The 57,341-nt window shown below is 65.0% G+C and carries 47 protein-coding genes, 1 pseudogene and 1 riboswitch (2 of these 49 cut by a window edge); of the genes and pseudogenes, 22 read left to right on the plus strand and 26 right to left on the minus strand.

What is annotated here, in order from left to right; all coding sequences use genetic code 11:
* The 7 genes from lpdA to AC3EC3_RS01225 all read right to left on the minus strand — a co-directional run.
* Positions 1–1,242, minus strand: partial view of a dihydrolipoyl dehydrogenase gene (lpdA, locus tag AC3EC3_RS01195; protein WP_488487891.1) — the 5' portion only. Its footprint begins 156 nt before the window's first position; only the first 1,242 of its 1,398 coding nucleotides appear in the window; the start codon lies at positions 1,240–1,242; the stop codon falls past the left edge of the window.
* A gap of 108 nt (positions 1,243–1,350) precedes the next feature.
* A complete protein-coding gene (odhB, locus tag AC3EC3_RS01200) occupies positions 1,351–2,586 on the minus strand; it encodes a 2-oxoglutarate dehydrogenase complex dihydrolipoyllysine-residue succinyltransferase (protein WP_488487892.1) in 1,236 nt (411 codons plus the stop codon).
* 8 nt (positions 2,587–2,594) lie between these two features.
* Positions 2,595–5,456 (minus strand): 2-oxoglutarate dehydrogenase E1 component, encoded by a 2,862-nt coding sequence (locus tag AC3EC3_RS01205; RefSeq protein WP_488487893.1) that lies wholly within the window; start codon positions 5,454–5,456, stop codon positions 2,595–2,597.
* Between the two features lie 230 nt (positions 5,457–5,686).
* Positions 5,687–6,577: a succinate--CoA ligase subunit alpha gene (sucD, locus tag AC3EC3_RS01210; RefSeq protein ID WP_260927168.1), complete on the minus strand. Its 891-nt coding sequence runs from the start codon at positions 6,575–6,577 to the stop codon at positions 5,687–5,689.
* A gap of 40 nt (positions 6,578–6,617) precedes the next feature.
* Positions 6,618–7,580 (minus strand): malate dehydrogenase, encoded by a 963-nt coding sequence (mdh, locus tag AC3EC3_RS01215; RefSeq protein WP_488487894.1) that lies wholly within the window; start codon positions 7,578–7,580, stop codon positions 6,618–6,620.
* A 422-nt stretch (positions 7,581–8,002) separates the two neighbouring features.
* Entirely contained in the window at positions 8,003–8,341 is a 339-nt protein-coding gene (locus tag AC3EC3_RS01220) for a hypothetical protein (RefSeq protein WP_488487895.1), read from the minus strand.
* 229 nt (positions 8,342–8,570) lie between these two features.
* The gene (locus tag AC3EC3_RS01225) at positions 8,571–9,806 is read right to left on the minus strand and encodes a cell wall hydrolase (RefSeq protein ID WP_488487896.1); all 1,236 of its coding nucleotides are present in this window, start codon (positions 9,804–9,806) and stop codon (positions 8,571–8,573) included.
* Positions 9,807–10,008: 202 nt separating this feature from the next.
* A riboswitch (cobalamin riboswitch) is annotated at positions 10,009–10,234 on the plus strand.
* 106 nt (positions 10,235–10,340) lie between these two features.
* Between AC3EC3_RS01225 and AC3EC3_RS01230 the strand changes: the two genes are divergently transcribed.
* The 4 genes from AC3EC3_RS01230 to AC3EC3_RS01245 are packed head-to-tail and all read left to right on the plus strand — an operon-like array spanning position 10,341 to position 14,885.
* A complete protein-coding gene (locus AC3EC3_RS01230; protein WP_488487897.1) occupies positions 10,341–12,248 on the plus strand; it encodes a TonB-dependent receptor plug domain-containing protein in 1,908 nt (635 codons plus the stop codon).
* The gene (locus tag AC3EC3_RS01235; protein WP_488487898.1) at positions 12,245–13,189 is read left to right on the plus strand and encodes an ABC transporter substrate-binding protein; all 945 of its coding nucleotides are present in this window, start codon (positions 12,245–12,247) and stop codon (positions 13,187–13,189) included. The genes AC3EC3_RS01230 and AC3EC3_RS01235 overlap by 4 nt, the downstream gene beginning before the upstream one ends.
* Positions 13,186–14,151 (plus strand): FecCD family ABC transporter permease, encoded by a 966-nt coding sequence (locus tag AC3EC3_RS01240; RefSeq protein WP_488487899.1) that lies wholly within the window; start codon positions 13,186–13,188, stop codon positions 14,149–14,151. Before AC3EC3_RS01235 ends, AC3EC3_RS01240 begins: the two co-directional genes overlap by 4 nt.
* A complete protein-coding gene (locus tag AC3EC3_RS01245) occupies positions 14,148–14,885 on the plus strand; it encodes an ABC transporter ATP-binding protein (protein WP_488487900.1) in 738 nt (245 codons plus the stop codon). Before AC3EC3_RS01240 ends, AC3EC3_RS01245 begins: the two co-directional genes overlap by 4 nt.
* Positions 14,886–14,994: 109 nt before the next feature.
* Here AC3EC3_RS01245 and AC3EC3_RS01250 read toward each other — a convergent pair whose 3' ends face one another.
* Positions 14,995–16,029 (minus strand): bile acid:sodium symporter family protein, encoded by a 1,035-nt coding sequence (locus AC3EC3_RS01250; protein ID WP_488487901.1) that lies wholly within the window; start codon positions 16,027–16,029, stop codon positions 14,995–14,997.
* A 41-nt stretch (positions 16,030–16,070) separates the two neighbouring features.
* Here AC3EC3_RS01250 and AC3EC3_RS01255 point away from each other — a divergent pair, with 41 nt between their 5' ends.
* The gene (locus AC3EC3_RS01255; RefSeq protein WP_488487902.1) at positions 16,071–16,970 is read left to right on the plus strand and encodes a LysR substrate-binding domain-containing protein; all 900 of its coding nucleotides are present in this window, start codon (positions 16,071–16,073) and stop codon (positions 16,968–16,970) included.
* Positions 16,971–17,335: 365 nt separating this feature from the next.
* Positions 17,336–19,660: a TonB-dependent receptor gene (locus AC3EC3_RS01260; protein WP_488487903.1), complete on the plus strand. Its 2,325-nt coding sequence runs from the start codon at positions 17,336–17,338 to the stop codon at positions 19,658–19,660.
* Between the two features lie 129 nt (positions 19,661–19,789).
* Here the strand turns inward: AC3EC3_RS01260 and rutA are convergent, their stop codons facing one another.
* From rutA to rutB, 4 genes are read right to left on the minus strand one after another with little or no spacing between them, the layout of a single operon-like run.
* Positions 19,790–20,857: a pyrimidine utilization protein A gene (gene rutA, locus AC3EC3_RS01265; protein ID WP_488487904.1), complete on the minus strand. Its 1,068-nt coding sequence runs from the start codon at positions 20,855–20,857 to the stop codon at positions 19,790–19,792.
* Positions 20,858–20,896: 39 nt separating this feature from the next.
* Positions 20,897–21,679 (minus strand): pyrimidine utilization protein D, encoded by a 783-nt coding sequence (gene rutD, locus AC3EC3_RS01270; RefSeq protein WP_488487905.1) that lies wholly within the window; start codon positions 21,677–21,679, stop codon positions 20,897–20,899.
* Entirely contained in the window at positions 21,672–22,058 is a 387-nt protein-coding gene (gene rutC, locus AC3EC3_RS01275) for a pyrimidine utilization protein C (RefSeq protein WP_488487906.1), read from the minus strand. Before rutC ends, rutD begins: the two co-directional genes overlap by 8 nt.
* Before the next feature lie 23 nt (positions 22,059–22,081).
* Complete coding sequence (gene rutB / locus AC3EC3_RS01280; RefSeq protein ID WP_488487907.1) at positions 22,082–22,837, minus strand: pyrimidine utilization protein B; 756 nt, start codon at positions 22,835–22,837, stop codon at positions 22,082–22,084.
* 180 nt (positions 22,838–23,017) lie between these two features.
* Between rutB and AC3EC3_RS01285 the strand changes: the two genes are divergently transcribed.
* The gene (locus tag AC3EC3_RS01285; RefSeq protein ID WP_488489164.1) at positions 23,018–23,617 is read left to right on the plus strand and encodes a septal ring lytic transglycosylase RlpA family protein; all 600 of its coding nucleotides are present in this window, start codon (positions 23,018–23,020) and stop codon (positions 23,615–23,617) included.
* Positions 23,618–23,742: 125 nt separating this feature from the next.
* Here the strand turns inward: AC3EC3_RS01285 and AC3EC3_RS01290 are convergent, their stop codons facing one another.
* A complete protein-coding gene (locus tag AC3EC3_RS01290) occupies positions 23,743–25,281 on the minus strand; it encodes an ABC1 kinase family protein (RefSeq protein WP_488487908.1) in 1,539 nt (512 codons plus the stop codon).
* 126 nt (positions 25,282–25,407) lie between these two features.
* On the opposite strand from AC3EC3_RS01290, the gene AC3EC3_RS01295 reads away from it, so the two are divergent.
* The 4 genes from AC3EC3_RS01295 to AC3EC3_RS01310 all read left to right on the plus strand — a co-directional run bounded on the left by AC3EC3_RS01295 (position 25,408) and on the right by AC3EC3_RS01310 (position 30,280).
* Positions 25,408–25,566 (plus strand): hypothetical protein, encoded by a 159-nt coding sequence (locus tag AC3EC3_RS01295; protein ID WP_488487909.1) that lies wholly within the window; start codon positions 25,408–25,410, stop codon positions 25,564–25,566.
* A gap of 363 nt (positions 25,567–25,929) precedes the next feature.
* On the plus strand, positions 25,930–28,146 hold the full coding sequence (locus AC3EC3_RS01300) for a M3 family metallopeptidase (protein WP_488487910.1): 2,217 nt from the start codon (positions 25,930–25,932) through the stop codon (positions 28,144–28,146).
* A gap of 224 nt (positions 28,147–28,370) precedes the next feature.
* Positions 28,371–29,519 carry a hypothetical protein gene (locus tag AC3EC3_RS01305; protein ID WP_488487911.1) on the plus strand — a complete coding sequence of 383 codons (1,149 nt, stop codon included), beginning with the start codon at positions 28,371–28,373 and terminating at the stop codon, positions 29,517–29,519.
* A 26-nt stretch (positions 29,520–29,545) separates the two neighbouring features.
* Entirely contained in the window at positions 29,546–30,280 is a 735-nt protein-coding gene (locus AC3EC3_RS01310) for a hypothetical protein (RefSeq protein ID WP_488487912.1), read from the plus strand.
* A 42-nt stretch (positions 30,281–30,322) separates the two neighbouring features.
* Here the strand turns inward: AC3EC3_RS01310 and AC3EC3_RS01315 are convergent, their stop codons facing one another.
* Positions 30,323–30,817: a hypothetical protein gene (locus AC3EC3_RS01315; protein ID WP_488487913.1), complete on the minus strand. Its 495-nt coding sequence runs from the start codon at positions 30,815–30,817 to the stop codon at positions 30,323–30,325.
* A 98-nt stretch (positions 30,818–30,915) separates the two neighbouring features.
* Positions 30,916–31,293, minus strand: a complete 378-nt coding sequence (locus AC3EC3_RS01320; protein ID WP_488487914.1) for a hypothetical protein — start codon at positions 31,291–31,293, stop codon at positions 30,916–30,918.
* Positions 31,294–31,525: 232 nt separating this feature from the next.
* Between AC3EC3_RS01320 and uvrA the strand changes: the two genes are divergently transcribed.
* The 3 genes from uvrA to AC3EC3_RS01335 all read left to right on the plus strand — a co-directional run bounded on the left by uvrA (position 31,526) and on the right by AC3EC3_RS01335 (position 37,406).
* Positions 31,526–34,489, plus strand: a complete 2,964-nt coding sequence (uvrA, locus tag AC3EC3_RS01325; RefSeq protein ID WP_488487915.1) for an excinuclease ABC subunit UvrA — start codon at positions 31,526–31,528, stop codon at positions 34,487–34,489.
* A gap of 224 nt (positions 34,490–34,713) precedes the next feature.
* Entirely contained in the window at positions 34,714–35,712 is a 999-nt protein-coding gene (locus tag AC3EC3_RS01330; protein WP_488487916.1) for a hypothetical protein, read from the plus strand.
* A 233-nt stretch (positions 35,713–35,945) separates the two neighbouring features.
* Positions 35,946–37,406: a hypothetical protein gene (locus AC3EC3_RS01335; RefSeq protein ID WP_488487917.1), complete on the plus strand. Its 1,461-nt coding sequence runs from the start codon at positions 35,946–35,948 to the stop codon at positions 37,404–37,406.
* Between the two features lie 369 nt (positions 37,407–37,775).
* Here the strand turns inward: AC3EC3_RS01335 and AC3EC3_RS01340 are convergent, their stop codons facing one another.
* From AC3EC3_RS01340 to AC3EC3_RS01355, 4 genes are all read right to left on the minus strand, one after another.
* Entirely contained in the window at positions 37,776–38,993 is a 1,218-nt protein-coding gene (locus AC3EC3_RS01340; protein WP_488487918.1) for an argininosuccinate synthase, read from the minus strand.
* Between the two features lie 162 nt (positions 38,994–39,155).
* Entirely contained in the window at positions 39,156–40,409 is a 1,254-nt protein-coding gene (locus AC3EC3_RS01345; RefSeq protein WP_488487919.1) for a class I SAM-dependent methyltransferase, read from the minus strand.
* 60 nt (positions 40,410–40,469) lie between these two features.
* Complete coding sequence (locus AC3EC3_RS01350) at positions 40,470–41,276, minus strand: SDR family NAD(P)-dependent oxidoreductase (RefSeq protein WP_488487920.1); 807 nt, start codon at positions 41,274–41,276, stop codon at positions 40,470–40,472.
* Between the two features lie 307 nt (positions 41,277–41,583).
* Positions 41,584–41,940, minus strand: a complete 357-nt coding sequence (locus AC3EC3_RS01355; protein ID WP_488487921.1) for a glycine zipper 2TM domain-containing protein — start codon at positions 41,938–41,940, stop codon at positions 41,584–41,586.
* Positions 41,941–42,118: 178 nt separating this feature from the next.
* Here AC3EC3_RS01355 and AC3EC3_RS01360 point away from each other — a divergent pair, with 178 nt between their 5' ends.
* Positions 42,119–42,979, plus strand: a complete 861-nt coding sequence (locus AC3EC3_RS01360) for a PhzF family phenazine biosynthesis protein (protein WP_488487922.1) — start codon at positions 42,119–42,121, stop codon at positions 42,977–42,979.
* A 19-nt stretch (positions 42,980–42,998) separates the two neighbouring features.
* Here the strand turns inward: AC3EC3_RS01360 and AC3EC3_RS01365 are convergent, their stop codons facing one another.
* The 6 genes and pseudogenes from AC3EC3_RS01365 to AC3EC3_RS01390 form a co-directional block, all read right to left on the minus strand.
* Complete coding sequence (locus tag AC3EC3_RS01365; protein ID WP_488487923.1) at positions 42,999–44,780, minus strand: putative bifunctional diguanylate cyclase/phosphodiesterase; 1,782 nt, start codon at positions 44,778–44,780, stop codon at positions 42,999–43,001.
* A 7-nt stretch (positions 44,781–44,787) separates the two neighbouring features.
* Positions 44,788–45,267, minus strand: a complete 480-nt coding sequence (locus AC3EC3_RS01370) for a response regulator (RefSeq protein WP_488487924.1) — start codon at positions 45,265–45,267, stop codon at positions 44,788–44,790.
* A complete protein-coding gene (locus AC3EC3_RS01375) occupies positions 45,260–46,753 on the minus strand; it encodes a sensor histidine kinase (protein WP_488487925.1) in 1,494 nt (497 codons plus the stop codon). The genes AC3EC3_RS01370 and AC3EC3_RS01375 overlap by 8 nt, the downstream gene beginning before the upstream one ends.
* A gap of 199 nt (positions 46,754–46,952) precedes the next feature.
* The gene (locus AC3EC3_RS01380; RefSeq protein WP_488487926.1) at positions 46,953–47,444 is read right to left on the minus strand and encodes an asparaginase domain-containing protein; all 492 of its coding nucleotides are present in this window, start codon (positions 47,442–47,444) and stop codon (positions 46,953–46,955) included.
* A gap of 67 nt (positions 47,445–47,511) precedes the next feature.
* The gene (locus AC3EC3_RS01385) at positions 47,512–47,943 is read right to left on the minus strand and encodes a TetR/AcrR family transcriptional regulator C-terminal domain-containing protein (protein ID WP_488489165.1); all 432 of its coding nucleotides are present in this window, start codon (positions 47,941–47,943) and stop codon (positions 47,512–47,514) included.
* Between the two features lie 12 nt (positions 47,944–47,955).
* Positions 47,956–48,138 (minus strand): annotated as a pseudogene (locus AC3EC3_RS01390) (TetR/AcrR family transcriptional regulator); the annotation flags it as partial.
* Positions 48,139–48,204: 66 nt separating this feature from the next.
* Between AC3EC3_RS01390 and AC3EC3_RS01395 the strand changes: the two are divergent.
* From AC3EC3_RS01395 to AC3EC3_RS01405, 3 genes are read left to right on the plus strand one after another with little or no spacing between them, the layout of a single operon-like run.
* Positions 48,205–49,665, plus strand: coding sequence for an efflux transporter outer membrane subunit (locus tag AC3EC3_RS01395; RefSeq protein WP_488487927.1), 1,461 nt, complete (start codon positions 48,205–48,207; stop codon positions 49,663–49,665).
* Positions 49,658–50,833, plus strand: a complete 1,176-nt coding sequence (locus AC3EC3_RS01400; RefSeq protein ID WP_260927257.1) for an HlyD family secretion protein — start codon at positions 49,658–49,660, stop codon at positions 50,831–50,833. The genes AC3EC3_RS01395 and AC3EC3_RS01400 overlap by 8 nt, the downstream gene beginning before the upstream one ends.
* Positions 50,833–52,416, plus strand: a complete 1,584-nt coding sequence (locus tag AC3EC3_RS01405) for a DHA2 family efflux MFS transporter permease subunit (RefSeq protein WP_488487928.1) — start codon at positions 50,833–50,835, stop codon at positions 52,414–52,416. Before AC3EC3_RS01400 ends, AC3EC3_RS01405 begins: the two co-directional genes overlap by 1 nt.
* Before the next feature lie 60 nt (positions 52,417–52,476).
* Here the strand turns inward: AC3EC3_RS01405 and AC3EC3_RS01410 are convergent, their stop codons facing one another.
* Positions 52,477–53,835 (minus strand): MATE family efflux transporter, encoded by a 1,359-nt coding sequence (locus tag AC3EC3_RS01410; protein ID WP_488487929.1) that lies wholly within the window; start codon positions 53,833–53,835, stop codon positions 52,477–52,479.
* A gap of 360 nt (positions 53,836–54,195) precedes the next feature.
* Here AC3EC3_RS01410 and AC3EC3_RS01415 point away from each other — a divergent pair, with 360 nt between their 5' ends.
* The 4 genes from AC3EC3_RS01415 to AC3EC3_RS01430 all read left to right on the plus strand — a co-directional run.
* Positions 54,196–54,972 carry an energy transducer TonB gene (locus tag AC3EC3_RS01415; RefSeq protein ID WP_488487930.1) on the plus strand — a complete coding sequence of 259 codons (777 nt, stop codon included), beginning with the start codon at positions 54,196–54,198 and terminating at the stop codon, positions 54,970–54,972.
* Between the two features lie 136 nt (positions 54,973–55,108).
* The gene (locus AC3EC3_RS01420; protein WP_488489166.1) at positions 55,109–56,146 is read left to right on the plus strand and encodes a mannose-1-phosphate guanylyltransferase; all 1,038 of its coding nucleotides are present in this window, start codon (positions 55,109–55,111) and stop codon (positions 56,144–56,146) included.
* A gap of 93 nt (positions 56,147–56,239) precedes the next feature.
* On the plus strand, positions 56,240–57,052 hold the full coding sequence (locus tag AC3EC3_RS01425; RefSeq protein ID WP_488487931.1) for a class I mannose-6-phosphate isomerase: 813 nt from the start codon (positions 56,240–56,242) through the stop codon (positions 57,050–57,052).
* Positions 57,053–57,078: 26 nt separating this feature from the next.
* A protein-coding gene (locus AC3EC3_RS01430; protein WP_488487932.1) for a DUF2721 domain-containing protein crosses the window boundary here: on the plus strand, positions 57,079–57,341 show its 5' portion. The gene runs 178 nt beyond the window's last position; only the first 263 of its 441 coding nucleotides appear in the window; it begins with the start codon at positions 57,079–57,081; its stop codon lies beyond the right edge, outside the window.

Raw genomic sequence — 57,341 nt, forward strand, 5'->3', positions numbered from 1 at the left:
GGCGATGCACCACACGCCGAGCACGCGGTCGGTCTCGGCATCGGCGATCACCTTCACGAAGCCATCGGGCTCGTGGTTGGTCTTGGCGCGCGAGTTCGCCAGCATCGGGAACTTGCCGACCTTGATGGCACCGCGCTCCTTGGCGGCTTCCTCGGTCAGGCCCACGCCTGCGAATTCGGGCTGCGTGTAGACCACGCCGGGGATCACGTCGTGGTTCACGATGCCGGTCAGGCCCGCAATGTTCTCGGCCACGGCAATGCCTTCGTCCTCGGCCTTGTGCGCGAGCATCGGGCCGGGGATCACGTCGCCGATCGCCCACACGCCATCGACCTTGGTGCCGAAGTCGTGGTCGGTCTCGATCTGGCCGCGCTGGTTCAGTTCGATGCCGATGTTGGCAAGGCCTAGGTTCTCGGTGTTCGGCTTGCGGCCGATCGAGACGAGAACGACGTCGGCCTCGATCACTTCGGCGTCACCGCCCTTGGCAGGCTCGACCGTGATCTTGGCGCCGTTGCCGACGACTTCGACGCCGGTCACCTTGGTGCCGAGCTTGAGCGTCATGCCCTGCTTCTTGAAGATCTTGCCGGCTTCGCGGCGCACTTCGCCGTCCATGCCCGGAAGCAGCTGGTCGAGGAACTCGACCACGGTGACTTCCGCGCCGAGACGACGCCACACCGAGCCCAGTTCCAGACCGATCACGCCGCCACCGATGACGACCATCTTCTTGGGAACCGAGGCCAGCTCCAGCGCGCCGGTGCTGTCAACGACGATGCCCTTGGCGTTGTCGATCTCGACGCCGGGAAGCGGCGTGACCGACGAGCCGGTGGCGATGACGATGTTCTTGGCGGTCACGGTCTTGCCCGCAACCTCGACGCTGTGCGCGTCCTTGAACTGGGCATAGCCCTTCAGCCAGTCGACCTTGTTCTTCTTGAACAGGTACTCGATGCCGCCGGTCAGGCCCTTCACGGCCTCCTTGCGCTGGCCCTGCATGGTGTCGAGGTCCAGCTCGGGCGTCACCTTGATGCCCATCGCGGCCATCGAGCCGCCCTTGGCCGCTTCGAAGTATTCCGAGGCGTGGAGCAGGGCCTTCGAGGGGATGCAGCCGACGTTGAGGCAGGTGCCGCCCAGCGTCTCGCGGCCTTCGGCACAGGCCGTCTTCAGGCCCAGCTGTGCCGCGCGGATCGCTGCGACATAACCGCCGGGGCCGGCACCGATGACAAGAACGTCGTAATCGTAATCAGCCATTGTTGGCCTCCCAACGCTCGTGCATCGCATTATGGCACGAGCGGTATTGATCGTTTCAGCGCTAGAGAAAACCCCGCCCGACCGGTGGGGCGGGCGGGGCCTTGAACCTTAGAGGTCGATGAGGAGACGGGTGGGATCCTCGATCGCTTCCTTGATCGTCTTGAGCGCGGTGACAGCCTCGCGACCGTCGATGATGCGGTGATCGTAGGACAGCGCGATGTACATCATCGGGCGGATCACGATCTCGCCGTTACGCACGACCGGACGGTCCTCGATGCGGTGCAGGCCGAGCACGGCCGACTGCGGCGGGTTGATGATCGGGGTCGACATCAGGCCGCCGAACACGCCGCCGTTCGAGATGGTGAAGGTGCCGCCGGCCATGTCGGCCATGGTCAGGGTGCCTTCCTTGGCCTTCTTGCCGAAGCCGGCAATGGCCTTCTCGATGCCTGCGAACGACAGCTTGTCGCAGTCCTTCACGACCGGAACGACGAGGCCGTTCGGAGCCGAGACCGCGATCGAGATGTCGACGTAGTCGTGGTAGACGATCTCGTTGCCGTCGATCTGGGCGTTGACCGCCGGGATGTCCTTGAGCGCCAGCACCGAAGCCTTGGCGAAGTAGGACATGAAGCCCAGCTTGATGCCGTGCTTCTTGGCGAAGATGTCCTTGTACTTGTCGCGCGAGGCGATGACGGCGGACATGTCGACGTCGTTGAACGTCGTCAGCAGCGCGGCATCTTCCTGCGCGGACTTCAGGCGCTTGGCGATCGTCTGACGCAGGCGCGTCATCTTCACGCGCTCTTCGTTGCGGGCCGAAGTGGCGACCGCAGCGGGAACCGAAGCGGCAGGCGCTGCGGAAGCGGGCTTGTTCTTGGCGGCCTCAAGGACGTCGTCCTTGGTGATGCGGCCGTCCTTGCCGGTGCCCTTGATCGAGGTGGGGTCGATGCCATGCTCCAGCACCGCGCGGCGAACCGCAGGCGAGAGCACCGAAGCACCGGCCGAAGCCTCGTCCGAAGCGGCAGGCGCTGCCGGAGCGACCGCAGCGGCGGGCGCCGGGGCCGAAGCCGTAGGAGCGGGGGCAGCCGCCTTGGGAGCGGCAGGCGCGCCGGAACCGGCTTCGATCGTGGCGATCAGCGCGCCGACAACGACGGTGTCGCCTTCGGCTGCCATGTGCTGGCCCATGACGCCCGCTTCGGGCGCCATGACGTCGATCGCGACCTTGTCGGTTTCGAGGCTGGCAATGGGTTCATCGGCGGCAACGGCTTCACCGGGCTGCTTCAGCCACTGGCCGATGGTGGCCTCGGAGACGGATTCGCCGAGCGTGGGGACCTTGACTTCAATGGACATGATTTATCTCAAGCCTTCTGCTTGCGACGGAGTTCGGAACGGACGGAAAGGTGCAGGGCATCGGCAACCAGCGCGGCCTGTTCGGCAACGTGGCGCTTGGCGAGACCCGTGGCCGGCGATGCGGCAGCGTTGCGACCGGCATAGCGCGGACGCGGGCTGGCGACACCGGCCTTGATCGCGGCGGCCTCGATCTGCGATTCGACGAAGAACCAGCCGCCGTTGTTCTGCGGCTCTTCCTGGCACCAGACGATCTCTTCGAGGTTCGGCATACGCGACAGGCGCGCGGCCAGCGGCTCGCCCGGGAAGGGATAGAGCTGCTCGATACGGATGATCTGGGTGTCGTCGATCTCGTTCTCGTCGCGCGCCTCGATCAGGTCGTAGAAGACCTTGCCCGAGCACAGGATCACCTTCTTGGTCGCGGTGTCTTCCGGAGCCTTGGGGTCCGAAAGGATGCGACGGAAGTGGTTTTCGCCGGTGAACTCCGAAGCAGCCGACTTCGCCAGCGGGTGGCGCAGCAGCGACTTGGGGGTCATGATGATCAGCGGCTTGCGGAACGAGCGCTTCATCTGGCGACGCAGGACGTGGAAATAGTTCGCCGGCGTCGTGATGTTGCAGACCTGGATGTTGTCCTCTGCGCAGAGCTGCAGGTAACGCTCCAGACGCGCCGAGGAGTGCTCGGGCCCCTGGCCTTCGTAACCGTGCGGCAGCAGCATGACGAGGCCGTTCGCGCGCAGCCACTTGGATTCGGCAGCGGCGATGTACTGGTCGATCACTATCTGGGCGCCGTTGGCGAAGTCGCCGAACTGGCCTTCCCAGAGCACCAGCGTCTTCGGATCGGCACTGGCATAGCCATACTCGAAGCCGAGCACGCCGTATTCCGACAGCGTCGAGTTGAGCACTTCGAAGCGACCGTGCGGCAGCGTGGTCAGCGGGGTGTACTTGTGCTCGTCCTTCTGGTCGACCCAGACGGCGTGACGCTGCGAGAAGGTGCCGCGCTCGCAGTCCTGACCGGACAGACGCACGCCGTAGCCTTCCGAGACGAGGCTGCCGAAGGCGAGGGCCTCGGCGGTCGCCCAGTCGAAGCCTTCGCCCGACTTGAACATCTCTTCCTTGGCGGACAGGACGCGGGCGAGGGTCTTGTGGACGGTGAGGTCTTCGGGGATCGTCGTCAGCGTGCGGCCGAGGCTGTCGAACAGCTTAGGCTCCAGCCCGGTGTCGACGCTGCGGCGCGCGGTTTCGGGATCGGCGGGCTTGTTGAAGCCGCTCCAGCGACCGCCGAACCAGTCAGCCTGGTTCGCCTTGTAGGTCTTGGAGGCTTCGAACTCCTCGTCGAGGTGCGCGGTGAACGCACCTTCGGCCTGCGCCAGGAAAGTGCCGTCGATGACGCCTTCCTTCTCCAGACGCTCGGCATAGATCTTCGACACCGGCGGGTGCTGGCGGATCTTGGCGTACATCAGCGGCTGCGTGAAGCCGGGCTCGTCGCCCTCGTTGTGGCCGAAGCGGCGATAGCACCACATGTCGATCACGATGTCGCGGCCAAAGGTCTGGCGATAGTCGATCGCCAGCTTGCACACGAAAGTCACGGCGGCGGGATCGTCGCCGTTGACGTGCAGGATCGGCGCCTGGACACCCTTGGCGATGTCCGAGGGGTAGGGCGAGTTGCGCGCGAACTGCGGGCTCGTCGTGAAACCGATCTGGTTGTTGATGACGAAGTGGATGCAGCCACCGGTGTTGTAGCCCTTGACGCCCGAGAGGCCGAAGCACTCCCAGTTGACGCCTTGCCCTGCGAACGCGGCGTCGCCGTGGATCAGCACGGGCAGGACCTGCTTGTGCTTGGCACCGGGGCCGACGTCGTCACCGATGTCGTCGTGGAACACCTGATAGGCGCGGGTCTTGCCCAGCACCAGCGGGTTCACGGTTTCGAGGTGCGACGGGTTCGGCATCAGGCTCATGTGAACCTTCACGCCGTCGAAATCGCGGTCGGTCGAGGTGCCGAGGTGATACTTGACGTCGCCCGAGCCACCCACGTCCTCGGGGTTGGCGGTGCCGCCCGAGAACTCGTGGAAGATGACCTTGTAAGGCTTGGCCATCACGTTCGCGAGGACGTTCAGGCGGCCGCGGTGGGCCATGCCGTAGACGATTTCCTTCACGCCCGTGACGCCGCCGTACTTGATGACGGCTTCGAGCGCGGGGATCATCGACTCGCCGCCGTCCAGGCCGAAGCGCTTGGTGCCGACGTACTTCTTGCCGAGGAACTTCTCGTACTGCTCGCCGCGCACGACGGCCTGAAGGATCGCCTTCTTGCCTTCGGGGGTGAACTCGATTTCCTTGTCCGGACCCTCGAAGCGCTCCTGCAGGAAGCGGCGCTCCTCGACGTCCGAGATGTGCATGTATTCGAGGCCGACCTTGCCGCAGTAGTTGGCGCGCAGGATCTGCACCAGCTCGCGCACCGTCGTCCATTCAAGGCCGAGGTTGCCGCCGACATAGACGGGGCGGTCCAGCGCGGCGCCGGTGAAGCCGTGGTACTCGGGCGTGAGGTCGGCGGGGAGCTTGGCGCGGGCGAGGCCCAGTGGATCGAGATCGGCAGCGAGATGACCACGCACGCGGTAGGTGCGGATCAGGTTCATTGCGCGAAGGGCGTCGGCAGCGGCCTGGTCGAGGCTGGCCTGATCGACCTTCTTGGCCTCGCCGCCGCCCTTGGCGGCCGACTTCTCGATCGCGAGCTTGAGAGCGGAAGGATCGAGGCCCTGCGTCAGGTCGTCCTCGAACTCGGCGCCGACCAGCGGCCAGTTGCTGCGCTGCCAGCTGGGACCGGCCTGGGGACCATCGAGGCCCTGGTCAGCGGTGAAGTCGAAACTCTCGTCGCCCATAAGTCACCTATCTGCGCGCCGGGGGGTGTGATCCGGACGCGGCTTCAAGTCTGTTATCCCGCGGATCAGGTGGGGGCCGTCACGGTTCCGGTCAATATCGCCGGAATGCGTTACCGGAGGCGCCTGCCGTCCTGGGTCCGCTGCAAAATCCTGTTCCGGCGTCTGAAAAGCACCGGCTTTTATGGTTCCGGTCGGCGGGGAGCGCTGCTCCCCGCCGACCGGACATCAGATCAGGCGTATTCCTTGAGGACGTCCACAAGGGTTTCGCCGAGCAGCGAGGGCGAGGGGCTCACGCGGATGCCGGCCTCTTCCATGGCTGCGATCTTGTCTTCGGCGCCGCCCTGGCCGCCCGAGACGATGGCGCCTGCGTGGCCCATGCGGCGGCCCGGAGGCGCCGTGCGACCGGCGATGAAGCCGACCATCGGCTTCTTGCGGCCCTTCTTGGCCTCGTCCTTGAGGAACTGGGCTGCTTCTTCTTCCGCGCTGCCGCCGATCTCGCCGATCATGATGATCGACTTGGTGGCGTCGTCGGCGAGGAACAGTTCCAGCACGTCGATGAAGTTGGTGCCGTTGACCGGGTCGCCGCCGATGCCGACGGCCGTGGTCTGGCCGAGGCCTGCGTTGGTGGTCTGGAACACCGCCTCATAGGTGAGGGTGCCCGAGCGCGAGACCACGCCGACCGAACCCTTCGAGAAGATCGAACCGGGCATGATGCCGATCTTGCACTCGCCGGGGGTCAGGACGCCGGGGCAGTTCGGGCCAATCAGGCGCGACTTCGAACCCGAAAGCGCGCGCTTCACCTTGACCATGTCGAGAACGGGGATGCCCTCGGTGATCGCGATGATGAGTTCCATCTCGGCGTCGATCGCCTCGAGGATCGAGTCGGCGGCGAATGGCGGCGGCACGTAGATGCACGATGCGGTCGCACCGGTCGCGGCCTTGGCTTCGGCAACGGTGTTGAAGTTGGGCAGACCGATGTGGGTCGTGCCGCCCTTGCCGGGGGTCACGCCGCCGACCATCTGGGTGCCGTAGGCGAGCGCCTGCTCGGTGTGGAAAGTGCCGGTGGCACCGGTCATCCCCTGGGTGATGACCTTGGTATTCTTGTCGACGAGAATGGACATTAATCGGCTCCTTGGGGAGTCAGTGGTATATGTTCAGGGATCAGGCGAGCGAGGGATCGATGCCCTTGCAGGCCACGAGCAGTTCCTTGACCGCGTCGACCGAGACCTGGAGGTTGCTCTTGGCTTCCTCGTCCAGTTCGATCTCGATGATCTTCTCGATGCCGTCGGCACCGATCATCGCCGGAACGCCGACGTAGAGGCCGTCAACGCCGTAGGCGCCGTCGACATAGGCCGCGACGGGCAGGATGCGCTTCTGGTCATTGAGATAGGCTTCGGCCATCGAGATGGCGGAGGCAGCCGGTGCGTAGAACGCCGAACCGGTCTTGAGCAGGCCGACGATCTCGCCGCCGCCCGAACGGGTGCGCTGCACGATGGCGTCGATCTTCTCCTTGGTGGAGAGGCCCATCTTGATGAGGTCGGGAACGGGGATGCCGTTGACGGTCGAGTACTGGACGACCGGAACCATGGTGTCGCCGTGGCCGCCGAGCACGAACGTGTTCACGTCGCGGATCGAGACGCCGAACTCCCAGGCGAGGAAGGTCGAGAAGCGGGCCGAATCGAGCACGCCGGCCATGCCGACGACCTTGTTCGCGGGGAGGCCCGAGAACTCGCGCAGTGCCCAGACCATCGCGTCGAGCGGGTTGGTGATGCAGATCACGAAAGCGTCGGGGGCGTTGGCGGCGATGCCTTCGCCGACCGACTTCATCACCTTGAGGTTGATGCCGAGCAGGTCGTCGCGGCTCATGCCGGGCTTGCGGGCAACGCCTGCGGTGACGATGATGACGTCGGCGCCGGCAATGTCGGCATAGTCGTTGGTGCCGGTGATCTTGGCGTCGAAGCCTTCGACCGGGCCGCACTGCGACAGATCGAGCGCCTTGCCCTGCGGGAGACCTTCAGCCACGTCGAACAGGACGATATCGCCCAGTTCCTTCTGTGCGGCGAGGTGTGCCAGCGTGCCGCCGATGTTGCCGGCGCCGATGAGGGCAATCTTCTTACGAGCCATTTTGCGTTTTCGTCCTTCCCAAAGGCGGGACTGCCGGACCTGACAGCGATCTGCTTCGTCCCGCAAAGGCAGCCGCCGTTTGTTTCGGGAGCGGGCAGTACGCCCCTCACGCAGCTAATGCAACCGCGAAACGGCGCTCGAAAGCGGAGAATTCCGGAATTTACAGATAATGGTTCGCAGTTGCAATAAGCGCTCAATTGCAAGCGACAATGGCGGGAAACCGCGCGATTCCCGGTTCACCAAGAGATGCGCGCAGTTGCATCGGGACGCAACCTGCCTCGGACGAGGCGGGGGTGATCCGCGTCGGGCGGCGTTTGCTGCAACTGCCGTGACGCCCTTCGCGCGCGTCGCGGTTGTATGGCTGCCAGAGTCGCGCGGTGAAAGGGCAAAGTGGAGGGCTGCGAGAAGGTAGAACCGGGGAATCAGGCGCGGGCGAATCCGCGGGCGGCACGGCGGTCGAGCTGCCGGCAGATGTCGATCCAGTGGTCCGAGCGAGCCTCGTCGCCGTCGCGTCGGGCGGCTTCGGCCCGCTCTCGGGCAATGCGCGCGGCGGCGAGGCCGTGGTCGGCGAAATGGCGCAGGGCGCATTCGAGCTGCGGATCGATCAGGGCGACGGGGGGCGTAGACGTGTCAGACTTGTGCGGCGTCGCAGCGTGCCGAAGGGCATTGTCGTTGGCGCCATTGAGTGGCGCGCTGCCGCACAGGGCCCGGGCAATAGCCGGACTTGCCCCACCGAAGGCGGGGGAGAAGCGGATAGTCATGGCGTCGCGTACCCTGTCTTGCGGCCGTTCGTTTATGGCCGGTTGTCTGTGATTGGCCCCGTTGAACCCCTCAGTAGCGCGGTAGGCGCTAAGCCTTCCTGCATGGGGATGGTTGACCAAATCTTGCCAGCTTCTCGCACTTGCGATGAGGCGAGTCGCCCGTGCGTCGATCCGACCGGCGTGCCGCTGTTCGAAATGAAAAACGCAGCGGGGCGCTATTGTCCGGGCGTTATTGTCCGGGTTGGGCGATCCAGCGGCCGGAATTGGCGTATTCGTCCTTTACGCCGGTGGTCTGCGGCAGATTCTGCGCACGGTACAGATCCTCGCCGCCGCGCGCGCGCACCTCGCTGGAGTAGAGCGGGGTGGGCGGCGTGGAGGACGGGGCAGGCGTGGCCGTCATCGCAGCCGGGCTGGCCGAAGCTGCGGGCGCAGGCGCCATCGCGGCATAGGCCTTCTGCAGGGCGACGGGATCGGAGGCCAGCGTATCGGCGGCCCGCTGGGCGGGCGTCTCCATCCGTCCGGGCACCGGCAGCGGTTCGCCGCCGTGATAGACGAAGCGGAAGGTCGCGGCGCCGCCTGCCGGGCCTTGCAGGGCGTAGAAGCGGTGCGCGCCGATGGTTTCGAGGTAGTGCAGGCTGTCCGCCCAGTAGGGATGCACCTGTACCGTATGATAATGCGTGGCGAGGCCGATCGGCGTGTAGACGTAGCCCGCCAGTGCGGCAGCGGCCACGGCACGGGCACGGTCCCAGAACAGCGCCACCGGTTTGCGGCCCAGCGAGCCGTCGCAGGTAAAGGTGAACTGACAGCCCCCGCCCGCTCTCGTCGCGCCCTGATAGACCACGCCGCACACGGTGTTGGGGAAAGCGGGGTGCGCCACGCGGTTGAGCACCACTTGCGCCACCGCGCGCTGCCCGGCGTCCGGCTCGCTCGCCGCTTCGTAATAGACCGCCTGTGTCAGGCACTGGAGTGCGCGCATGTGATCGAGCGGGGTGTCGTCGATGATCATCGAGCGTGCCGCCGGGCCGGTGCTGCCGGGCAGGCCATCGCCAAGGTCGGCGCCGTCATCCGCGTCGGAGTGGATGCCGTCGCCGATCTGCGGTGTGGGCGGGGCAAGGTCGAGGTAATAGAAGGCGGCGCCGGGGAACGAGCCTGCGGCGGTTTCGAACGGCATCGGCGTGACCTGCCCGCTGTCCTCCTCGGCGGCGGGGAGGCGGAAGGGCTGCCAGTCACCGGGCGCGGCGAAAGCGGGGATCGCCACGAGCGCGAGCACGGCGCTTGCCAACGACCAGCGGCGGCGCACGATGCGCTGGCGACGGCGCCCGGTGCCGCGAACCACCCGCCCCGCGAAGTCGCGCGGGCGCGGCTCCCATGCCGGCGTTCCGGCGGGGGTGCCGTCAGCCTCGGGAAGCGTCCTTGCGGGCGACGCGCTGCGCGCGAGGCCGGGAGGGAGCCAATGGGTCGTCACGTCTGCTCTTCGCGCTATGCCTTGCTGTTCACGCTGTCTGCGCGCCCTATACGCGTTCGGGAGAGCTTGCGCATCTGCGCGCGCTGGCCTGTCCCGAAGCTGCACAGTGTCGCTTTATGGCCGCGCTATACACGCAAAGGTCTTAACGAGAGCCTCGCAAGGCACGCCTGCGCTTGCCAGATTCCGGGGCGGGCGGTAACGCGCATGTCACGTCATGGGTTTTCGCGGGTCGCCTTTCAGGGGGGAGGCACGCGGACTAAGAGGGAAGCGGGTGCGGGGATCGGTCCCCAAGGCCCGCGCTGTCCCCGCAACTGTGACCGGGGAGCCCGCGCTTCCATTCGGCCACTGGATCGTCCCTCGATCCGGGAAGGCGGCAGGCGCGACGATGATCCGGGAGCCAGGAGACCTGCCGATGACGGTCGTTCCGCGCCGGACGGGGAGTTCCGGAGATGCAGCGGGCACGCGCCGGGCAAAGCACCCGCGTGCGGCCTCCGCCATGAACGGCATATTCGTTCAGGTTTGGAGGACTATTACGTGAAGACCCTTTTGCTGCTCGGCACTGCGCTGGGCCTGTCTGCCGCTGCGCCTGCTTTCGCGCAGGATGACAACGCCGCGATCACCACGGCGGACGCCGTGCGCGACGATCATATCACCGTGCTCGCCACCGGCAGCGCCACCAGTGTCGACAAGGCGGGCCAGCCCATCGACGTGATCGGCGCGGACGAGATCGACAGCGTGCAGGGCGCGGACATCAGCCGCGTGCTGGAGCGTCTGCCCGGCGTTACCATCGCGCGCAACGGCGGTCTCGGTTCGGCGACCAGCCTGTTCGTGCGCGGCGCCAATTCGCAGCAGGTTCTCGTCATGGTCGACGGCATCCGCGTGGCGGACGTCGCGGCGACGGGGGGCGGCTACGACTTCGGCAACCTGATGACCGGCTCGATCGGCAAGATCGAACTGCTGCGCGGTTCGAACTCGGTGGTCTGGGGCTCGGACGCCATCGGCGGCGTGCTCAACGTGACCTCGCGCGATGTCAACGGTGTGGAGGCACGCGCCGAATACGGTTCGCGCAACACCTTCGACGGGCAGATGAGCGCAGGCGTTTCCGGCGACACCTACGGCGTCACGCTCGATGGCGGCTATACCCGCACCGACGGTATCTCGCAGGCCGCCATCGGCACCGAGGATGACGGTTTCCACCAGTGGCGCGTGGGCGGCCATGGCCATGTCGAACTGATGCCGGGCCTCACCGCCAGCCTCGCCGGGCGCTATACCGAGGGCAAGCTGGACATCGACGGTTATCCCGCGCCCAGCTACGTGACCTTCGACGATACCGACGATTATCAGAAGACCCGCGAGATCGGCGGACGCGGCGCGCTCGACTGGACCGGCGACACGCTGAGCCTGGGCGTTGCCTACCAGCTGTCGGACACCCGCCGCCGCTACTATGGCGAGAGCTACAACTATTGCGGTTCGGACAGCTGCTACTTCACCCATGGCCAGAGCCGCCGCGCCGAGCTGACCGGCAGCTGGAATGCCTGGCGCGACCTGCGCCTCGATTTCGGGGCCGATCACGAATGGTCGCGCATGGACGAAAGCGACGATGCGCGCCACCACGCGAACCTCTCCAGCGCCCATGCCTTGCTCGGCTGGTATTCGCAGGTGGTCAATCTGGCAGCGGGTGTTCGCTATGACGACCATTCGCGCTTTGGCGGGGCCTGGACCTTCGGGGCCAACGGTTCGGTCGCGGTCGTGGGCAACTGGCGCGTGATCGCTTCGTACGGCGAGGGCTTCAAGGCGCCGTCGCTCTACCAGCTCTATTCGAACTACGGCGATACCTCGCTCAAGGCCGAGCGCAGCCGGTCCTACGATGCCGGGATCGAGTATGGCGACCGCAACGGCCCGCTCTACTTCGCGCTCACCGGCTTCCGCCGCGACACCCGCAACCTGATCGACTTCGTCTCCTGCGTGGGTGACGAACAGTGCGAGGCGCGCCCCTATGGCCTCTATGCCAATGTCGGCAAGGCGCGGGCGACGGGTGCGGAGCTGGAACTGGGCGCGCAGGTCTCGCCCGCGCTTCATGCCCAGGCGGTCTATACCTACACCAGGTCGGTCAACCGCACCTCGGGCGATGCGAACGAGGGCCTCGACCTTGCCCGTCGTCCGCGCAATGCGCTGACGCTCTCGCTCGACTGGACCAGCCCGCTGCACGGTCTCAAGCTGGGCGGCGATCTGCGCATGGTCAGCGACAGCTGGAACGACGCGGCCAACACTACCCAGATCGACGGCTGGGCGACCGGCACGATCCGCGCCTCGCTGCCCATCAACGACAAGGTGGAAGTCTTTGCACGGGTCGAGAACGTCACCGACGTGAAGTACGAGCTTGTCACCGATTATGGCACTGCCGGACGCTCGGTGTTCGGCGGCATCCGCGTGACGATGTGATCCTGACGCCTCCCTTCGCCTCGCGCCGGGGGGAGGCGCACGGCCGGCGGCGGGCGCGCGTGCTGCGCCTGTCGCTGGGGCTTGCCGCCGCAGCATGTCTTGGCGGTGGACTGTTCGGATACTGGTTCCGCGAACCCGTCCCTTCGCGCACCATGGCTCATCCCGCGATCGTTTCTATCAATCCCTGCACCGATGCGATCCTTGCCGAAGTGACCGCACCCGGCCAGTTGCGCGCAATTTCCGATTATAGTGCCGATCCGGCGTCGAGTTCGATGGACCTGGCGATAGCGAGGCGCTATCCCGCCATCGGAAATTCGGTCGAGGAAGTTATCGCGATGCAGCCCGATGTGGTGGTCGCGAGTTCCTTCCTTGCGCCGTCCACCCGTACGGCGCTTGAGGGATTGGGGATAAAGGTCGTGACGGTTCCCATTGCGTCCAGTGTGGCGCAGTCAGAAGCACAGGTGCGGATGCTGGCGGATGTCGCCGGCAACCGCGCGCGCGGCCAGGCACTGGTCGCGCGCATCGATCGTGCGCTCGCGGCTGCCGCACCCTCTGCGGGTTCGCGCAAGGTCGCTGCGTTGATGTGGGAAACCGGCGGCATCGTCGCGGGCAGCGATACCCTGATTTCCGAACTGATGGAGCGTACCGGCTTTTCCAATGCCGCGACGGCCGCCGGTTTCACGCAGGCCGACTTCGTGCCGCTGGAACAGGTGCTGGCCCATCCGCCGGGCGTGATCCTTGCACAGAGCGGGCCGGAAGGCGTGCGTGACCGGATGCTCGACAATCCGGTGCTGAATGAGCTTGCCGATACGCCGCGCGCGCAAGTGCCGGGAAATCTGCTGTGGTGCGGTGGCCCGACGATCGTGCGCGCTGCCCGGCGGCTGGCGGCGATCCGTCGCAGCGCGCCGGTGCAGGCCCTCGCAGCCGGGAGACATCCTTGAACGTCCGCCTGCTGCTGAGCCTGAGTGGTCTGCTGCTTATCGCACTTCCTCTCTCGCTGCTGACCGGCCGGGTGTGGTTCAATCCCTTCGATCCCCACGTTAACCATGTTTCGACGATCCTGATGGACCTGCGCCTGCCGCGTGCGCTGCTGGCGGTGGCGCTGGGGGCAGGGCTCGGTACTGCGGGCGCCGCGATGCAGGGCTATCTGCGCAATCCGCTGGCCGATCCCGGCCTGTTCGGCGTGGCGCCTGCGGCCGCGCTGGGCGCTGTGCTCTCGTTCTGGACGGGGTACGCGGCGGCGCCCTTCACGCTTCCGATCTTCGCGCTGGCAGGCGGGGCGGGCGGCATGGCGCTGCTCGCGCTGCTGGCCGGGCGCAGCGGGGGCATTGCGCTGTTCACATTGGCCGGGCTGATGATTTCCAGCCTTGCGGGTGCCTTGACCAGCCTTGTCATCAGCCTTTCGCCGTCGCCTTTCGCCGTCAGCGAGATCGTGACCTGGCTGATGGGAGCGCTGTCCGATCGCAGCTGGGGCGATGTCGAACTGGCCATGCCGCTGACGGCGCTGGGCATTGGCGCGCTGTTGCTGACCGGGCGCAGCCTCGATGCGATGACGCTGGGCGAAAGTGCGGCACGCTCGCTCGGCGTCGACCTGTGGCGCCTGCAGGTCTGGCTGATCCTCGGCGTCGGTTTGACGGTGGGGGCGGGCGTTGCGGTGGCCGGCGTGATCGGTTTCGTCGGGCTTGTCGTGCCGCATCTGGTGCGCCCGTTCACCGACCGGCGCCCGTCTTCGCTGATGGTGCCGAGCGCATTGGCAGGGGCGCTGCTGTTGCTGGTCGCCGACTGTCTGTGCCGGGTGATGCCGCTGAAGGGCGGCGAATTGCGGCTGGGCATTGGCCTTGCGCTGCTGGGCGCGCCGTTCTTCCTGCACCTGCTGCTGCGCATGCGCCGGGGCGCGATATGAGCCTCTCGCTGGCAGATGTGACGGTGCGCGGGCGGCTCGACGGCGTTTCGCTCGGGTTCGACCGCAATATGGTGACGGCGATCTGCGGCCCGAACGGCGCGGGCAAGTCGACGCTGCTGGGCTGCCTTGCCGGTTTGATGAAACCCGATTCCGGCGACGTCCTGCTCGGCGATGCCCCGCTGGCGAAGATGGACTCGCTCGAACGCGGGCGCTGGATGGGCTATCTGCCACAGGCGCCCGAAGTGGCGTGGGACGTCGCGGTCGAGACGCTGGTCTCGCTCGGGCGGCTGCCGTGGGTGGCCTCGTCGGCCAGCGAGGCGCAGGCGGCCATCGATGCGGCGATCCGGACGATGGATCTGGAAGCGTTGCGCCATCGCCCGGTGTCGCAGCTCTCGGGCGGAGAGCGCGCGCGGGCGCTGATGGCGCGGGTGCTGGCGACGAAACCCGGCTGGCTGCTGGCGGACGAGCCGCTCGCGAACCTCGATCTCGGCCATGCGGCGATGACGATGCGCAAGATGCGCGAGCAGGCCCGAGCCGGGTGCGGGGTGGTGCTGGTACTGCACGACCTTGCCAGCGCGATGAACTGTGCGGACCGGGTGGTCGTGCTTCAGGATGGACGTGTCGTGGCGGACGGCCATCCCGACGATGCGCTGGCGAGCGATATCATCCGCGAGGTATGGGGCGTGCGCGCCCGCTGGCTGGGCGAGCAGGGCGCACGGGCGCTGGCGGTTTAGAGCATTTTCTAATCAGGTGGAATCACCTGATGACTCGGAAAATGCGGCTAATCAAAAACTTAGAGTGGTTGATTCGGCGCAGCCAGATCGAAAACCGCTCTAACAGCGATTACGCCGGACGGGCGGCCGCGACCGGGGTTTCCACTTCGGGCTCTTCTGGCCGTGCGCCATAGCGGCGGGCGAGCACAGCGCAGGTGAACAGCTGGATCTGGTGGAACAGCATCAGCGGCAGCACGATCAGGCTGACCGAGGCGGCGGGGAACAGGATCGTCGCCATCGGGATGCCGCTCGCCATGCTCTTCTTGGAGCCGCAGAAGACGATGGCGATCTCGTCCTCCTTGTTGAAGCCCAGCTTGCGCGACCCCCAGGTGGTCAGCGTGATGACGATTGCCAGCACCAGCGCGTCGATCACCAGCACCACGGCGAGGTCGCTCAACGACAGGCGGCTCCAGGCGCCGGCCACCATGCCGTGGCTGAAGGCGGCATAGACCACCAGCAAGATCGAGCCGCGATCGACGATCGTGGTCAGCAGCTTGTGGCGGGTGATGAACTTGCCGATGAAGGGCCGCGCGATCTGGCCCAGCACGAAGGGCAGCAGGATCTGCATGGCGATGTCCTCGATCGCGCTGGTCGAGAACCCGCCCGAAGGGCTCGACATCACGACGGCGGCCAGCAGCGGGGTGATGATCACGCCGATCAGGTTCGAGAACGAGGCACTGCACAGCGCCGCCGCCACGTTGCCGCGCCCGATCGAGGTGAAGGCGATCGAGGACTGCACGGTCGAGGGCAGCAGGCACAGGAACACAAGGCCGTTCAGGATCTCGGGCGAGGCGATGGGGCCGAGCACGCCTTTCAGCCCCAGGCCGATCAGCGGAAACAGCGCGAAAGTGGACAGGAACACGGTCAGTTGCAGGCGCCAGTGCGACATGCCCGCCCAGACCGCCTGGGGGGCGAGGCGCGCGCCGTAGAGGAAGAACAGCAGGTCCACCGCTACGTCGACGGCATGATCGGCGATCACCGCGCCGGTCCCGCGCGCGGGCAGGATCGAGGCCAGCGCAACGGTGCCGATCAGCATCAGCAGATAACGGTCGATGTTCTTCAGCCGGGCCGCGATACGCGCGCCGAGAGTGCGTTCCTGTGTCATGCCCGGTGATGTACTCGCTGGCATGGTCATGGACAATCGTGATGAAGCTGATAACTGTCATCACGATCATGAATGCCGTGTCCTCTGTCCATCCCGATCTGCTGCGCGCACTGGTGGCCGTGGTGGAGGCGGGCAGCTTCACCGCGGCCGCGCGAAGTCTTTCGCTGCGCCAGTCGACCGTCAGCCAGCAGGTGCGGCGACTGGAGGAGCAGGTGGGGCGCCGTCTGCTGCTGCGCGATACCCACCATCTGGCGCTGACGCCGGAGGGCAGCGCGTTCCTCGACCATGCCCGCCGCGTGCTCGATGCCTATGCGCGGATGGAACGGCACCTGTCCGGCGCGCCGTTGCGCGGGCGGCTGCGCTTTGGCGCTTCGGAAGACTTCGTGCTTTCGGCGCTGCCCGATGTGCTGGCGGCTTTCGCGCGGCGTCACCCGGAAGTCGATCTGGCGGTGACGGCGGGGCTCAGCGAGGATCTCTATACCGATTACGACGCCGGGCGCCTCGACATCGTGATGGTCAAGCGGCGGCGCGGCGATACGCGCGGCACCACGGTCTGGCGCGAGAAGCTGGCGTGGGTGGGGCGTGCCGACTTCGTGCTCGACCCGGCAGGCCCTGCGCCGATGCTGTTCTATCCGCCGCCCAGCGTCACCCGTGCGCTGGCGATCGAGGCGCTGGAACAGGCGGGGCGTTCCTGGCGTCTCGCGTTCACCAGCGCCAACCTTTCCGGCCTGTTCGCCGCCGCGCGGGCAGGCGTGGGCGTGATGCCGCATTCGGCGCGCCTGTTGCCGGAAAGCGTCTCGGCGATCGACCGCGAAGGGCTGCCTGTACTGCCCGAAATCGAGTTCGTGGTGCTGGGGCCGGGCGGTCGCCATGCCGTGGCCGAGGCGCTGACCGCCGCGATCCTGCAATGGGCGCGGGTGCCGGTCCGTCGGGGTGCGTGAGGGCCACACCAGCCGATAAGCCAGCCGAAGCAGGCAAATGGCGCGAATCGATACCTGTTGCATCGCGGTAACGCATGCTGCGCTATCCGGGCTGGTCGGGCTGTCATGCCAGTGTCGTGATACTGTTCAGTATCCAGAAAAGTAACGGGAATCCGCAAGTTTCGGAATGTCGCGAGAAACAACTGATGCGGTGTTGCCACAGTGTATCGGCAAGTTTCCAGTTGTTTGCACGAGCAACATAAGTGCCATAAATCAGGGGCAGCAACCCAAGCATGGGCTGCCTGCCCGGACAGAGGGGTTCCCTGGGGGATTTTCCGGGGGAATTGTCGCCCGGCAGGCGGAAATTCAGTTTCGTGAGGACTTGTATGAAAACCGTGATCCTGCGGCGCGCTCTGGCGTGCGGCGCTGCGCTGTGTGCGCTTTCGACCGGCGGCGTCGCTCTGGCGCAGACCTCTGCCTCGACCACCGCCAGCGCTGCTGCTGCCGATACTGCCGCTGCCGACAATGGCAGCGAGAACGGCGGCGCGATCATCGTGACGGCCGAGCGTCGCAAGGAAAACCTCCAGAACGTGCCGGTCTCGGTTGGCGTGCTCTCGGGCGAAGACATGAAGACGTTTGCGACCAACGGCGCGGACACGCTTCTTTCGCTCTCGGGCAAGGTGCCGGGCCTCTACGTCGAAAGCTCGACCGGCCGCATCTTCCCGCGCTTCTACATCCGTGGCCTCGGCAACGTGGACTACTATCTCGGCGCTTCGCAGCCGGTGGAAGTGATCCAGGACGACATCGTCATGGAGCATGTCGTGCTCAAGTCGAACCCGGTGTTCGACGTCGCGCAGACCGAAGTGCTGCGCGGACCGCAGGGCTCGCTGTTCGGCCGCAACACCACGGCTGGTATCGTCAAGTTCGACACCGTGCAGCCCTCGAAGACCTGGCAGGGCGACATCAACGCCAGCTGGGGCACGTTCAACTCGGTGAACGTCGAAGGCGGCATCGGCGGCCCGCTGACCAAGGACGGCTCGATCAGCTTCCGTCTCTCGGGCCTCTACCAGCACCGCGACAACTGGATCGACAACACCTACACCGGCACAAGCGATGACGGCACCGTGGGCGGCAAGAACGTCATGGGCGGCTTCAACGAGCGCGATGCCCGCCTGCAGGTGCTGTTCGACGAAGGCCCGCTGCAGGTCCGCGTTTCGGGCCACGTGCGCGATTACGACGGCACGTCGACCCCGTTCTATCGCGGTTCGATCATCAAGGGCACCAATTCGGTTCCCGACAGCTTCAGCCGGGGCGAGATCGCGCTCGACGAGGGCATGAACAACCCGCAGGCGGCGCGTACGCAGGGCTTCTCGGTCAAGGCCGACTATGACCTCGGCTTCGCCACGCTGACCTCGATCACCGGTTACGAGCACGCGCACGAGTGGAGCCGCGGCGATACCGACGGCGGTGCGGCGGCGTACTACAACAACGTGGGCTATGGCGAATCGCAGGGCAAGCTGCGCAGCCTCAACCAGTGGTCGCAGGAAGTGCGCCTGGCCAGCCCGACCAACCAGCCGCTGCGCTGGCAGGTCGGCGGCATGTACTTCGATTCGCGTGACTACACCGAGTTCGACCAGCGCGCCTACTTCCTGACCAGCGATGCCTTCGGCACGGCGCCCAACCCGAACAACTGGGTGCTGCTGCACAACGTCAACACCTCTTGGGGCGTGTTCGGTCAGGTCGCCTATGACGTTACCGACCGCCTGACGCTGACCGGCGGCTTCCGCGAATCGCAGGACATCCGCCACACCACGCTGCTCAAGGCGAACAACGTCGCTTCGGGCACCGGTACTTTCGCGGTGCCGGACGTGCGCCTGTCGAGCACCAAGCCCAGCTTCGATGCGACCGCGCTCTACAAGCTGGATCCGGACGTCAGCCTCTATGCCCGCATCGCGCGCGGCTTCCGTGGGCCGACCATCCAGGGCCGCTCGGCCGTGTTCGGCTCGCCGTTCACGACGGCGAACTCGGAAACCAACACCAGCTACGAAGCCGGTGTGAAGACCACCTTCATGGGTGGCCGCGCGCACTTCAACTTCGACGGCTTCTATTATGTCGTGAAGGACATCCAGCTGAACGGCAGCGACGAGAACGGCAACACCGTGCTCTTCAACGCCAACAAGGCACAAGGGTACGGCATCGAGGCCGCGCTCGACATGTCGCCGGTCGAAGGCCTGACCTTCAACGCCGGTCTCAGCCTGCTGCACACCGAGATCGACGACAAGAACGTCTATGCGCAGGTCTGCGCGCTCAACGGCGCGATGGTCTGCACCGTGGAGAACCCGGTCACGCAGGTCGGCTCGAACTACTTCGCGCAGATCGACGGCAACCCGCTGCCCAACGCGCCGAAGTGGAACCTCAACTTCTCAGCCCGTTACGAGCACCCGGTCGGCCCCGGCACGGCCTTCATCTCGACCGACTGGAACGCGCAAGGCTACACCAGCTTCGTGCCGTACAAGTCGGTGGAGTTCAGCTCGAAGGGCAACTTCGAGGGTGGTCTGCGCGTCGGTTACGACTACCAGAACTGGGAGTTCTCGGTCTGGTCGCGCAACATCACCAACGAGAAGAACCTGCTCGGCGTGCTCGATAACTACATGGCCGGCGTCTACAACGACCCGCGCACCATCGGCGCCTCGATCAGCTTCAAGTACTGAGGCCTGACAGCATTCTGACAAGGCGGGCCGTCCCCTCGGGGGCGGCCCGTTTTGCGTTGGGGGGGGGGAGAGAACTGTCTGGAAGCGGGAAGGGCGGTCGCGGGTTTCCGTCGCCCCATCGCCTCCCGATCACCCTATGTGCGCGCGGCTTTTCATCAGCGGCTGGATGCGCGTGCCGAAGTCTTCCACGCCCTGCACGAAGTCGTCGAAGGTCAGCAGCACGCCGCCGGTATTGGGCACCTGGGCCATCTCGTCGAGCATCCGGGCAATGCTCTCGTAGCTGCCGACCAAGGTGCCCATGTTGATGTTCACCGCGCCTTCGGGGGCGGCGAGCTGGCGCACGTTGGTATCGGTGTTCACCGTGTCCCTGGCGCCCTGATCGGCCAGCCACGAGATCGCGTCGATATCGACGCCGTCGTTATAGGCCTTCCACTTGGCCTGCGCTTCCTCGTCGGTTTCGGCAGCGATCACCATCATCAGCACGAACACGGAAACGTCGCGCCCGGTCTGTTCGGTGAACTTGGCCAGCCGCTCGTTGTTGAAGGCGAACGCGGTCGGCGTGTTGACGCCCTTGCCAAGGCAGAAGGCATAGTCCGCCCAGGTCGCCGAGAAGTTCAGCCCGGCGTCGGAGGAACCGGCGCAGATGATCTTCATGTCCGCCTGCGGCTGGGGCCAGACGCGGCAGTCCTCCATCTGGTAATAGTCGCCCTTGAAATCGGAGCTGCCGGTCTCCCACAGCTCGCGCAGGACACGGGCATATTCGTCGAGCACCTGATAGCGGTTGCGGAAATGCTCGTCGCCCGGCCACAGGCCCATTTGCGTATATTCGGGCGGTTGCCAGCCGGTGATCAGGTTCATCCCGAAGCGGCCATGGCTGATGGAGTCGATGGTGTTGGCCATGCGCGCGGCAAACGCGGGCGGGATGATGAGCGTGGGGCAGGTGGCGAACAGCTTGATCTTCTCGGTAACGGCGGCGAGGCCCGCCATCAGCGTGAAGCTTTCCAGGCCATATTCCCAGAACTCGGTCTTGCCGCCGAAGCCGCGCAGCTTGATCATCGAGAGCAGGAAATCCATCCCGTACTTCTCGGCCCGCAGCGCGATCTCCGTGTTGAGATCGAAGCTCGGCTTGTACTGCGGCGCCGCCTCGCTGATCAGCCAGCCGTTGTTGTTGATGGGGATGAACACACCGACTTGCATGAGGCTGTTACTCCGCGAATGGATAATCAGGGGAGGGGATCAGGGCAGGAAATCGAGCATGACGCGCTCGAAACGCGCAGGATCGGTGATGTTGCAGGCATGGCCGCCCCAGTCGAACACCTCGGTCCGCGCGCCCGGAACCGGCGTTGCGAGGTCGAGCGCGGTCTCCAGCGGCACGAGGAAGTCGTCGCGCGTGGCAATCACCAGCAGGTTCTTCAGCGCGGCAAGCCCTGCCGGATCGGGCGCATAGGCCTGCACGGCGGCGATGCGCTTGGCCATGGTCTCGACACCGGGAAAGGCGGAGAGGTGGTGCTCGGTCTCTGCCACGATCTGGGCATCGTGTGAGGCGATCCAGTCCGGCGGGAACAGGAACAGCGGCTGCGCCTCAAGGAACGGCTTCACACCCGCACCGTGCAACAGCGCCAGCCGCGCCGCGAAGCAGCGGCGGGTGTGGGGCGAGAGCGTGCGCCAGCCGTTGATGACGGTCAGGCTGTCGAAACGGTCGGTGCTGATTGCCGCTTCGATGCCGATGGCACCGCCCAGTGCATGACCGATGAAATGCGCGCGCTCGATTGCCAGCGCGTCCATCAGCGCGAGCAGATCGCTCGCCATGTCCTCGACAGATGTCGTCTCGGGCAGGGTGCGGTCGCTGCGCCCGGTCCCGCGCTGGTCGTAGGTCAGCACCCGGAAGCGCTGCGTCAGCGCGGGCAGGTTCGGTGTCCAGTAGGCGCCCGAGCCGCCCAGCCCGCTGGAGAGGATCAGCCACGGCGCATCGTCGGCGTCGCCGTGGATCTCGTAGTGAAGCCCCGTTGCTTCAGGCAATTTGCGCAACCGAGGCGACTTCGACGAGGCAGTCCGGCTTCACCAGATCGCAGCGCAGGCAATAGCGCGCGGGCTTGTCGCCGGGGAAGTACTCGGCATAGACGGCGTTGAACGCGGCATAGTCGGCCAGATCCTTCAGGAAAATGTGGTTCATCACCACGTCGGCCATGGTGCCGCCCGCTGCCTCCACCGTGATCTTGATCGCATCGAGCACATGGCGCGTCTGCGCGGCGGCGTCGCCCACATGCAGCACCGCGCCGCCTTCCCCCAGCGCCAGCATGCCCGAGACATAGAGCGTGCCGTCCTTGGTCTTGGCGCCTGCCGAATAGGGGGCGATGGGCGCGGGGAATGCGGACGGATTGATCGCTTCGAACGGCATGGGAACTCCTTGGAAAAGCGGGGTTACGCGGCGTCGGTATCGGGGGCGGCATCCTTGGGAGGCAATTGGCCGACGGCGGTGCGGAAGTCGGCGACGGTGGAGACCCAGCCGAAGAACTTCTCGACATTGTAGACGGTGGCCGCCTGCATGAAGTCCGGCCCCAGATGATGCGTCGCGTCTTCCAGCATGATCCCGAAGTATTCGAGGTGGAAGCCGTCGCGCAGGGTCGATTCGACGCAGACGTTGGTGGCGATCCCGGTGAACACCAGCGTGCGGATGCCGCGCGCACGCAGCACGGCGTCGAGCTGCGAGTTGAAGAACGCCGAATAGCGCGGCTTGTGGACGCGAAGGTCGCCGTCCTGGGGCGCCAGCGCATCGACCAGTTCGTAGTCCCAGCCGCCGCGTGCAAGGAACTTGCCCGCGAGTTCGGGGCGCTTGCGCATGGTCTTGAGCGCGTTGGACTTGTGCCAGTTGGGCGACATCGGCGTGCCCGCCTCGACATAGCCCGAATCCCAGCCGTTCTGCAGGAACACGATGGGCATTCCGGCATCGCGCGCCACGTCGAGCACCTCGGCGATGCGGGCAATGCAGGCAGCAGCCGGGCCGACGTCGAACCCGGCCTCGTCGACATAGCCGCCCTTGCTGGCATAGGCGTTCTGCATGTCGACGACGATCACGGCCGTCGTCGCAGCATCCAGCCGGATGGGTTCGGGGCGGGCCGGGAGGACAACCGAGGGTCCGCTGCGGCCGGGGACGGGATCGACAATATGTTCGCTCACCCAGACGAGTATTGTGCAGTCGCGAGCAGCGATCAAGCCCCCTTGTGACTTGGCAAAAATGGCGCGTAGTGAGCATCTTGCGATATAAGGTTGCAAGGCGCGCAATTCACCGCGTTGCGACGGAGGGAGCGCAGGCAGGCATGGACCCGGCGACGTAACCGCTGCTAGACCGCTGACATGATGCGCTTTCTCTCCCCCGATACTGTCTCCCCTCGCTGGTCCCTTGCCGTGGCGAGCGCGCTGGCGCTGAGTGCGGTGCTCTCGGGCTGTGCCGGACGGCATTATCGCCCGGTCAGCGATACTCCGGTGCGGATCGGCCCGCCCTACACGGTGCGCGGCACCACCTATGTCCCCGCCGCCGATCCGACCTACGACATGCTCGGCTATGCGACGTGGTACGGCAACGAGAGCGGCAGCCAGGTCGCCAATGGCGAGCGTTTCCGCCCGGCGTGGATCACCGCCGCGAACAAGACGCTGCCGCTGCCGAGCTATGTCGAAGTGACGGCGCTCGATACCGGGCGGCGCATCCTCGTGCGGATCAACGATCGCGGCCCCTACGGCGATCCGCGAAGGGTGATCGACCTGTCGCGCGGCGCCGCCGAGCAGCTTGGCATCCGCGCCAAGGGCAAGGCCGCCGTGCGCGTGCGCGTGGTCGAGCCTTCGGAGCGCGACCGCGCGGACTTGCGCAAAGGCCACCCGGCGCGCGACCTTCCGCCCGAGACCCCGCGCGCGCTGGCGAACCTGCGCGCGCAGTTCGTGGCGGGCGTCGGCGGGATGTGAGGGGGGGATTCGAACTCACGTCATCCCAGCGCAGGCTGGGATCGCTTTCGAGGTTGCGCCACGCTCACAACGATCCCAGCCTGCGCTGGGATGACGGAGTCAGAGGAGGAGGTCGTCCTCCCGCTCTACCGCAGCACGCCCACCAGTTGCACCACCGCCAGCAGTACCAGCCCGGCGCTGATCGCTGCGCCAGCAAAGCGCAGGGCTCCGGCGATCTCGGTCGAGCCCCCGCCGCGCGCGCCACCACCGGCATCGGCTTCCAGCCGCGCGCGGGCGGCGCGCAGCAGGGCGGGGAGATCCTCGGCGCTGCGGGCGAGTTCGAGCAGCACGGCCTCGGTACGGCCCGGTTCGCCAAGGCGCGTGATGCGGCTGGCGAGCAGCTTGCCGCGCATGTCGGCCAAGGCCTGAGACAGGTCGAAGCCCGGCTCGATCCGCGCGAGCACGCCGTCCATCGTCACCATCGCCTTGAAGATCAGCACGAGATCGGGCGGCAGCACCAGTCCTTCCTCGCGCAGCAGCGGGAAGAAGTCGGCCATCATCGCGCTGAGCACCAGCGGCCCGGTGCCATGTCGTGCGACGAGGCGCTCTGCGGCGCGCTGGACTTTCTCGCGGGAAACGCCCGCATTCTCGTTCCCCCCACTTCCATTCCAGGCCATCAGCGCATCGGTGACGCCCGCCGGATCGCCCGAGCGCAGCGAGAGGATGAAGGTCAGGAATTCGTGCTGGCGGCGTGGGCTGACGAAGCCGACCGAGCCTAGATCGAGCAGCGCCAGCCTGTTTCCGTTAAGGCAAAGCAGGTTGCCGGGGTGCGGGTCGGCATGGAAGCGGCCGTTCACCAGCACCATCTCCAGCACCAGTTCGGCACCGAGTGCGGCGATCGCGGCAGGGTCGATCCCGGCGGTCCGCAGCGCCTCGGGATCGCGCGGGGGCAGGCCTTCGATGAAGTCCATCACCAGCAGCGTGGACGAGGAATGCTGCCAGTGGATGCGCGGCACCACCACCGCCTCCAGTTTGGCCAGATCGGCGCGCAGCAGGTCGGCGTTGCGCCCTTCGGTGGTGAAGTCCAGCTCGTCGAGGATATCGGCGCCCAGTTGCTCGATCATCGCGCGCGGGCGCAGACGCCGCAGCGCGGCGCTGTTGCTTTCGGCCAGCGCGGCGAGATGGCGCAGCAGCCGCATGTCGGCCTCCATGCGCGGGGCGATGCCGGGGCGGCGGATCTTCACCGCGACCTCGGTGCCGTCCTGCAGCGTGGCGCGGTGGACCTGCGCGATCGAGGCGGCGGCGAGCGGCGTGGTATCGAACCGGGCGAAGACTTCTTCCGGCGGCCCGCCGAGCGCCGCCTCGACATCGCCGCGCAAGGTCTCGAAGTCGAGGCGCGGGGCTTCGCTCTGCAGCTTCTCGAACTCGCGGGTCCAGTGCTCGGGCAGCATGTCCTGCCGGGTGGCGAGGATCTGGCCGAGCTTCACATACGTCGGCCCCAGCGCTTCGAGCGCCCGCCGGGTGCGGGCGGGGAGATCGGCGGCCTCGGGTTGCGCTTCTCCGGCTTTGCCGTCCTGAAGCCCCAGCCGCACCAGCAGCGAGTCCAGCCCGAAACGCGCGGCCACGCCCAGCACTTCCTGCATCCGTTCCCGGTCGCGGGCGGCGACGGCGATGGACTTGAACATGGGCGGGCCTTTCGTTGTGGGATCGAACATCGGGGGATCGAACATCGCAGAACGGCCGGGCGGCGCGGGGGTTTCCGGGAACTTTCCGGGTGCCCGCTCGTTTTCTCTCCAGAAGGAGAGGAAAAAATGTCGATAGGCGCTGAAATACCTTTTCGCCGCAACCACTTCGCTCGCGAAACAGGCTCCTTGCTGCTTGACCGGCAGCGCCAGGACCATGTGCGCGAGGCCGAACGTGAGGCGAACAAGACCCCCGTCTGGACCGGGACGCGCTTTCTGGCATCCTGAACCTTCTCGAACCGGAAAGGCCCAAAAGGCCTACCGACAGGGCACTCACGACCTGTCGACCGGGCCCGCAACCTGCGATGATCGCCACTGACTGTGGGATCGGAAGGGTTGCCCGCAGGGCGGCGCCGTGGCGAAATAAAATTCGCCTGACGCCGCCCTTGCCGTGTCCGGGCGGCGCTTGAAACACTGCCATGCGCAACCTTTTGTCGATTATCGCGGCGGTGGCTCGCAAGGGTTGCCAGCTGCCGGATAAAGCGCTTCAAATCGCCTGATCGGACCAACCGGGGCGGGGCTGCGATGGGGCGCTCGTGCGTCACCTCCCCGCGCTCACCAAGGGTCCGTTCCTGTGGAGGAAGTGACACGATGAAGAACAAGGGTCTCCTGGCAACGGCTGCGCATCGCACGCTGGGCCTTGCCGTTACCGGACTAGCCATCGGAGCAGTAGCTGCCATGCCCGTTCCCGCTCTTGCCGCCGCCAAGGCGCCTGCAAAGCCCGCACCGGTGGCCTATACCGGCCCCTTCGCCAAGCCGAGCACGCTCGACATGCATGCGCCGGACTTCGCCCATATCAAGGACAGCGACTACCAGCCCGCGCTGGAAGCCGGCATCGCGATCAAGCGCGCCGAAGTCGCGAAAATCGCCGCCAACCCGGCTGCGCCAACTTTCCAGAACACCGTGGTCGCGCTCGAGGAATCGGGCCAGCTGCTCGACCGTGCGAACGGCATCTTCGGCCAGTTGGTCAGCGCCAACACCAACCCCACGCTCGATGCCGTCGACACCGCGATATCTCCCAAGCTGGCCGGGCTGAACGACGAGATCCACCTCAACGCCAGGCTCTTCGCGCGCATCAAGGCGGTGCATGACAGTGCTGCCGGCAAGGCGCTGACCGGTGAAGACGCAATGCTGCTGCAGACGACGTACGACGAGTTCGTTCACGCAGGCGCACTGCTCACGCCCGAGAAGAAGACGCAGCTCAAGGCGCTGAACCAGCAGCTTGCCAGCCTGGAGACCGAGTTCTCGCAGAAGCTGACCGCAGGCTCGGCCGCGGCTGCCGTCACCTTCGACAGCAAGGACCAGCTTGCAGGGCTGGGCGAGGCCGATGTCGCCGCCGCCGCGCAGCTGGCGCAGGAGCAGGGCAAGCCCGGCAAGTACGTGCTGGCGCTGCTCAACTTCACGCAGCAGCCCGCGCTCTCCAAGCTGACCAACCGCGACAGCCGTCGCCGCGTCTTCGAGGCGAGCATCAATCGCACCTCGAACGGCGGCCCGAACGACACCACGGCGGTCGTCCACAAGCTGGCGGTGCTGCGCGCGCAGAAGGCCGCGCTGCTGGGCCAGCCGAACTATGCCGCAGTGCAGATGTACGACGGCATGGTGACGTCGCCCGAAAAGGCGATGGCGTTCATGCAGGGCTTCGTCCCAGCCCTTCGCGCCACGCAGGACCGCGAGGCCGCCGAGCTGACCGCAGAGGCGAAGCTGGACGGCCAGAGCGAGCCGCTCGCGCCGTGGGACTGGGGCTACTATGCCGAGAAGGTCCGCCAGAAGAAGTACGACCTCGACGAAGCGCAGATCAAGCCGTACTTCGATGTCTACAACGTGCTGGAAAACGGCGTGTTCTATGCCGCGAACCAGACCTACGGCATCACCTTCAAGCGCCGCACCGATCTGGTCGGCTACGAGAAGTCGATGCGCGTCTACGAGGTGTTCGACAAGGACGGCAGCCCGCTGGCGCTGTTCTACTTCGATCCCTACGCGCGCGCCAACAAGCAGGGCGGCGCCTGGATGGGCAACTTCGTCAGCCAGTCCTACGCGCTGGGCAACAAGCCGGTGGTGTTCAACACGCTGAACATCACCCCGCCCGCACCCGGTGAGGAGCCGCTGGCGACCTGGGACGACGTGACGACGATGTTCCACGAGTTCGGCCATGCCCTGAACGGCATGTTCGGCAGCCAGAAGTACCCCTCGCTCTCGGGCGCGAACACCGCGCGCGATTTCGTGGAGTTCCCCAGCCAGTTCAACGAGAACTTCGCGACCGTTCCGCAGGTGCTGGAGCACTACGCCAAGAACCTGAAGACCGGCGAGACGATCCCGCCCGCGCTGCTCGCCAAGATCAAGGCGGCGGGCAAGTTCAACCAGGGCCTGACCTTCGGTGAGCTGACCGAGTCGGCGATGCTCGACATGAAGTGGCACATGCTCACGCCTGCCGAGGCCGAGGCGAGCGAGCCGGCGACGTTCGAGGCCAAGGCACTCGCCGACATGGGCCTGCGCACCGACCTGATCCCGCCGCGTTACCGCACCACCTACTTCCGCCATATCTGGAGCGGCGGTTACGCAGCGGGCTATTACGCCTACATGTGGACCGAGATGCTGGCTCACAGCGGCTGGGACTGGGTGGAAAAGAACGGCGGCATGACCCGCGCCAACGGCGAGCATATCCGCGCCAGCTTCCTGGGTCAGGGCCACTCGAAGCCTTACTCGGTGATGTTCCACGACCTCACCGGCCACGATCCCGAGATCGGCCCGATGCTCGAAGCGCGCGGGCTCGGTTCGGGCACGGGCGATTCGGGCGACGGCGCGAAGTAATCCGCCTCGCCATTACTGACACGAAAAAGGCCGGGAAGGGGGATGCCTCTTCCCGGCCTTTTTCGTGCGCGGACGGGCATGATAGGATCTTGCCGGTTACAGAAAATTCATCGCCGGTATTTCGTGGGTGCCATGCTAAGGTCACTCTAGATTCGTAAGGATTATTTGGCTGCATCTGCATCTGGCGGGATGAGGTGGACATGGATGTGCGACAGGTCTTGAGGATGGCTGGCAGGTCTGCGGTTTGTCTCGCGGTCTGCCTTGGCGCGGTAGTGCAGGCTCCGGCATCGGCGCAGGAGGCTGCCGCGTCCTCTTCTCCCGCCAGCACACCGATCATCGTCACCACCCCGCATCCGCTGGCACCGGGCGAGAAGCCGAGCGCGTGGAAGCGCATCGCCGCCGAGCATGTCGTCGTCTATTCGGACGGCAGCGACGACCAGTTGCAGCGCATCGCCGCGCATCTCGAACGCCTGCACACGCTGTTCGCGCGGCTCTATCGCGCGCCCGGCAGCGAGGACGAGCCGCCCCGGCTGACCGTGGTGCTGTTCGACGATGCGGCGCAGATGCGCGATCTCGGCCTCAGCAATCCCCGCTCGGAAGAGGGGCCTTATGCCCGGCCCTTCGTGGGCGAGCGCTACTACGATCCGCGCGTTGAGGGCAGCGTGCTGGCCCTGCCGCGCGTCGATCAGGTGGTGCCGCTCGATACCGACAAGGCGCGCAATGCCGATTGCGAGGACGCCGCCGCCAATGACGGGGACTGCATCGGCCAGACGCCGCCGCCCTATCACGCGCCCACCAGCCGGACATGGGAGGCGATCCTCTATGGCGCCTATGCCCAACACATGGTGGTGAACTACGCCCCGGCGATCTATCCGCGCTGGTATATCGACGGGATCGGCGCTTTCTTCTCGACCGTGGCGTTCAAGGACAACGGTGCGATCGAATATGGCCGCCCGCCGGAATACTACCGGCTGGTGTTCCGCTCCTACGGGCGGCTCAACACGGCCGCGGTGCTGAACGGGGACTATCTGCACAATCCCTCGCGCCAGATGGACTGGACGCCGTATCACGCCTGGCTGCTGACGCATTACTTCGTCTTCTCGAAGCTGAAGGGCGAGCAGGGCGTGCAGTTCCGTCAGTACATGAGCGATATCGCGCGCGGGCAGAGCATGGCCGATGCCGCCGCCGCGTTCGGCACGATGAAGACCGTGCGCTACGCCGTCATGGGCTATGCCGAGCGGCCCCACGAATATGCGACCAGCCCGAAGGAGGCCTTGCCGCCGCCCTTGCCGGTGGAGCCGCTGTCGCAGCCCGCCGCCGATGCGATGCTGGCCGGACTGGCGCCGCATCCCTTCGCGGCGGCGGCGCGGTAAAGACCGGATCACGAGAGGAGAGCACCATGAGACGAGCGGCATGGACTATCGGCGGCGCGGCCCTGATCGCGATCATGGGGGCAGGGCTTTCGCTCGGTACGGCTTCTGTCGCCCGCGCGCAGAGCGTTCCGCCCGCAGGCTATAGCGGCAAGGGGCAGGCGCCGGGTGTTACCGTTCCTGCCGGACCGCCATCGGACCCGAGCGCGCCGCGCCTCATGCGCCTGCCGGATGCCGCCATGGCAGACCTGATCCGCGTCGATCCCGCCTATCGCCGCGGAACCGTGACGGCCCATGCCAAGGTCGTCGGCGCCTTTGCCATCGCCGAGACGCGCAAGTCACGGCTGGATGCGGCATGGGCGCCCGGTTTCCTGCCGGTTACGCTCTCGTTCAGCGACAGGCGCTGCTTTGCCCTGAAGGCAGACTATACCGGAGGGACGCTTTCCAATGGTCGGCTGACCGGCGTTCCTTGCGAAGCGCCGCGCAAGGCGCCGGCGATGGGGCGCGACTCCCCGCAACCGACAGCAGGTGGGCTCACCCTGATCGGCTCCGCATGGAGCTATGATGCCTGGGCCGATGCCCGCAACGGCACGACCATCATCGCCCTGCGCAACCGCAAGGCCTTCACGCCGCTGTTCACCGCCCGCATGACCGCCAGTGCGATCATGGCGATGGACAGCCCCGATGCGCCGATGGGCAATGTGACGCTGATCGGCCGGGTGAAGGGCCGTCTCACGGTGTTGACGCTGGAGGTCGGGTACTGAACCAGCCGTGGAGCCCTTCCACTACGAAAGGCCCGATTGGGGTCAGGCGTAGCCGTGAAAGGTAAACATCAGCAGCTTGTCGTGGTCCACATCGTAATAGGCTTCGAAGAAGGTATCCCCGCCATCGCTGACGACCAGCTCGGAATGGTCCAGTTCGTCGCCGGCTGAAGCAGATGTTCTGCGCACGCCGTGAATGACCAGAACCTTCACGCCAGTTGGATCGAAGCGCCCGGTCTGCAAGTTGATGCGGGCGCCGATATACTGCATTTCATAATCCTGCGGATTCACCTGATCGGTGAATGGCTGGCGATCCCATGGCAAAAGGGCACGATCCCGAGCAGATAGCCAGCCATATAGCGCGCTTTTCGCGGCCCTGGCTTCGACAGGCGTGGCTTGCCACCTGCCGGGATAGGTCATGAAGGTCGGAATGCCTCGCGCCGTCCTTGTGTTATCGACATGCGGAATGTGGTCGCTCGCATCGAGAGCCGGGACAGAAATGGCTGTCATGGCCGCAAGCAGTGCGATGGTCAAAGTCATCGGAGGGGCCCGTTACGTTCAGCGCAGGGCCGCTACAGGAAATGAGATCGGGCCTTTCCGGCGTTGCCGCAGGAGCATCTTGGCGAGGTCTACGAACGTCAGTTTGCGCAGCGGTCGTAATCGCCGTTGCGGCAGGCGTTGACGTCGCGGCGCCACTGGGCGAGCGAGGCTTCGTAGTCGCTGCGGGCGCGGGCGTAGTCGTCCTGCGCCGAACTGCGGGGCAGGGCCGTATACCCGCGCTCACCATCGCTCTCGTGATCGCGGCGATAGTCCGACCACTGCTGCCGATAGCCTGCGTCGCGCTGCGACACGTAGGCGAGCTGGTCCTGATTGAGCTTGCGGATCTGGGCGGCATCGCGGGCGCGCGCTGTGGCCGAGCGCATCGACGGGTCGTTCGGATCGTCGGCATGGGCCGCAACCGAGACAAGCGCCAGCGCTGCACAGCCCATCGCTGCGATCTTGGAAATGCCCCGCATCGTTACCAAACCCCTGAATGGTCGGAGTGTGACGTCCGAACCTGACCCTCATGTGACGGGAATTATGCCTCTCGGGAGGGGCCTGCGCAAAGGCAATGCGATGAATGGGGCGATGAACGCTCGCCATTGCGACGGACGGAGGAGTACCCATGTAAGAGCGGAACCCGGTGCAGTGCCTTATTCCTTCAGGCGCCGCTTGATTGCCGCGAACAAATCTGGAACATGTGCCTCCATGAGTCTGACCCACATCACGGTGCGCGGTGCGCGCGAGCATAACCTCAAGGGCTTCGATATCGAGCTGCCGCGCGACAAGCTCATCGTCATCACCGGGCTTTCGGGCTCGGGCAAGTCCAGCCTCGCGTTCGACACGATCTATGCCGAAGGCCAGCGCCGCTATGTCGAATCGCTGAGCGCCTATGCGCGCCAGTTCCTCGAAATGATGCAGAAGCCCAATGTCGAGCATATCGACGGGCTTTCTCCCGCCATTTCGATCGAGCAGAAGACCACCAGCCGCAACCCGCGCTCGACCGTGGCGACCGTGACCGAGATCTGGGACTACATGCGCCTGCTGTGGGCGCGCGTGGGGGTGCCGTACTCGCCCGCCACGGGCCTGCCGATCGAGGCGCAGACGGTCTCCAACATGGTGGACCGGGTGATGGCGCTGCCCGAAGGCACGCGCGCCTATCTGCTCGCCCCCGTGGTGCGTGGCCGCAAGGGCGAATACCGCAAGGAACTCGCCGAGTGGCAGAAGGCGGGCTACACCCGCGTGCGCATCGACGGCGAGATGTACCTGATCGAGGATGCCCCCGCGCTCGACAAGAAGTACAAGCACGACATCGAAGTGGTGGTCGACCGCATTGCCGTGAAGGACGGCATCCAGACGCGGCTGGCGGACAGCTTCGAGCAGGCGCTAAAGCTGGCCGAAGGGCTGGCGTATATAGACCTTGCCGACACCACCGTGGCGGCACTCCAGTCCCCCCTCTCGCAGGCGGGAGGGGCCGGGGGAGGGGCTGTCGATGGTGGCGTGCAGGCGGATGTCCCGACGCTTACGAAAGGCATGAAGAACGCCGGGCTGCCCGCCAACCGCATCGTCTTCTCCGAGAAGTTCGCCTGCCCGGTCAGTGGCTTCACCATCGAGGAGATCGAGCCGCGGCTGTTCTCGTTCAACGCGCCGCAGGGGGCCTGCCCGGCCTGCGATGGCCTCGGCGAAAAGCTGCTGTTCGACCCGCAACTGGTCGTCCCCAACGAGCATCTGACGCTCAAGCAGGGCGCGATCGTGCCCTGGGCGAAGTCGAACCCGCCGTCGCCCTATTACATGCAGGTGCTCTCCAGCCTCGCCGCGCACTTCGGCTTCGACCTGACGACGCCGTGGGGCGAACTGCCGGGCGAAGTGCGTCTCGTGATCCTCTACGGCACCGGCGGCAAGGCCGTGCCGCTGACGTTCAAGGACGGCAAGAAGGAATACACCGTCAGCAAGGCGTTCGAGGGCGTGATCGGCAACCTCAACCGCCGCATGGTGCAGACCGACAGCGCGTGGATGCGCGAGGAACTCGCCAAGTTCCAGACCGCGCAGCCTTGCGAGACCTGCCATGGCAAGCGCCTCAAGCCCGAGGCGCTCTCGGTGAAGCTGGGCGGCAGCGACATCGCCGATGCGGCGCGCCTCTCGGTGGCGGACGGCTTTGCCTGGTTCGGCGCGCTGAACGACAGGCTCACCGATCAGCAGCAGCAGATCGCCAAGGCGATCCTCAAGGAAATCAACGAGCGGCTCGGCTTCCTCAACAATGTCGGGCTCGACTACCTCAACCTCGACCGTACCTCGGGTACGCTGTCGGGCGGCGAAAGCCAGCGCATCCGCCTCGCCAGCCAGATCGGCTCGGGGCTGTCGGGCGTGCTCTACGTGCTCGACGAGCCCAGCATCGGCCTGCACCAGCGCGACAACGACATGCTGCTCGAAACGCTCAAGCGCCTGCGTGATCTCGGCAACACCGTGATCGTGGTGGAGCATGACGAGGATGCGATCCGCACCGCCGATTACCTTGTGGACCTTGGCCCCGGCGCGGGTGTTCACGGTGGCGAGGTGGTGGCCGAGGGTACGCTCAAGCAGGTGCTCAAGAGCAAGACCAGCCTCACCGCGCAGTACCTCAACGGCACCCGCCGGATCGAGGTGCCCGCAGAGCGCCGCAAGGGCAACGGCAAGTTCGTGACGGTCGAGAACGCGCGCGCGAACAACCTGACGGGCGTGACTGCCAAGTTCCCGCTCGGCACCTTCTGCTGCGTCACCGGGGTGTCCGGCTCGGGCAAGTCGTCGCTCACCATCGACACGCTGCAGGCGGGCGCCTCGCGCCAGCTCAACGGCGCGCGGGTGATCGCGGGCGCGCACGACAGGATCACCGGCCTCGAAAACTGCGACAAGGTGATCGAGATCGACCAGTCGCCGATCGGCCGCACCCCGCGCTCGAACCCGGCGACCTACACCGGCGCCTTCACCCTGATCCGCGACTGGTTCGCCGGGCTGCCCGAATCCGAGGCGCGCGGCTACAAGCCGGGCCGCTTCAGCTTCAACGTCAAGGGCGGGCGCTGCGAGGCGTGCCAGGGCGACGGCCTCATCAAGATCGAGATGCACTTCCTCCCCGACGTCTACGTGACGTGCGAGGAATGCGGCGGCAAGCGCTACAACCGCGAGACGCTGGAAGTGAAGTTCAAGGGCCAGTCGATCGCCGACGTGCTCGACATGACGATCGAGGACGCCGAGAGCTTCTTCGCCAACGTGCCGCCGATCCGCGACCGCATGCACATGCTGAACGAGGTGGGCCTCGGCTACGTCAAGGTCGGTCAGCAGGCGACGACGCTCTCGGGCGGCGAGGCGCAACGCGTGAAGCTCGCCAAGGAACTCGCCCGCCGCTCGACCGGGCAGACGCTCTACATCCTCGACGAGCCCACCACCGGTCTCCACTTCGAGGACGTGCGCAAGCTCCTCGAAGTGCTCCACCGCCTCGTCGATCAGGGCAACTCGGTCATCGTGATCGAACACAACCTCGACGTCATCAAGACCGCCGACTGGATCATCGACATGGGCCCCGAAGGCGGCGTGCGCGGCGGCGAGATCGTCGCCGAGGGCACGCCCGAAGCGGTGGTGAAGGTCAAGGGCAGCTTCACCGGAAGCTACCTCAAGCCGCTGCTGAATGCGGGGAAGTGAGCGGTTCCGGCGAAGGGGCAGGAAGAAGGTAGAAATGCGCGTTAGGATCGCCAGATTTACGAAAATCGTGCCGCCGGAATCGAAATGCTGATCATCTTTACATTTTTTCACGGGCAGAGCGTTTTACAATACAGTACAATCGCCCGGTTATGGGGAGGCCGATCTAGCGATCGCGATCGGCATCTTTTATCCTCGCCAAGGGTAGGGAAGATGGGCGAAGAACGATGAGGAACCGCTATTGTCTGAGCCGCCTGGCGGCTTGCACCCTGGCTGTCGCAGGCTGTTTCTCCTCCACTTGCAGTTGGGCACAGGCCGAAGCATCCGGTGACACGGCTCAGCACAAACCTGACGTATCCCAGGGCGAGGATTCCATTCTCGTTATCGGGCAACCCTTTCCGGATGAGGCTCGCATTCGCGCCCTTTCGCGAAGGATCACGCCGTATGCCTCGCGCAGCGAGACCATGCCTCGTTTCAATGATCCGGTCTGTTTCCTGACGGCAGGCCTCGACCACGATCTGCTGGTGGCGATAGGCCAGCGCATGGCGAGTGACGCAAGGGCGGCGGGGGTCGAACTGGGCGGCGAAGGTTGCCGTGCCAATGTCGCTGTGGCCTTTGTCGATAATGCAGAGCCTGTGCTGGAAGGTTTGCGAACGCAATACTCCTGGCTGTTCAGCAACCTTGAACCGGAAGATATCCGCGCCATCATCCGTCAGCCTGGACCGGTTCATGCCTGGTGGGTCACAGCGACGAGCGCTGCATCTGCCACACGGCTCGGGGGAAACAACGGCGCGAATATGACAGTCGATCCCGGCCCATCGGGAAAGCAACGGCTAAACGTACCATTCTCTTCGTTTCTGGTTTCTGCGGTGCAGGAGAACGTGCGATTTGCGGTCATCCTTGTCGACCGGAAAGCCTTGGTGGGGCTGACGACGACGCAGATCGCCGACTATGCCGCGATGCGTACGCTTGGCGGGACCCGCTCTGCCGGCGACGGCAAAGATGACACGATCCTGAGTTTGTTCGATCAGGATGGTGCACGCCCGATGGAAATGTCGGCTTTCGACCGCAGTTACCTGAAAGCCGTCTATAAAGACGCGCCCAACATGTACTCCGGCCGTAAGATGAACCGGATTGTCAAAACCATTGCGAAGGATGCGCGCGAAACCGGTGACAGTGCCGTCCAGCCCCATGATCCGTCCGTGGGCGCTACGGCGGGTGATTGAGGATCCGGCCTTGCCCTGAAACGGGGCGTGGGGGAAAAAGAGAGCCCCTTGATCCTGCCGCACGGGAAATGCCTTCCTGTTCACGGCGGTGCCGGTCGGCATGGCCGGGGCGTCGCGTTGCAAGCTGCGCGAGGCCTGACGCTTTCCTACAGATCCCCCCATGCGATACATGGACAGGTTCACGCTGCCGGATGTCCCGTGCGGCCGCTTTGGCTCCCGTTCGGAGGTGAACCATGACAGGCTCTTCCCATTCGCCCTATCCCACGGCTGCCGGACGGGGATGGATTCCCGGTTCTCGCGATATCGGTATTCCGGGCGAGCGGGTGGGCGCTTCGTCCGCTTCGCACGCCAGGCAAGGGGATGGGGAGCGCGAGGGTGATAACCCTCGCACCTGTTCCTGTTCTTCGTGTTCGGGCTTTCCAGACTATAAAAACGACGAAGCTGTAACGGGGCCTCCCCCGGCCCCTTCCGCCAGCAGGAGGGGGGACGAGGGCAAGCCGCCTGCAGGGTCGACGTTTGTGCCGCGCGTCTGGGATGCCGGGCGCAAGGTCCGGTTTCTGCATTGTCTGGCTGAGCATGGCGATGTTCGCGCGGCGGCGGCGCGGGTCGGGGTGTCGCGACAGTCGGCCTATGTGCTGCGGCGACGCGATGCGGTGTTTGCGGCGGGCTGGCGGGCGGCGCTGGTGCTGGCGCGCGAGGCGGCGGAGGCGGTGCTGGCGAGCCGGGCCCTCGATGGCGTGGAGGAGGCAGTGTGGTTCCGGGGCGAGCAGGTGGGCGTGCGTCGCCGGTACGACTCGCGGTTGTTGCTGGCGCATCTGGGGCGGCTGGACCGGGTGGCCGGGGAGGGGGCGGAGGATCTCTCGGGCCGGTTCGACGAACTGCTGGCGCGGGTGGCGGGAGAGGAGCCCGAGCCTGCGCTGATGGCCGGGATCGTCGACGCGCGGAAGCGGGATCGGGATGAGGCACGGGACGCAACCTTGCTGCCGCCCTCGCGCGCGGCGTGGTCCGCTGCGGGCGGGGAGGCGCTGGAGGGCGCGGCGGTCGATGACTGGCTGGCGCGCCGCGCGGCCGGGCAGGCGAGCGATGCCGACGAGCCGGTCGCCGATCTGACGGTGTGGCGCGCGAAGGCGGCGCGGATGTGGGACCGGTGGCAGGCGCAGGCCGTCGCGCGTGTTGATGCGATACTGTCGGGAGAGGACGGGGCGACGCAGGAGGGCGCATTCGAGATCAAGTCGCTGGACGGGATGGCGGGGCTGGAGGCGGCGGTTCCGGCGGGGAGCGAGGATGCACTCTGGACCGTGTCGCCTGTGTCAACTTCGCCATCGCCGCCGGTCCGATCCGGATGCAGTCATGCCTCGAGCCATCCGAATGGACTGGCGGACAGTCAGCGAGCCACGGCGTGGAGGAAGGGAAGAGAGGGGGCCTCGTTCACCGCCGTGCGGTGTCCGGCGCTGGCCGAGAGGCGGCGCACGTCCTCCAGCGCCTGCGCAACATGGGCGGCGGCGACATCGGCGCCGAGCGCGTCGAGTATGTCCAGCACATCGTGCAGCACGGCTTCGGCAGCGGGAAGCGAGGGCGCGGCGCCGGTGGCCGGAGTTGGGGCCGTTGTGAGGGCCGGGGCGGGGGGCACGGTGTCGGAAATGGCGTGGTCCCTTTCTGGAAGCGGGAAGCGGGATCGGGTTTCAGATTTGTAAGCCCCCTTGGCGCAATCGCTCCTGAACCGCGCCGGGTGTCGCTGCCGATATGGAGGAAACTACCAAGGAATAGTCCCTAGTGCCAGCAATGCTGCAGCTGCGAAATCGGGGCGTTCGTCCCGTGCGAGGCACGTCTGGTCGGCCGGTCAGTGAAAAGGTTGCGGATAGCGATGCGAAATCGCCGCGCTTGGGAACGCTTTGGCAGGTGCGATGTTATCGCAAGTGAAGGCCGGCGCGACCATCCCCCACCCCCCTCCCGGTCGCGCCGGTCTGCCCCCCGAAAAAAGAACATATGGGCGCCCAAACGCAAAACGCCGCGCCGGACTGCTGTCCGACGCGGCGTCTTTCTTGTTACGGTATGGCGTGTGCTCAGCGGCCCTGCTGGGCCAGCAGGCGCAGACGCAGCGCGTTCAGCTTGATGAAGCCTGCCGCGTCCTTCTGGTCGTAGGCGCCGGCATCGTCCTCGAAGGTGACGTGACGCTCGGAGTAGAGCGAGTCGGGGCTCTTGCGGCCGACGACCGAGGCCGAGCCCTTGTAGAGCTTGAGGCGGACAGTGCCGTTGACGCGGGCCTGCGAGTGATCGATCGCGGCCTGCAGCATCTCGCGCTCCGGTGCGAACCAGAAGCCGTTGTAGATGAGCTCTGCGTACTTGGGCATCAGCTCGTCCTTGAGGTGCGCGGCGCCGCGATCGAGCGTGATCTGCTCGATGCCGCGGTGGGCGCGGGCATAGATTTCGCCGCCCGGCGTCTCGTACATGCCGCGCGACTTCATGCCCACGAAGCGGTTCTCGACGAGGTCGAGGCGGCCGATGCCGTGCTTGCGACCGAGGTCGTTGAGGGCGGTGAGCAGCGCGGCGGGGCTCATGGCGACGCCGTTGAGGGCAACGCCATCGCCCTTCTCGAAGTCGATGGTGATGTATTCGGGCGCGTCGGGCGCGTCTTCCGGGTTCACGGTGCGCGAGTAGACGTAGTCAGGGGTCTCCTGCCACGGATCCTCCAGCACCTTGCCCTCGGACGAGGTGTGCAGCAGGTTCGCGTCGGTCGAGAACGGGCTTTCGCCGCGCTTGTCCTTGGGGACCGGGATCTGGTGCTTTTCGGCCCAGGCGATCAGCGCGGTGCGGCTGGTGAGATCCCATTCGCGCCACGGGGCGATGACCTTGATGTTCGGATCAAGCGCATAGGCCGACAGCTCGAAGCGGACCTGGTCGTTGCCCTTACCGGTGGCGCCGTGGGCAATCGCGTCGGCGCCGGTCTCGTGCGCGATCTCGATCAGGCGCTTGGAGATGAGCGGGCGGGCGATCGAGGTGCCGAGCAGGTAGTCGCCCTCGTAGCGGGCATTGGCGCGCATCATCGGGAAGACGAAGTCGCGCACGAATTCCTCGCGCAGATCGTCGATGTAGATGTTCTGGTCGGGCAGGCCCATCAGCTTGGCCTTGGCGCGGGCAGGTTCAAGCTCCTCGCCCTGACCGAGGTCGGCGGTGAAGGTCACCACCTCGCAGTTGTAGGTGACCTGAAGCCACTTGAGGATGACGCTGGTGTCGAGCCCGCCCGAGTAGGCAAGGACGACCTTCTTGATGCTGTCGGACATGGGCAGGACTTTCCTGTCTGCGGGGTTGGGCCTGTCTGGCAATGATCGGACCGGCAGATGCACGGTTTCGGGCGAGGCCCCTAAGGCATGGCGAGGGCGACGACAAGTGCGCAAATCCGGGCTTTGCGCACTTGTCTCGTCATCGTTGAGCGGCTCGTGGCGTCAATTCGACGCGAGCAGCGCCACTTCCGCCTCGGCCATGTAACCACGGGTCAGCGGCAGGGTGCGGCGGTTGCGGGAATACTGGATCTGGTAGTTGCACATGCCGCCGCTCTCGAACGCAGCGGTCGCTCCGGCGAGATAGAAGGTCCACATGCGATAGAAACGCTCGTCGTACAGCGCGACGATGGCGGCCTTGTTGTCCTGGCAGCGCTTGTACCACTCGCGCAGGGTGAAGGCGTAGTGCAGGCGCAGGTTCTCGACGTCGGTGGCGATCAGGCGGCTGCGCTCGCTGGCGGCCAGCGTCTCGCTGAGCGCGGGGATGTAGCCGCCCGGGAAGATGTACTTGCGGGTGAAGGCATCGGTCGAGCCGGGACCGCCGAAGCGCCCGATGGTGTGGATCAGCGCGACGCCTTCGGGCGTCAGCAGCTTGGCGACTTCGCGGAAATAGGTGTCGAACTGGGCCTGCCCGACGTGCTCGAACATGCCGACCGAGACGATGCGGTCATAGATTTCGCCGCGACCCGAGAGCGCGCGGTAGTCGACCAGTTCGAAGGTGATGCGGTCGGCGACACCGGCCTCCTGGGCGCGAACGCGGGCAAGAGCGAGCTGCTCTTCGGAGAGCGTGATGCCGTGGACGCGCACGTCGGCGTGCTGGGCGAGATAGATCGCCATGCCGCCCCAGCCGCAGCCGATGTCGAGAATGCGCTGGCCGGGTGCGAGGTCGAGCTTGGCGGCGATATGTGCCAGCTTGGCTTCCTGCGCCTGCTCCAGCGTGATGTCGAGGCTGGGCCAGTAGGCGCAGCTGTACTGCATGTGGTCCTTGTCGAGGAACAGCTGATAGAGCGCATTGCCGATGTCGTAGTGGTGCGCGATGTTCTTCTTGGCGCGGGTCGCACGGTTGATGCCGTCGATGGCGGTGACGAGCTTTTCACCGACTTTCTTGAGTGCGGTGCCGTCATCGGGTTCGCGGCCATGATCCCATGGGCCATTGGCGCGGAACAGTTCTGCAAGGCCCATCACATCCTCGTTGGCGATGATGAGCTGGCCGTCCATGAAGGTCTCGGCGGCGCCCAGCGAGGGGTTGCGCAAGATGCGCCGTTCGGCGGCGTCGCTGGTGAAGCGGATGAAGACGTTGGGGAAGCCTTCGGTCTCCGTCCCGTGGCGCACGACGGTTCCGTCCGAGTGGGTCACTTCGAGAACGCCCTTGCGGACGACGCGGGAAAGAAGACGGTCGAGAAGTCTGATCTTGGGCATGGCGATGGTGCAGCTCGTTTGGCGTATCAGCGAGGGAAATGGGCGCGGATATACTGCGCGTCAGGGTGGTGTATGCGGGGTAGGCGATGGTGCCCTCGATTGCTCGCGGGCAAGGAACAGGACGTCGCGTGGCTGGCGAAGCAGGTGCTGGCCGGAATCGACGAAGACAGTCTGGCCGCCGGACAGGCAGCCGGTCGCCAGGAAGGCGACAGTGCGGGCGATCTCCTGCGCGTCGGTGCGGCGTTTCAGCAGGTTCAATCGATGCGATTGCTCGGCTTCGGCCTCGCTCTGGTCATGGCTGGCGAGAATCGCGCCCGGCGCCAGTGCATAGACCCGATCTTCGGCATGGGGGCGCATCATGTCGAGCATGGGCACGCTGCCGGACAGAGCATGCTTGCTGAGCGTGTAGGAGAAGAAATCGGGATTGGGGTTGGCGGTCTTCTGGTCGGTGATCTGCACCAGAACGCGACCTTGGGACTTGTTCGTGCAGGCCGTTCTGGCGTGCGCGAGAAATGTCTGGCCGAGCAAGACGGGGGCCTCGGCATTGACGCGCATGGCACGATCGAAAATGTCGGCGTTCAGGGCTGTGGCATCGTCGAGTTCGAACACGCCGGCGCAGTTCACCAGAACGCGCCAGTCGTCCAGCCTGTCGGCGAGCGTAGCCATTGCTTGGTGGGACGCTATCTGATCGGCGAGATCGAACTGAACGACTTCGGCGCTCTCCAGTTCTGCGGCGAGGGCGTCTGCTTCATCGCGCGAGTGGCCGCAGTGGATGACGACATGCCAGCCGTTGGTCCCGAAATGGCGGCAGATCGCAGCACCGATCCTGCGGGCACCACCCGTGACCATAATGGCAGGTCTTGTCATCAAGCGCGTCCGGACGAGGCCTTGGTGGCGGCAGGTGCCTTGATGGCAGGCGCGTTCAGACACGCAAGAGAAAGGGCAGGCCGCGACATCACGAGCATAGGAGCACACAAGAGCGTCGCTGGGAAGTCGCAAGCATGGCGTCGGCGCCCATTTTTCCGCCATTGTGCGACGTTGCACACGCAATTTATGCAAGGTGGTCGCCGAACCTTGCGCTGATCGGCGTGCCTGATCTGCAAACGGCTGACGCCCTTACGAAAAAGGCGCCTCCCGAAGGAGGCGCCTTGCGCAGGGATATGTCGCGATCAGATCAACGGCACTTTACGTTGCCGCGGTCAACAGATCGGCCCAGCAGGCCGCCAGCTACGCCGCCGATCACGGTGCCCAGTGTCTTGTCGCCGCGACCGGCCACAGCGTTACCGGCAAGCGCGCCGACCCCTGCGCCCACCAGCAGGCCGGTGGTGCCGTTGTTGCGGCGGCAGTAGTAACGACCGTCACGTCCGCGCCAGGCGTGATCGTTGCGGCCCATGCGGTGCGGCGTGCGATAGCGGCCGTGCGAATCGTATTCGTTACGACCGTGATAATGGTCGCGCGCCATCGCCGGAGCGGCCGGCAGGATGGGCATTGCCATCGCGGCCATCGTCAGAGCGAGAAGTGTCTTCTTCATGGTTGGTCCTTCCTGGTTATCTTTGTATCCGTGGCGGAGATAATGCTCTTCCTCGGGTTCGGCTCCACAACCTGCAATGAACCGGGCATTCAGAGTGAAAAACCGGCGACGAACGGTCTTGTGCTTGCGCTGGACTGTTAAAAAGTGGACACAATTCAGCAATTTTGAGGTTATGCGGATGAAAATCGACCTGATCGACGTGTTTGCGGGCCGTTCTCTTGGCGGCAATCCACTGGCGGTCGTGCATGGCGCAGAAGGGCTGGATGAGGCCGCGATGCTGCACCTGACGCGGTGGCTCGGCTTTTCGGAAACGACGTTCCTGTTGCCGCCAACCGATCCGCGGGCCGATTATCGGGTGCGGATATTCTTCCCCGCCGGTGAACTGCCATTTGCGGGACATCCTACCCTGGGCAGCGCTTATGCATGGCTTGCAGCGGGCGGTGAGCCCAAGGCGGTAGGGCATGTCGTGCAGGAATGTGGCGTTGGGCTGGTCGAGGTGCGGACAGAGGAAACCGACGCCCCGACACGACGGCTGGCGTTCGCAGCACCCGCGCTGACACGGTCCGGATCGCTTGATGAAGTCGAGCGTGCCGAGGCGATCCGACTGGCCGGTGTCGCACCGGAAGCGGTGGTGGAAGCGGTTCACGTCGCCAATGGCCCGAAGTGGCAGCTGTTGCGCTTGCGGAGTGCTGCCGATGTGCTGGCGGCCCGACCAGCGCCGGAAGCACCGCTTGGCACCGACATCGGTCTTGCTGCTCCGGGCGAGGCCGGGTCAGGTGTCGACTGGGAACTGCGCGCTTTCTTCGCCAACCAGCATGGTAGCCTGACGGAAGATCCAGTGACCGGATCGTTCAACGCCGGTGTAGCGGTGCATTTGTTCGCAACCGGGCTGATGGATGGTTCCTACACCGCTGAGCAGGGGCGTATGGTGGGGGCGGAGGGGCGGATATTCGTCTCGCGCGACGAAAGCGGTGTGATCTGGATCGGTGGTGACTGTGCGATGGTCTCGCAGGGCGGGGCACTAACGGCGTTCGCGTGACCTGTTTTGGTAAGGCGCGTCAGGCACTGCGCAAGTGCGCGGCCTCGGCCCGCTCCGCGATCCATGGCAGGACATGTTCGAAGGCCATCGGCCGGGCGATGCCATAGCCCTGGGCGCAGTGACAGCCGAACGCAGCTAGCATATGCTCGGCCTCGGCGGTTTCGACGCCTTCTGCTATGAGCGGGATGCCCATGCTGTCGCACAGCACCACCAGCGACTTGACCAGCGACTGGTCGAACCGGCTGTGGGTGCATGAGGTGATGAACGAGCGGTCGATCTTGATCTCGCTCACTGTGAAATCGCCAAGATAGCGGAACGAGGTGAAGCCGGCCCCGAAATCGTCGATTGAGAGGTGGATGTCGTGTTCGCGCAGTTCCTCCACGACGCGCTTGGTTTGTGCCGGGTTTGAAATTAACGCGGTCTCGGTCAATTCCACCGTGAGGCGTGAGGGATCGATCCTGTGACGGTTTACCGCATCGAGCACTTCCTCCACAAAGTGCGAGCGCTCGAACATGCGTGCCGAGACATTGATCGAGATGCCGGCCCCGCCAATGACATCCTGTACCGATGCGAACTGGCCGAGCACCTTGTCGAGACAGCGCAGAGTGAAGATCTCCAAGAGTGGAGAGTGTTCGATCGCTTCGATCAGCCGATCTGCCGGTACGTCGCCATGGCGCGGGTGGAACCAGCGAACCAACGCCTCGAAGCCTCGAATCTCGCCCGTACGCAGATCAATCTGCGGCTGCCAGTGCCAGTCGATCTCATCGCCGGTCAGTGCGCCTTCGAGATCTTCCAGCAAATTGTGCGGCTCGGGAGCGGCAGGACGGGGCGTGACCCCGATGCGGGCGAGCATCACCTTGTCGGCCCCGCGCTTGGCCTCGTACATCGCGGCATCCGCTCCGGCGAGAAGGACTGCTGCGTCTACCGCTATCTCCGGACACATGGCGATGCCCATCGAGGCACCGACATGCAGGACGCGGGCCTCATGAACAATGGGTTGCTCGATCAGGCCGATGAGCTTTTCACCTAGCATCATCGCGCTTTCGGGCGAGGCCAGGTCTTGCAGAAGCAGCGCGAACTCGTCACCGCCGAGACGGGCAACGGTGTCGATTTCGCGCAAGTGAGCACGCAGCCTCCGGGCTATGGTGATCAGCACGAAGTCACCGGCGGCGTGACCGAGGCTGTCGTTGATTTCCTTGAAGCGGTCGAGATCGATCATGACGACCGCGAAGGGTTCTCCGTTGCGCTTGGTGCGCACGCAGTCCTGATCGAGCCGATCGAAGAACAGGGTGCGGTTGGGAAGGTCGGTCAGTGGATCGTGCAGACTACGGTGCGTCAGTTCCTCCTCGGCGCGGCGTAGCTCCTGCCGGTAGGCACGCCAGGCGAGTCCTTCATCAAGTGAAGCGGCGACCCGTTCGGTGGTGAGGTGGCGTTTTGTCAGGAACTCGGTCATCCCGGCCTTGATCGAATCAGCGGCGATCTGCTCGTCCCCATGGCCGGTCACGGCGATGATCGGGCAGTCCGGATCGATCTTTTCGCGAATGGTGGGCACCAGTTCGCGCCCGTCGCCATCGTTGAGGCCGAAGTCCAGGAACACCACGTCGAAGTGGTTGTGCCCGTCGTCAAACGCGGCCAGCGCCTCGGCCTGTGAACCGGCTTCGGAGACCTCGACGGCGCGCGGGCCACCACGCAGCATCCGCCGAAGTCGTTCGCGGTCGACATCGTCGTCGTCGATGATGAGCACATGCAGCGGCGGCGTGCCAGGCGGGAGAGCAGAAAGAGAAAGGGCAGGCGCGTTCATCGGGGCCTCACGGAAGTTCCTGCGTGGAGGTGTACTGTTTGATGAAAGTGGCCAGTCGCGCGAATTGTGGGCCGACCGCCGATTTCACCATGTAGCCAGCGACATGCTCGTCATAGGCGCGGCGCAAATCCTGATCGCGCGACGAGGTGCTCAGCATGAACACCACCGTGCGCTGGAGGAGAGGATCGCGTCGCAGTTTTTCGAGCAACTGAAATCCGTCCATGCCCGGCATATTGATGTCCAGCAGTACCACGAGGGGGGGGGTGATCGTCTTGGTCGGATGGCGCCCTTGCAAAATGGAGAGCGCCTCTGCGCCATCGCCTGCGCATACTGTCGTGCAGGGGACTGCGTGGCGGCGGAAGCTGCGCAGCACGCCTTCGACAGCGACATCGTCGTCGTCAACGAGCAGCACCGAGCACAAGGGTAGCGCAGATGGCAATTCCTGTGGTTGAGTTTCGGGGCGATCTTCAAGCGTCAGTTCAGCCATGTCCTCCCTCTCTCAGCATGATGCGGGGCCAGTGGATCACGAAGCTGGCGCCGCCAAGTGGACCGTGCCCGGCGACAGTGATCATTCCGCCATGGGTCAAGACCATGCGTCGGGTGAAGGCGAGGCCGACACCGTCGCCGGGTGTTTCAGTGGAGCCACGGTGGAACAGCTTGAAAATGCGCTCTTCCGCGCCCGCCGGGATGCCTCTGCCGTCATCGTCCACAGTGAAGACGGCAAAGCGGCCTTCTTCGCGCACGGTAATGTGGATGTGCCCGTGCGCCTCGCCGTGATGCTTCACGGCATTGGCGACGAGATTTCGCAGCGAGGTGGCGAGCGGGGCTCTCGGCGTGAGAAAAGGTGCTGCCTTTACCTCGGTTTTGACCCTGAATGTGCCGGGCAGCACGGCTGTCGTCACCGCCTCGTCGACCAGATCGGCAGGGTCTACCATCTCGGTGACAAGATCGCGGTTTCCGGCGCGGGCATATGTCAGCAGATCGTCGATCATCTGCTCGGAGCGCGCAATTCTGAGCGAGATACGGTCGAAATTGTGCTTCACCTCTTCGGGAATCGCCTCCTCACCGAGGTCTTCACGAATCCAGCCCACCAGATCGGCAATCCCGCGCAGTGGGGAGCGCAGATCATGGCTGGCAATGTAGGTGAACTCCTCCAGTTGCAGGTTCGTCTGCTGGAGTGCTGTTTCTGAGCGCTTGCGTGCCGAAACATCGGACACCAGTGCAAGAAACAGTGGCAGGCGCATGTTCTCAAGCCGGGTCAGCGCGATCTCGACGGGAAATTCCTGATCGGAACGATGCTGGCCGGTCACATCGCGATCGACACCGATGAGTCGTGTCTCCGGTTCGGCAATATAGGCCCGGACATTGCCTTCGTGGAGTGAGCGAAAGCGCTCGGGCAGGAGTTGCGCCACCGGCTGGCCCACAAGTTCCTCGGGGCGGTAGCCGAAGTCTTCGGCCAGACGCGTGTTCACCTTGACGATGCGCTGGGCTGTGTCAGCAACGAGCAGTCCGATCGGCAGGCTTTCGAAAATCTGGTTGAAGCGGCGTTCGGCCACAAGTTGGCGCCCAAGGCTGACGACATAGACGAGCGCGCATTCGTGCTCTTGTTCCCCGTCATGGCCGTTGTTGCAGCCATCGTAGGGCATCAGCGTAATTTCGACGGTCTGGATAACCCCCATTGCGGAGCCAAGCTCGAAGCGGCCGGTCCGGGGCTGGCGGGCCTTGCGAGGTGTGACGAAATGCGCGGTCAGCATCTCGCGCCAGGCGGCACCCTCGCTTTCGCCGAGGCGGACGTCGACCAGGCTATGCAGGAGTGTGCTGTCGTCAGCTTCGCCAAGCAGTGCGACAAGTGTCTGGTTGACCCAGACGATTACGCCCTCGCGGTCGATTAGCGAGGCCCCGAACGGCGCCTGCTCGAAAGCGCCCCGCAAATCGGGGCGCAATGTCGGGGCCAACCGTTCCTCAAGCCGCATAGACGATCCCTTCCTCGGGCGCCCCTGAGGGCTTTGCGGCGCGTCGCGAAGCCTTCAGGGGGTCGGGTCGGAGCGGCTACGCAGCCAGCCCCGGCCTTTCGCGTATCATGGAAGAGATTTTAGGAAGGCGAAGCGATGGCTCCGATCTAGCACGTAGTTTCTAAGTACTTGCCCGTTTGCAGGAGGCGTGTGTCTGCGATCAGGCGGCGACGAAGCGCCCCGCTGCGCGATCCTTGCGCACGCGCAGTCCATCGAAAACGGACCCGTTCATGGTGATCCATACGCCGGGGCGCGCAGACTGGCAGCAGGCGAAGGCCATACCCAGGTTGAAGGCGGCATCGCTTTCGAGGAAGCGGGCAGGGCTGAGCGCGCCTACCAGCACGATGGTCTTACCGGTCAGGCTGGCCAGCACTTTGGCGGTATCCGTCATGGTGTCGGTGCCATGGGTGATGACGACATGATCTTCGGGCGCAGAGGAAATGGTCGCAGCGATCAGGTCGCGGTCGGCATCGGTCAGTTCAAGGCTATCCTTGCGCATCAGTTCGACGATTCGCACAGGATGTTCGACGCGGCTGCGCTCCAGCACCGTGGCGATCACGCTTTCGGCGATCTGGTACTCGCTGAGCGCGTCGAAATACTGCTTGTCGATGGTGCCGCCGGTGGTCAGCACGAGAATGGGCTTGCTGGACATGAAGGCCCCTTTCCCGCGCAAGTGACACTACGTCAACCGCGCTTGCCCAATGCCTTGGGAAGAAAGGCTATCCTTCTTGTCCGCCAGGCTGCTTTCGCGGCTCGGGCCAGTGAATCATGTCCACCAGTCGATCGACAAACGCATGGCGCTCTTCCTGCGAAGTCTCGAACGGGCGGAGCAGAATTTCGGCACGATATCCATTGATCGCCGATACGGTCAGCCGGGTGAGGTTCCAGGCGTCCTCATCTTCGAAACGGGTGGCGAGAAATTCCCAGAACCGCAGGCGCAGCTTTGCTGGACCGCGATCATAGAACATGTCCTTCAGTTCGGGGAAGCGGCCGCTCTGGCTGATCATGAGGCGGAAAAGCAGCACCGAATCGGGGTGCATCAGACATTCCATGAATCGATGGCACGCACGTCGCATCGCCTCGACGGTGAAGGTCTGGCCGGTCAGAACCTCGTCAGTGTCGGCTGAGAAACTCTCGACCAGAGCGTCCATGACGGCGGCAAAGACTTCCTCTTTCGAGGAAAAGTGCGACCATAGAGTCGCCTTGGACCCTCCCAGCGAATCGGCAATGCCCGACATTGTCGTCTCACCGTAACCTCGATGGAGGAAACTGCGCATGGCAACATCCACGATCGCCGCGCGGCGCCGTGCCTTGTTTAGTTCGCGCTTTCCCAATTTTTCCGTCATAGCTGTACTGGCCAGTACGCTTTTTGATTGACAGTCGCAAGCCGGGAAACGATAAAAACTGTACCGATGAGTACGAATATCCCATCTCGATTCGCGGCAGCTTCGTTGCTGGCCGTGACGCTTTCGCTCAGCGCCTGTGGTGCGCCCGATCTCGGGCCGCGTCCGCAATTGCGCACGCCCGAAACCTTCCAGAGCGCACAATCGCTCAAGGATAGCAGGGAAGCCGCCGCCTGGCCGCAGCAGCGGTGGTGGACTTCCTACAACGACCCGCAGTTGAATGGCCTGGTCGATCAGGCGCTCAAGGGCTCGCCGGACGTCGCCAGCGCTGTGGCCCGTATCCGCCAGGCGCAGGGCGCGATCCAGACCGTGCGCGGCAACCTGCTGCCGCAGATCAATGGCGCGGGCGATGCGGAAGTCTCCAAGCAGAGCTACAACAACGGCACGCCAGCCAGCGCACTGCCGCAGGGCTGGAAGGATTACGGCACGCTCGACATCGCCGCGAGCTTCAATCCCGACATCTGGGGCAAGAACCGCGATCTGCTGGCGGCAGCCACGTCCGCAACGGAAGCTGCGGTCGCCGATGAACGTCAGGCTGAGCTGATGCTCGCCTCGAACGTGGTTTCGGGCTACTTCGATCTCGCGCGTCTGCTGGCCCGTCAGGACGTTCTTGAGGAGGCGCTCAAGGCTCGGCAGGAGACTGCCGGGCTGACCGGGGGGCGCGTGAAGCAGGGGCTCGATAACGAAAGTCCGTTGCGTCAGGCCAATTCGCTGGTGGCACAGGCCCAGCAGGAGCTGGAAGCCAACGCCGAGCAGATCGCCGTACGCCGCCATGCGCTGGCCGCGTTGCTGGGCGAAGGGCCGGATGCGCTCGCAGACCTGACGCCGCCGAAGATCGATGCGATCCCCGAAACGCCGGTGCCTGCCGATGCCAGCATTGCTCTGGCTGGGCGCCGTCCCGATATCGTTGCGGCGCGCAAGCTGGTCGAATCGGCGGACAAGGGCATGTCCTATTCCAAGAAGTCGTTCCTGCCGGACATCTCGCTGAGCGGCCTGATTGGGCTGACCTCGCTGGGAATACCGCATCTGTTCGATTCGGGCTCGGACTACGGCAACGCCGGTGCCGCGATCAGCCTGCCGATCTTCCAGGGCGGTAAGCTGGCGGGCGAATATCGGATGGCCCGCGCCGGTTATGACACCGAGGTCGCCAGCTACAACAGCACCGTGATCAAGGCGCTGCAGGACGTGGCGGACTCCCTTGCCTCGCGCAAGTCCGCCCATATCCAGGAGCAGAGCGCCGTGGTCGCCCGCGATCAGGCCGACCAAGCCTATAAGCTGGCGATGATGCGCTACAAGGGCGGCCTTTACACCTATCTCGACGTGCTCAGCACGCAGCAGACCGCGCTCTCGGCCCGTATCTCGGCCGTAGATGCCCATTACAGCACGCTGGCCAGCGAAGTGGCGCTCACGCGCGCGCTCGGCGGCGGTTACGCAGACGATTCCAGCAAGAAGGCCACCGACCATGAGTAATGAGACGCAGGACAAGCCTGCAGGCGCCAACCCTCCTGCGGGAGCCGTGGCAGCCGAACATGAGCCGGTGGTCGAGCAGAAGAACCGCAAGCCCTTGCTGATCGGTCTGGCGATCGCTGTTGTGGTGATCGGCGTGCTCTATTTCCTGTATGATGAGTTCATCGGGTCGCGCTCGGTTTCAACCGATAACGCCTATGTTCAGGGTGAGGTCGCCGATGTGACTCCGCTGACCAGCGGTCGCGTCGTCGATGTCATGGTCACGGACACGCAACCGGTTCGCAAGGGGCAGATCCTGTTCCGGATCGAGGATTCGGATCAGCGCATCGCACTTGCGCAGGCGCAGGCCGAATTCGATCAGGCCGTCCGCAAGTATGGCCAGTCGCTGAAGAACAACGCGGCCCTGACGGCGACCGCCGACGCCAACGAAGTCGCGATCGAATCTGCGATCGCACAGCTGGCCTCGGCCAACGCGACGCTGGACAAGGCGCAGACCGACTTCAACCGACGTCAGGCTCTGGCCGGCACCGGCGCGGTCTCCGCCGATGAAGTGACGGCGGCACGTCAGGCGCTTGCTTCGGCCAAGGCCTCGCAGCAGCAGGCCAAGGCGGGTGTCGATCAGGCGCGCGCCTCGGCGGATAGCGCGCGTCGTAACGAAGCGGCGGCCAAGGCGCTGACCAACGATACCACCACGCAGAACGCGCCGGAAATCCAGCAGGCCAAGGCCAAGCTGGATTCGGCCAAGCTCGATCTCAGCCGTACCGTCGTGCGCGCTCCGATCGACGGTATCGTCTCGCAGCGCACGATCCAGGTCGGCCAGAAGGTTGATAACGGGGCGACCGCGATGATCATCGTGCCGATCGACCAGCTCTACGTGAATGCCAACTTCAAGGAAAACCAGCTTGAGCATGTGCGCTCCGGCCAGAAGGCGGAACTGACTTCGGATCTGTATGGTGGAAGCGTGGTCTATCACGGCAAGGTCGTCGGCTTCTCCGGCGGCACCGGTTCGGCTTTCGCGCTGATCCCCGCGCAGAACGCGACCGGCAACTGGATCAAGGTGGTGCAGCGCCTGCCCGTGCGCATCGAGCTGGACCCCAAGGAGTTGCGCGCGCACCCGCTTCGCATCGGTCTTTCGATGGATGCCGAGGTCGATCTGACGGACGGCAACTGATGGCCGGCGCTGCAACCGCTGTCGGCGGGGGAGGGAGCCGCGCTGCCTCCTCCTCCGGCACCAATCCCGACGGCACATTCTCCGGCCTGAAGCTGGCGCTTGCCGGCTTCGTGCTGGCCATGGCGAACTTTGTCGTCGTCCTCGACACCACGATTGCCAACGTCTCGGTTCCGCATATCTCGGGCGGCCTTGCTGTCTCGACCTCCAGCGGCACCTGGGTGATTACCTCCTACTCCGTGGCAGAGGCGATCTGCGTTCCGCTTACCGGCTGGCTGGCCGGGCGTTTCGGCGTCGTCAGGGTTTTCCTGTGCGCGCTCGTTGGATTTGGCGTGTTCTCGGCACTGTGTGGTCTGGCGACCAGCCTGCCGATGCTCGTCGCGTTCCGCCTTGGGCAGGGTTTCTCGGGCGGCCCACTGATGCCGCTGTCGCAGACGCTGCTGCTGCGCATCTTCCCCAAGGCCCAGCACCCCAAGGCCATGGCAATGTGGGCGATGACCGTTGTGGTCGCGCCGATCGCCGGCCCGATCCTGGGCGGCTATATCTCCGACAACTGGTCGTGGAACTGGATCTTCTACATCAACGTGCCGATCGTGGTGGCCGTGTTCTTTGCGTTGCTGGTGCTGCTCAAGGATGTGAAGACGCCGCTGCGCAAGCTGCCGATCGATGTGGTGGGCCTTGCGCTGCTGGTGATCTGGATCGCGGCGTTCCAGATGATGCTCGATCTTGGGCATGATCGCGATTGGTTCAACAGCACGTTCATCTGTGCGCTGGCCGCGATCGCGGCGATTTTCTTTTGTGCGTTCGTGATCTGGGAACTGACCGAGACTCACCCGGTGGTCGATCTTGCCGTGTTCCGCCATCGCGGGTTTACGGCCGCGACGTTCGCGCTGTCCTTGGCGTTCGGGACGTACTTCGCTTCGGTGGTCGTGATCCCGCAGTGGTTGCAGGCTTCCATGGGCTACACGGCGACACTGGCGGGCGAGGCAATGGCGCCTTCGGGCGTGCTGGCGGTGTTCATGTCGCCGTTCGTGCCGGCCCTGATGAAGCGTTTCGATGCCCGCGTTCTGGTCTTTGTCGGCATCACCTGGCTGGCCATTTGCGCGGCGATCCGGGCCTTCATCTGGTCGGGCGATTCGACCTTCATGCAGATCGCCATGCCGCAGTTGATCCAGGGATGGGGCGTCTCGCTCTTCATCGTGCCGCTGACGACTATCAGCCTCGCTTCGGTTCGGCCCGAGGAAACCGCTTCGGCGGCAGGTATCGCGAACTTCGCGCGTACACTGGCAGGCGCGATCGGGACCTCGATCATCACCACGATGTGGGATGATATGGGCCGGGTCGATAATGCGCAGTTGACCGGGACGCTGAACAACCAGCAGCGGACTTTCGACATGTTGCAAAGCCATGGCATGTCCATGGAGGCGGCCCGCGATTCACTGGCACAGCTGGTCGAGACGCAGGCCACGGCGGTCGGAACGGTTCACCTTTTCGCTATCTCCGGTGTGGCGTTGATGGTGGCGGCTTGCACGATCTGGCTGGCGCCGAGACCCTCCAAGGCAACGAAGCCGGCCTCTGGTCATTGAGCCGTATTAGACGGGTCTGAATCGACGGCTCCGGAGCGATGGGCTCCGGGGCCGTTTTCGTTATCTGGAAGGCAGAGGGAACGTCCGCCGCAGCAGCACGGGGAGGATTGTCAGCTGTCCGGCAGCCCGTGCAATGAGAAACACGACGAAGGCCAGCCAAAGTCCGTTGTTGCCGATATCGGTCAGGCCCAGCAGCAACGCTGTATACAGTGCCATGGCAATGCCCATCGTGCCCAGCATTGCGCGGGTCCAGCCGGCGCCCACGAACGCCCCGTCCAGAACGAATGAGGCGAAGCCGGCGAGAGGCACGGCAATCAGCCATGGAGCGTAGGTCAGCGTCTGGGCGACGACCAGTGGATCGGTGGAGAAGGTGGTGATCAAACGGCCACTGCCTAAGGCATAGGCAAGGGACAGCACCACTCCGAGCGCTCCGCCCCATAGCATAGCCGCACGCAGTGACCGGGTGAAGCCGAGCCGGTCCTGTCGTCCCAAGGCCTCGCCACACAACACCTGTGCAGCGCTTTCGAAGCCGTCCAGGATCAGGCTGGTGAGCATGAACAGTTGGAACAGGATCCCGTTCGCCGCGAGCATGGCGGGGCCCTGAACAGTTCCGACGCGTGCGAAGGCAAGTATCACGCCGCTCAGCAGCAGCGTTCGCAGGAAAAGATCGCGATTAAGCGAAAACAGGCGAGCAATCGCATCGCGCGACCATGTGGCCTTGTCGCGCAGGGTGTGGTGCAGGATCGCAAGTAGGTCGGCCATTGCCGGGCTGCGTATTGCGAACAGGGCGAGAAGGGCGAACTTGAGCGTTTCCGAAAGAAACGTTGCGAAAGCGACACCGGCGACACCGTGATGCAGAACAAGTACCAGAAGCAGATCGAGTGCGATGTGAGTGAGGTTCGTCAATACCTCGACCAGCAGGACGCTGCGCACGCGCCGCTGGCCGATCAGCCATCCGGTCAGCACACAATTCATCAGCCATACCGGCGCGGCCCAGAACCGGATCGAGAGATAGGTCGTCGCGGCCTCGTGCAGCGACGTCCCGTTGTTCGCGCCAAGTGCTGCCAGTTCTACCGGTACGAGCCAGGGCATTGTGCCAAGCAGAACCGCACCGATAGCCAGCGCCACGGTGCTGGCACGTACCAGTGTTTGTGTTCGCGCATATGGATCATCGGCCCCCGTCGCGCGGGCGGTCAGCGCGATGGTGCCGGTGCGCAGGAAGTTGAACAGGTTGAGCGAGGCCATCATCGCCTTGGCGCCCAGCTCCACCCCGCCTTGCGCTGCAGCATCGGCCAGCTGGCCGATCGTCCACATATCGGCGAGCCCGAACAGTGCGGTTGCGACATTGGTCAGCATCGCGGGCAGGGCGATCGACCACAGGGCGGCTGTCAGCGAAGATGAAGTGGTGCGGTGTGCCATCCATAACGTCTTTGGCTGCGCACAGGTGGAGCGGCAAGTGGTGGTTTGAGTTCACGTGAAGGGTGCTGCAGGTGTCGAGGCAACACAAAAAAACCGGCAGTGCCTTGGGGCATCGCCAGTCTTGGTGTTTTTGCCGCGGATTGTGCTTCTACAGTGGGCTGTGTCTTTGTGCTGAAATAGGGGAGATCTGCGCGCCGGTAACGAAACCGCCCCGGCGCGCTCTCTCCCAACCTCTTGAACCCAATATCTGAACAGAGAGCCGAGGCTCTGATTTGTCGGCACTCTGCAGCAAAAAAAGAATTTCTGGAAGTGTCAAAATGCACAATTGACAAAAGAATCGTATTGTCTGTTGCGCTTGCCTTGATCGAGGCGTCGCGGCATCACGTCGAGATGGCACGCGTCGTCTTCAAGCCCACTGTGCCGCGCCGGCTGTTGACAGTTGCGGCAGTGCTTCTCCTGCACCTCGTTGCGGCCTTCGTGCTGTTGCACGCCTTTGCGCCCGAAGCAGTTTCATCGCTGACGCAAGGTGCGCTTCAGAGCATTACGGTTACGCCGGCATTACAGCCGCGTTCACCACCAGTGCCGCCGCTGCGCGTAAAGAAACACAAGTCGGTTTCGCGCCGTCCACAAGCTGCAGCGCGTTCCGGCGCCCCCGCCCCGCGCGCTTCAGCGGCTCCGTTGGAGGCGCCGTCAGCCCTGCTTCCGATTGCGACACCGTCAGCCGCCATAGTTGCGGGTGATGGCGCGCAGTCGCAGAGCGGCCATGCGCAGGCGGGGCAGGGCACCGGGGCGATGGGTAGCGGTCGGGGGGGCGGTGCCGGTGCGGCAGGTGAAGGCTCGGGAGGCGGTGGTGGGCGCTCGCCGCCGATCAAGATCGCGGGCGATATCAACTCGGCGCGTGATTACCCCCGCCAGAGTCGCGATCAGCGCATCAATTCTCGGGTCGTGATTGCGCTGACGGTCGGGGTCGACGGTCGCGTCAAAGCTTGCCGTGTCCTGCAACCCAGCCCGGACGCAAGCGCCGGGCCAATCACATGCGACCTTGCAATGAAACGGTTTCGGTTCCGCCCCGCGGTCGATGCTCAGGGGCGACCGGTCGAGGCACAGTTCGGCTGGCAGCAGCGCTGGTTCTATTGACGGAAGGGGGCGGTGGGCCGTATCGCGCAAGGCCTCGTTTCTCCGGCTTGCGGCGCTACGCGTCATGTTGGTTGATTTCGATTCTCGTTCTCATGGCCAGGCCGCGCGGCCAGACCAGTCTGGATACTTTACTTCGATGTCGATAGTCCCGGTGATTCTCTGCGGCGGTAGCGGCACCCGTCTGTGGCCGCGCAGTCGTGCGGCTCGCCCGAAGCCTTTCCTGCCGTTGCTGGGCGATCAAACACTGTTTGAGGCAGCGCTTGCCCGCTGTCCGCACGACAAGGGGTTTGCCGCGCCGATCGTCGTTACCGGTGCCCAGCATCTGCCGCTGGTCGAAGCGCAATTGGGCATGGTTCCAGGGGCAGAAGTCATTGTTGAGCCTTCCCAGCGCAACACGGCTGCGGCCATCGCGCTTGCGGCTTGTCGCTTGCCTGACGATGCGGTCATGCTGGTGTGTCCCAGCGACCATCATATCGGAAATGCTGAGGCTTTTGCTGCAGCTGCCATGGCCGCCGTTGAGCTCGCGTGTGAAGACTGGCTGGTTTCATTCGGGATCGAGGCGACCCGTCCCGAGACCGGCTTTGGCTATCTGCGCCAGGGCGAGCCCATTGGCGAGTTGGGATACCAGACCGCGCAGTTCGTCGAAAAGCCGGACCTCGAACGCGCTCGCGTTTTTCTGGCCGACGGCGGATACGCCTGGAATGGCGGTATCTTCGCTTTCCGTGTCGGACGGTTCATGGAAGAACTTGAAGCGCATCGACCGCAGATAGCGGCAGTAGTGCGCAAGGCGGTTGCACTCGGTCATGCCGAGGGCATTCGCTTCCATCCCGATGCGCAGGCATTTGGGCAAGCGGATAGTGTTTCGGTGGACTATGCGGTGATGGAAAACACCCAGCGCGCTGCAATGGTGCCGGTCGATATGGACTGGTCCGATATCGGCAACTGGGAGGCACTACACGACGCGTTGGATCGTGACGTGGATGGGAACACGGTGCGTGGGGGCAAGGCGGAACTGGTCGATTGCCGTAACGTGCTGGTCGATACAGACGGTCCGCGTGTCTCGGTGATAGGATTGGAGAACGTCATCGTTGTAGTCGATGGCGACGAGATCCTGGTGACCTCGGCTGCTGGTGTGCAGAAGGTCGGCAAGCTTTCAGGTGCAGCAAACCAGTGATGATGTAAGCCGCCGGTCTTCAGCAGATCGTGGGGCTAGACGATGACCGGCCGCACTGGGGCAGTCGGTGTTCGATTTTCAGGAGTGGCAGAGATGAACGCGCAGCTTCCCATTCGTCAGGTGGAAAAGCCCTGGGGCAAGGACGTGCTTCCTGCGCCTTTCGTGGCGCCTGAGGGGGAGCGCATTGGCGAGATCTGGTTCGAGCCGCCCGCCGAACTGCCCCAGCTTCTGGTGAAATACATCTTCACCAGTGAAAAGCTGTCCGTGCAGGTCCACCCCTCGGACGCACAGACGCTGGCCAAGGGTATCGGCCGTCAGGGCAAGGAAGAGTGCTGGTTCATCATCGATGCCGAACCGGGCGCTACGCTCGGTATCGGTTTCAATGAGGATATGACCGAGGGCGAGATGCGCGCCGCCGCACTCGACGGTTCGATCGAGGGCTTGATGACCTGGCATGCCGTGAAGCCGGGGGATTTCTTCTACATTCCGGCCAATACGGTCCACGCGATCGGCATCGGTGTTGGCCTGATCGAGGTTCAGCAGAACAGCGACATCACCTATCGTCTGTTCGACTACGGGCGTCCGCGCGAATTGCACCTGGACGAAGGGATGGCCGTGTCGCGCGGGGAAGTCTACGATTTGGCGAAGTATCATCGTCATGTGCCGGAAACGGGATCGCACACGCTGGTCGAAGGGCCGCTGTTCCAGCTCGATCAGGTGGAGGGCACGCCCGGCAGTTCGGTCACGGCGCGTTACCCCGAGGCGCTGCTGGTAATTCCGCGTGAGGGCGTGGCCTTGGTTGGCGGCGAGCCTGTCGCGCCCGGAGGCTGCGCGCTGGCTGAAAGCCTGGCCCATGTCGAGTTCGCCCCCGACGGTATCTGCCTGATCGCGCGCCCCGGCGCCTGAGCGTCGAGCTTCGCGTGGCGCACGGCATGATCGCGCAGACGATCCAACTGGCGTTGACGCCGGTTTTCGTGCTCGTCGCCATCGGCAATATCCTGAACGTCCTGTCGAGTCGGCTTGGCCGTGTCGTTGATCGCGCCCGGCAGCTTCAGGGGCTGCATGTCGGCACGCAGGGGCGAGAGCATGATGTGGTGGTGCAGGAGATCCGGCTGGTCGATCAGCGGATCACGATCATCACCCGTGCGATCCGTGTACTGGTACTTTCAGCGCTCACGATCGGGGTTACGGTGAC

This window comes from Novosphingobium sp. BAM6 (assembly GCF_057784955.1).

Bases quoted from the DNA above. Each gene is read 5' to 3' on its own strand.
- odhB (WP_488487892.1), bottom strand. From the start codon at position 2,586: ATGTCCATTGAAGTCAAGGTCCCCACGCTCGGCGAATCCGTCTCCGAG.
- AC3EC3_RS01205 (WP_488487893.1), bottom strand. From the start codon at position 5,456: ATGGGCGACGAGAGTTTCGACTTCACCGCTGACCAGGGCCTCGATGGT.
- sucD (WP_260927168.1), bottom strand. From the start codon at position 6,577: ATGTCCATTCTCGTCGACAAGAATACCAAGGTCATCACCCAGGGGATG.
- mdh (WP_488487894.1), bottom strand. From the start codon at position 7,580: ATGGCTCGTAAGAAGATTGCCCTCATCGGCGCCGGCAACATCGGCGGC.
- AC3EC3_RS01220 (WP_488487895.1), bottom strand. From the start codon at position 8,341: ATGACTATCCGCTTCTCCCCCGCCTTCGGTGGGGCAAGTCCGGCTATT.
- AC3EC3_RS01245 (WP_488487900.1), top strand. From the start codon at position 14,148: ATGAGCCTCTCGCTGGCAGATGTGACGGTGCGCGGGCGGCTCGACGGC.
- AC3EC3_RS01250 (WP_488487901.1), bottom strand. From the start codon at position 16,029: ATGACACAGGAACGCACTCTCGGCGCGCGTATCGCGGCCCGGCTGAAG.
- AC3EC3_RS01255 (WP_488487902.1), top strand. From the start codon at position 16,071: ATGAAGCTGATAACTGTCATCACGATCATGAATGCCGTGTCCTCTGTC.
- AC3EC3_RS01260 (WP_488487903.1), top strand. From the start codon at position 17,336: ATGAAAACCGTGATCCTGCGGCGCGCTCTGGCGTGCGGCGCTGCGCTG.
- rutA (WP_488487904.1), bottom strand. From the start codon at position 20,857: ATGCAAGTCGGTGTGTTCATCCCCATCAACAACAACGGCTGGCTGATC.
- rutC (WP_488487906.1), bottom strand. From the start codon at position 22,058: ATGCCGTTCGAAGCGATCAATCCGTCCGCATTCCCCGCGCCCATCGCC.
- AC3EC3_RS01285 (WP_488489164.1), top strand. From the start codon at position 23,018: ATGCGCTTTCTCTCCCCCGATACTGTCTCCCCTCGCTGGTCCCTTGCC.
- AC3EC3_RS01290 (WP_488487908.1), bottom strand. From the start codon at position 25,281: ATGTTCAAGTCCATCGCCGTCGCCGCCCGCGACCGGGAACGGATGCAG.
- AC3EC3_RS01295 (WP_488487909.1), top strand. From the start codon at position 25,408: ATGTCGATAGGCGCTGAAATACCTTTTCGCCGCAACCACTTCGCTCGC.
- AC3EC3_RS01300 (WP_488487910.1), top strand. From the start codon at position 25,930: ATGAAGAACAAGGGTCTCCTGGCAACGGCTGCGCATCGCACGCTGGGC.
- AC3EC3_RS01305 (WP_488487911.1), top strand. From the start codon at position 28,371: ATGGCTGGCAGGTCTGCGGTTTGTCTCGCGGTCTGCCTTGGCGCGGTA.
- AC3EC3_RS01310 (WP_488487912.1), top strand. From the start codon at position 29,546: ATGAGACGAGCGGCATGGACTATCGGCGGCGCGGCCCTGATCGCGATC.
- AC3EC3_RS01315 (WP_488487913.1), bottom strand. From the start codon at position 30,817: ATGACTTTGACCATCGCACTGCTTGCGGCCATGACAGCCATTTCTGTC.
- AC3EC3_RS01320 (WP_488487914.1), bottom strand. From the start codon at position 31,293: ATGCGGGGCATTTCCAAGATCGCAGCGATGGGCTGTGCAGCGCTGGCG.
- uvrA (WP_488487915.1), top strand. From the start codon at position 31,526: ATGAGTCTGACCCACATCACGGTGCGCGGTGCGCGCGAGCATAACCTC.
- AC3EC3_RS01330 (WP_488487916.1), top strand. From the start codon at position 34,714: ATGAGGAACCGCTATTGTCTGAGCCGCCTGGCGGCTTGCACCCTGGCT.
- AC3EC3_RS01335 (WP_488487917.1), top strand. From the start codon at position 35,946: ATGACAGGCTCTTCCCATTCGCCCTATCCCACGGCTGCCGGACGGGGA.
- AC3EC3_RS01340 (WP_488487918.1), bottom strand. From the start codon at position 38,993: ATGTCCGACAGCATCAAGAAGGTCGTCCTTGCCTACTCGGGCGGGCTC.
- AC3EC3_RS01345 (WP_488487919.1), bottom strand. From the start codon at position 40,409: ATGCCCAAGATCAGACTTCTCGACCGTCTTCTTTCCCGCGTCGTCCGC.
- AC3EC3_RS01350 (WP_488487920.1), bottom strand. From the start codon at position 41,276: ATGACAAGACCTGCCATTATGGTCACGGGTGGTGCCCGCAGGATCGGT.
- AC3EC3_RS01355 (WP_488487921.1), bottom strand. From the start codon at position 41,940: ATGAAGAAGACACTTCTCGCTCTGACGATGGCCGCGATGGCAATGCCC.
- AC3EC3_RS01360 (WP_488487922.1), top strand. From the start codon at position 42,119: ATGAAAATCGACCTGATCGACGTGTTTGCGGGCCGTTCTCTTGGCGGC.
- AC3EC3_RS01365 (WP_488487923.1), bottom strand. From the start codon at position 44,780: ATGAACGCGCCTGCCCTTTCTCTTTCTGCTCTCCCGCCTGGCACGCCG.
- AC3EC3_RS01370 (WP_488487924.1), bottom strand. From the start codon at position 45,267: ATGGCTGAACTGACGCTTGAAGATCGCCCCGAAACTCAACCACAGGAA.
- AC3EC3_RS01375 (WP_488487925.1), bottom strand. From the start codon at position 46,753: ATGCGGCTTGAGGAACGGTTGGCCCCGACATTGCGCCCCGATTTGCGG.
- AC3EC3_RS01380 (WP_488487926.1), bottom strand. From the start codon at position 47,444: ATGTCCAGCAAGCCCATTCTCGTGCTGACCACCGGCGGCACCATCGAC.
- AC3EC3_RS01385 (WP_488489165.1), bottom strand. From the start codon at position 47,943: ATGGACGCTCTGGTCGAGAGTTTCTCAGCCGACACTGACGAGGTTCTG.
- AC3EC3_RS01395 (WP_488487927.1), top strand. From the start codon at position 48,205: ATGAGTACGAATATCCCATCTCGATTCGCGGCAGCTTCGTTGCTGGCC.
- AC3EC3_RS01400 (WP_260927257.1), top strand. From the start codon at position 49,658: ATGAGTAATGAGACGCAGGACAAGCCTGCAGGCGCCAACCCTCCTGCG.
- AC3EC3_RS01405 (WP_488487928.1), top strand. From the start codon at position 50,833: ATGGCCGGCGCTGCAACCGCTGTCGGCGGGGGAGGGAGCCGCGCTGCC.
- AC3EC3_RS01410 (WP_488487929.1), bottom strand. From the start codon at position 53,835: ATGGCACACCGCACCACTTCATCTTCGCTGACAGCCGCCCTGTGGTCG.
- AC3EC3_RS01420 (WP_488489166.1), top strand. From the start codon at position 55,109: ATGTCGATAGTCCCGGTGATTCTCTGCGGCGGTAGCGGCACCCGTCTG.
- AC3EC3_RS01425 (WP_488487931.1), top strand. From the start codon at position 56,240: ATGAACGCGCAGCTTCCCATTCGTCAGGTGGAAAAGCCCTGGGGCAAG.